Annotated in this window: 47 protein-coding genes and 1 riboswitch (1 of these 48 cut by a window edge); of the genes, 34 read left to right on the plus strand and 13 right to left on the minus strand. The window is 66.2% G+C overall.

Features of this window, described 5'->3' with window-relative positions:
* Nucleotides 1–1981, plus strand: partial view of a flavin-containing monooxygenase gene (locus tag WKW80_RS17105; protein WP_340364761.1) — the 3' portion only. The gene continues 632 nt to the left of window position 1, outside the view; only the last 1981 of its 2613 coding nucleotides appear in the window; the start codon falls outside the window, past its left edge; its stop codon occupies nt 1979–1981.
* Nucleotides 1982–2005: 24 nt separating this feature from the next.
* On the opposite strand, the gene WKW80_RS17110 is transcribed toward WKW80_RS17105, so the two are convergent.
* From WKW80_RS17110 to WKW80_RS17130, 5 genes are all read right to left on the minus strand, one after another.
* A complete protein-coding gene (locus WKW80_RS17110) occupies nt 2006–4015 on the minus strand; it encodes a hypothetical protein (RefSeq protein ID WP_340364762.1) in 2010 nt (669 codons plus the stop codon).
* Between the two features lie 16 nt (nt 4016–4031).
* Entirely contained in the window at nt 4032–8564 is a 4533-nt protein-coding gene (locus WKW80_RS17115) for a hypothetical protein (protein ID WP_340364763.1), read from the minus strand.
* 10 nt (nt 8565–8574) lie between these two features.
* On the minus strand, nt 8575–11376 hold the full coding sequence (locus WKW80_RS17120; RefSeq protein ID WP_340364764.1) for a hypothetical protein: 2802 nt from the start codon (nt 11374–11376) through the stop codon (nt 8575–8577).
* 20 nt (nt 11377–11396) lie between these two features.
* A complete protein-coding gene (locus WKW80_RS17125; RefSeq protein WP_340364765.1) occupies nt 11397–14834 on the minus strand; it encodes a DUF6603 domain-containing protein in 3438 nt (1145 codons plus the stop codon).
* Between the two features lie 79 nt (nt 14835–14913).
* The gene (locus tag WKW80_RS17130) at nt 14914–17385 is read right to left on the minus strand and encodes a hypothetical protein (protein WP_340364766.1); all 2472 of its coding nucleotides are present in this window, start codon (nt 17383–17385) and stop codon (nt 14914–14916) included.
* Between the two features lie 272 nt (nt 17386–17657).
* On the opposite strand from WKW80_RS17130, the gene WKW80_RS17135 reads away from it, so the two are divergent.
* Complete coding sequence (locus WKW80_RS17135) at nt 17658–18647, plus strand: ABC transporter substrate-binding protein (RefSeq protein ID WP_340364767.1); 990 nt, start codon at nt 17658–17660, stop codon at nt 18645–18647.
* A gap of 118 nt (nt 18648–18765) precedes the next feature.
* Here the strand turns inward: WKW80_RS17135 and WKW80_RS17140 are convergent, their stop codons facing one another.
* A complete protein-coding gene (locus WKW80_RS17140) occupies nt 18766–18966 on the minus strand; it encodes a response regulator (RefSeq protein ID WP_340364768.1) in 201 nt (66 codons plus the stop codon).
* Between the two features lie 136 nt (nt 18967–19102).
* On the opposite strand from WKW80_RS17140, the gene WKW80_RS17145 reads away from it, so the two are divergent.
* The 8 genes from WKW80_RS17145 (at nt 19103) to WKW80_RS17180 (ending at nt 25211) form a co-directional block, all read left to right on the plus strand.
* Nucleotides 19103–19480, plus strand: coding sequence for a tautomerase family protein (locus WKW80_RS17145; protein ID WP_340364769.1), 378 nt, complete (start codon nt 19103–19105; stop codon nt 19478–19480).
* A 240-nt stretch (nt 19481–19720) separates the two neighbouring features.
* Entirely contained in the window at nt 19721–19891 is a 171-nt protein-coding gene (locus tag WKW80_RS17150) for a DUF3606 domain-containing protein (protein ID WP_340364770.1), read from the plus strand.
* A 1-nt stretch (nt 19892) separates the two neighbouring features.
* Nucleotides 19893–20780: a non-homologous end joining protein Ku gene (gene ku / locus WKW80_RS17155; protein WP_340364771.1), complete on the plus strand. Its 888-nt coding sequence runs from the start codon at nt 19893–19895 to the stop codon at nt 20778–20780.
* Between the two features lie 278 nt (nt 20781–21058).
* Nucleotides 21059–22495: a cytochrome ubiquinol oxidase subunit I gene (locus WKW80_RS17160; protein WP_340364772.1), complete on the plus strand. Its 1437-nt coding sequence runs from the start codon at nt 21059–21061 to the stop codon at nt 22493–22495.
* Nucleotides 22485–23492, plus strand: coding sequence for a cytochrome d ubiquinol oxidase subunit II (gene cydB / locus WKW80_RS17165; protein WP_340364773.1), 1008 nt, complete (start codon nt 22485–22487; stop codon nt 23490–23492). Before WKW80_RS17160 ends, cydB begins: the two co-directional genes overlap by 11 nt.
* A complete protein-coding gene (locus WKW80_RS17170; protein ID WP_340364774.1) occupies nt 23489–23638 on the plus strand; it encodes a DUF2474 family protein in 150 nt (49 codons plus the stop codon). The genes cydB and WKW80_RS17170 overlap by 4 nt, the downstream gene beginning before the upstream one ends.
* A 161-nt stretch (nt 23639–23799) precedes the next feature.
* The gene (locus tag WKW80_RS17175; RefSeq protein WP_340364775.1) at nt 23800–24753 is read left to right on the plus strand and encodes a hypothetical protein; all 954 of its coding nucleotides are present in this window, start codon (nt 23800–23802) and stop codon (nt 24751–24753) included.
* A 41-nt stretch (nt 24754–24794) separates the two neighbouring features.
* Nucleotides 24795–25211 carry an MAPEG family protein gene (locus WKW80_RS17180; RefSeq protein ID WP_340364776.1) on the plus strand — a complete coding sequence of 139 codons (417 nt, stop codon included), beginning with the start codon at nt 24795–24797 and terminating at the stop codon, nt 25209–25211.
* Here the strand turns inward: WKW80_RS17180 and WKW80_RS17185 are convergent.
* Nucleotides 25168–26181, minus strand: a complete 1014-nt coding sequence (locus WKW80_RS17185) for an AraC family transcriptional regulator (RefSeq protein ID WP_340364777.1) — start codon at nt 26179–26181, stop codon at nt 25168–25170. The genes WKW80_RS17180 and WKW80_RS17185 overlap by 44 nt on opposite strands.
* Nucleotides 26182–26238: 57 nt before the next feature.
* Between WKW80_RS17185 and WKW80_RS17190 the strand changes: the two genes are divergently transcribed.
* The 8 genes from WKW80_RS17190 (at nt 26239) to WKW80_RS17225 (ending at nt 33483) form a co-directional block, all read left to right on the plus strand.
* Nucleotides 26239–27063, plus strand: a complete 825-nt coding sequence (locus WKW80_RS17190; protein ID WP_340364778.1) for a YihY family inner membrane protein — start codon at nt 26239–26241, stop codon at nt 27061–27063.
* 266 nt (nt 27064–27329) lie between these two features.
* The gene (locus WKW80_RS17195) at nt 27330–27593 is read left to right on the plus strand and encodes a hypothetical protein (RefSeq protein WP_340364779.1); all 264 of its coding nucleotides are present in this window, start codon (nt 27330–27332) and stop codon (nt 27591–27593) included.
* A gap of 294 nt (nt 27594–27887) precedes the next feature.
* Nucleotides 27888–27951, plus strand: a riboswitch (Fluoride riboswitch).
* Nucleotides 27952–28044: 93 nt separating this feature from the next.
* Nucleotides 28045–28434: a fluoride efflux transporter CrcB gene (gene crcB, locus WKW80_RS17200; RefSeq protein WP_340364780.1), complete on the plus strand. Its 390-nt coding sequence runs from the start codon at nt 28045–28047 to the stop codon at nt 28432–28434.
* 72 nt (nt 28435–28506) lie between these two features.
* Nucleotides 28507–28830: a DUF190 domain-containing protein gene (locus WKW80_RS17205; protein ID WP_340364781.1), complete on the plus strand. Its 324-nt coding sequence runs from the start codon at nt 28507–28509 to the stop codon at nt 28828–28830.
* Nucleotides 28831–28909: 79 nt separating this feature from the next.
* Nucleotides 28910–29194, plus strand: a complete 285-nt coding sequence (locus WKW80_RS17210) for a hypothetical protein (RefSeq protein WP_340364782.1) — start codon at nt 28910–28912, stop codon at nt 29192–29194.
* A gap of 373 nt (nt 29195–29567) precedes the next feature.
* Complete coding sequence (locus tag WKW80_RS17215; protein ID WP_340364814.1) at nt 29568–30032, plus strand: SixA phosphatase family protein; 465 nt, start codon at nt 29568–29570, stop codon at nt 30030–30032.
* A 1644-nt stretch (nt 30033–31676) separates the two neighbouring features.
* Nucleotides 31677–32927 carry a glycosyltransferase family 4 protein gene (locus tag WKW80_RS17220; RefSeq protein WP_340364783.1) on the plus strand — a complete coding sequence of 417 codons (1251 nt, stop codon included), beginning with the start codon at nt 31677–31679 and terminating at the stop codon, nt 32925–32927.
* A 373-nt stretch (nt 32928–33300) separates the two neighbouring features.
* Nucleotides 33301–33483, plus strand: a complete 183-nt coding sequence (locus tag WKW80_RS17225) for a hypothetical protein (RefSeq protein ID WP_340364784.1) — start codon at nt 33301–33303, stop codon at nt 33481–33483.
* 377 nt (nt 33484–33860) lie between these two features.
* Here the strand turns inward: WKW80_RS17225 and WKW80_RS17230 are convergent, their stop codons facing one another.
* Nucleotides 33861–34220 carry a hypothetical protein gene (locus tag WKW80_RS17230; protein ID WP_340364785.1) on the minus strand — a complete coding sequence of 120 codons (360 nt, stop codon included), beginning with the start codon at nt 34218–34220 and terminating at the stop codon, nt 33861–33863.
* 391 nt (nt 34221–34611) lie between these two features.
* Between WKW80_RS17230 and WKW80_RS17235 the strand changes: the two genes are divergently transcribed.
* The 12 genes from WKW80_RS17235 (at nt 34612) to WKW80_RS17290 (ending at nt 45326) form a co-directional block, all read left to right on the plus strand.
* The gene (locus WKW80_RS17235) at nt 34612–35064 is read left to right on the plus strand and encodes an Hsp20/alpha crystallin family protein (protein ID WP_340364786.1); all 453 of its coding nucleotides are present in this window, start codon (nt 34612–34614) and stop codon (nt 35062–35064) included.
* A 17-nt stretch (nt 35065–35081) separates the two neighbouring features.
* Nucleotides 35082–35489 (plus strand): Hsp20/alpha crystallin family protein, encoded by a 408-nt coding sequence (locus WKW80_RS17240; RefSeq protein ID WP_340364787.1) that lies wholly within the window; start codon nt 35082–35084, stop codon nt 35487–35489.
* Between the two features lie 185 nt (nt 35490–35674).
* On the plus strand, nt 35675–36265 hold the full coding sequence (locus WKW80_RS17245) for a DUF3305 domain-containing protein (RefSeq protein ID WP_340364788.1): 591 nt from the start codon (nt 35675–35677) through the stop codon (nt 36263–36265).
* A complete protein-coding gene (locus WKW80_RS17250; protein ID WP_340364789.1) occupies nt 36258–36854 on the plus strand; it encodes a DUF3306 domain-containing protein in 597 nt (198 codons plus the stop codon). Before WKW80_RS17245 ends, WKW80_RS17250 begins: the two co-directional genes overlap by 8 nt.
* Nucleotides 36814–38898 (plus strand): 4Fe-4S dicluster domain-containing protein, encoded by a 2085-nt coding sequence (locus WKW80_RS17255; protein ID WP_340364815.1) that lies wholly within the window; start codon nt 36814–36816, stop codon nt 38896–38898. Before WKW80_RS17250 ends, WKW80_RS17255 begins: the two co-directional genes overlap by 41 nt.
* The gene (locus WKW80_RS17260) at nt 38895–39527 is read left to right on the plus strand and encodes a TorD/DmsD family molecular chaperone (RefSeq protein WP_340364790.1); all 633 of its coding nucleotides are present in this window, start codon (nt 38895–38897) and stop codon (nt 39525–39527) included. Before WKW80_RS17255 ends, WKW80_RS17260 begins: the two co-directional genes overlap by 4 nt.
* Nucleotides 39528–39635: 108 nt before the next feature.
* Complete coding sequence (locus tag WKW80_RS17265) at nt 39636–39866, plus strand: formate dehydrogenase (protein WP_340364791.1); 231 nt, start codon at nt 39636–39638, stop codon at nt 39864–39866.
* Between the two features lie 15 nt (nt 39867–39881).
* The gene (locus WKW80_RS17270) at nt 39882–42863 is read left to right on the plus strand and encodes a formate dehydrogenase subunit alpha (RefSeq protein WP_340364816.1); all 2982 of its coding nucleotides are present in this window, start codon (nt 39882–39884) and stop codon (nt 42861–42863) included.
* 5 nt (nt 42864–42868) lie between these two features.
* Nucleotides 42869–43492 (plus strand): formate dehydrogenase FDH3 subunit beta, encoded by a 624-nt coding sequence (gene fdh3B, locus WKW80_RS17275; protein WP_340364792.1) that lies wholly within the window; start codon nt 42869–42871, stop codon nt 43490–43492.
* A complete protein-coding gene (locus tag WKW80_RS17280; protein ID WP_340364793.1) occupies nt 43489–43737 on the plus strand; it encodes a hypothetical protein in 249 nt (82 codons plus the stop codon). Before fdh3B ends, WKW80_RS17280 begins: the two co-directional genes overlap by 4 nt.
* A 15-nt stretch (nt 43738–43752) precedes the next feature.
* On the plus strand, nt 43753–44919 hold the full coding sequence (locus tag WKW80_RS17285; protein WP_340364794.1) for a formate dehydrogenase subunit gamma: 1167 nt from the start codon (nt 43753–43755) through the stop codon (nt 44917–44919).
* Nucleotides 44916–45326 carry a hypothetical protein gene (locus tag WKW80_RS17290; RefSeq protein WP_340364795.1) on the plus strand — a complete coding sequence of 137 codons (411 nt, stop codon included), beginning with the start codon at nt 44916–44918 and terminating at the stop codon, nt 45324–45326. The genes WKW80_RS17285 and WKW80_RS17290 overlap by 4 nt, the downstream gene beginning before the upstream one ends.
* 269 nt (nt 45327–45595) lie before the next feature.
* Here the strand turns inward: WKW80_RS17290 and WKW80_RS17295 are convergent, their stop codons facing one another.
* A complete protein-coding gene (locus WKW80_RS17295) occupies nt 45596–46300 on the minus strand; it encodes a Crp/Fnr family transcriptional regulator (protein ID WP_340364796.1) in 705 nt (234 codons plus the stop codon).
* 89 nt (nt 46301–46389) lie between these two features.
* Complete coding sequence (locus tag WKW80_RS17300; protein WP_340364797.1) at nt 46390–47112, minus strand: Crp/Fnr family transcriptional regulator; 723 nt, start codon at nt 47110–47112, stop codon at nt 46390–46392.
* Nucleotides 47113–47501: 389 nt separating this feature from the next.
* On the opposite strand from WKW80_RS17300, the gene WKW80_RS17305 reads away from it, so the two are divergent.
* A complete protein-coding gene (locus WKW80_RS17305; RefSeq protein ID WP_340364798.1) occupies nt 47502–47921 on the plus strand; it encodes a hypothetical protein in 420 nt (139 codons plus the stop codon).
* A 179-nt stretch (nt 47922–48100) separates the two neighbouring features.
* On the opposite strand, the gene WKW80_RS17310 is transcribed toward WKW80_RS17305, so the two are convergent.
* The 3 genes from WKW80_RS17310 to WKW80_RS17320 all read right to left on the minus strand — a co-directional run bounded on the left by WKW80_RS17310 (nt 48101) and on the right by WKW80_RS17320 (nt 50832).
* Nucleotides 48101–49324: a DUF2252 domain-containing protein gene (locus WKW80_RS17310; protein WP_340364799.1), complete on the minus strand. Its 1224-nt coding sequence runs from the start codon at nt 49322–49324 to the stop codon at nt 48101–48103.
* A gap of 302 nt (nt 49325–49626) precedes the next feature.
* Nucleotides 49627–49866 carry a hypothetical protein gene (locus WKW80_RS17315; RefSeq protein ID WP_340364800.1) on the minus strand — a complete coding sequence of 80 codons (240 nt, stop codon included), beginning with the start codon at nt 49864–49866 and terminating at the stop codon, nt 49627–49629.
* Nucleotides 49867–50379: 513 nt separating this feature from the next.
* Nucleotides 50380–50832, minus strand: a complete 453-nt coding sequence (locus WKW80_RS17320) for a hypothetical protein (RefSeq protein WP_340364801.1) — start codon at nt 50830–50832, stop codon at nt 50380–50382.
* 93 nt (nt 50833–50925) lie between these two features.
* Between WKW80_RS17320 and WKW80_RS17325 the strand changes: the two genes are divergently transcribed.
* From WKW80_RS17325 to WKW80_RS17335, 3 genes are all read left to right on the plus strand, one after another.
* The gene (locus WKW80_RS17325) at nt 50926–51795 is read left to right on the plus strand and encodes a hypothetical protein (RefSeq protein ID WP_340364802.1); all 870 of its coding nucleotides are present in this window, start codon (nt 50926–50928) and stop codon (nt 51793–51795) included.
* A gap of 472 nt (nt 51796–52267) precedes the next feature.
* The gene (locus WKW80_RS17330) at nt 52268–52477 is read left to right on the plus strand and encodes a hypothetical protein (protein WP_340364803.1); all 210 of its coding nucleotides are present in this window, start codon (nt 52268–52270) and stop codon (nt 52475–52477) included.
* A 36-nt stretch (nt 52478–52513) separates the two neighbouring features.
* Nucleotides 52514–52818, plus strand: a 305-nt coding sequence (locus WKW80_RS17335) for a CoA transferase subunit A (protein WP_340364804.1), incomplete at its 3' end; no start/stop codon positions are given.

Raw genomic sequence — 52818 nt, forward strand, 5'->3', positions numbered from 1 at the left:
CAGCCAGCTGACGGTGTTCCAGCGCACGCCGAACTTCTCGATCCCGGCCGGCAACGGTCCGGTGCGGCCCGAACGCCGCGCCCCGCTCGAAGCCGATCGCGAAGGCTATCGCCACGAAGCCAGGTGGTCGCGCGCCGGTGTGCCGAATGAGCGTACCCAGATCTATGGCCGGTACAGCACGCGCGAAGTCCATCGAGAACGCTTCTCGGCGGCATGGCAATCGGGCGAGTTGATCCCGATCCTGAGCGTGTTCGCCGACCAGATCCTGTTCCGGGATGCCAATGCCGTCGTGGCCCGCATGGTGCACGAGAAGATCCGCGAAATCGTCCGGGACCCGCAGGTCGCCGAGTTGCTGTGCCCTACGGACCACGCCTTCGGCACCAAGCGCCCGTGCCTGGACACCGACTACTACGCCACCTTCAACCTGCCGCATGTCCGACTGGTCGACCTGCGGCGCCATCCAATCCAATCCATCACCGAGACCGGTATCGCACTCGCCGACGAATCGATGGATTTCGATGCGATCGTCTACGCCACCGGTTTTGACGCGATGACCGGCGCGATCGTGTCGGTGGACATCGCCGGGCGCGACGGTCTCACGCTGAAGCAGAAGTGGGCGCACGGCCCGCTCACCTACCTCGGCCTGATGACGGTGGGCTTTCCCAACCTGTTCACCATCACCGGGCCGGGCAGCCCGTCGGTGTTGTCGAACATGATGGTGTCGATCGAGCAGCATGTGGACTGGATTGCCGACTGTCTGGTCCGCCTGCGCGCGGACGGCATGGCCATGATCGAGCCGACCCAGGCCGCCGAGGCCGGCTGGGCGACGCACGTCAACGACTGCGCCGACATCACTCTCTACCCCACGGCCGACTCCTGGTACATGGGTGCCAACGTGCCGGGCAAGCCGCGCGGGTTCCTGCCCTATGTCGGCGGCGTCGATGCCTACCGCGGCGCCTGCGACGAGGTGGCCGCGTCCGACTATCTCGGCTTCAGGCGCAGCGGTGCGCAGGGCACGCGCTGCACGGACGGTGTGGTCCGGCGCCTGCAGCCCGACGTGGGGATGGTGCTGAAGATGATGGCGGACATGAAGCTGCCGACCTTCGATTCCCTGTCCGTGAACGAGGCGCGCGGCTTGCTGCAGCAGCTGTCGTCGGCGCGCCCGCCCGGCCCTTCGATCGGCGAGACCGTCGATGGCACGTTGCCGGGGTCGGCCGGACCGCTGCAATACCGCCTGTACCGGCCCGGCAGCCCCGGTCCGCACCCGGTGATCGTCTACTTCCACGGTGGCGGCTGGGTGCTGGGAAGCCATGATTCCGACGATCCCTTGTGCCGCGACCTGTGCCACCGTTCCGACGCATTGATCGTGTCGGTGAACTACCGGCACGCGCCCGAGGCGCGATTCCCGGCCGCGGCCGACGATGGCCTGGCGGCGGTGCGATGGGTCGCTGACCATGCCACCGAGCTGGGCGGCATTCCCGATGCGCTGGCGGTGGCCGGCTGGAGTGCCGGGGCGAACGTCGCAGCCGTGACCTGCCAGCAGGTGCGCGACCACGGGGGACCGGCGATCGCCGGACAACTGTTGCTGACGCCGGTGACCGACTGCAGCATGAACACCCCTTCGTATGTCGAGAACGCCGAGGGCTACGTGCTGACCGCGCCATTGATGAAGTGGTTCTGGGATCACTATGCCGACCCGGCCGATCGCCCTCATCCCAAGGCATCGCCCCTGCGCGCCGAGGATCTGTCGAACCTGCCGCCCGCGTTCGTCGTCACCTGCCAGTTCGATCCGCTTCGCGACGAGGGCATTGCCTACGCCCGGGCGCTGGCCGCCGCCGGCACGCCGACACGCTGGATCACCGCGCGCGGCCACACGCATACGTCGCTGTCGATGGTCGATGTGGTGGTATCGGGCGAGCGCGTCCGCGCCGAGATGGCCGATGCGTTGCGTGGTTTTTTCAAGTTGGCCGTGCCGGCTTGAAAAGCCACGTCGGCAGGGGGAACGTCACGCCTGGCTTCCACCCTCCGCCTGGTCGAAACGCAGCCCGCTGGACCCTTCCCCACGCCCGACCTGCCGCCGGAACGACGTCCACACCCAGGTCGACCCATCGGTCCAGCGCGCCATGCGCCGCGCGCGCGTCACGTACGCGCCTTCGCGCGGTACTTCCTCGTCGTAGAGCAGCAGCGATGCGCCGGCATCGAGCACGCTGCCCTGTGCCGGGTGGGTCTTCTTCGAGCCATCCGGCTGCAGCACCGCGCCTCGCTTGAGGCGCTGCACCACCTTGCCGCCTTCCGCGGCCAGTTGCACCGGCAGCAACGGGACCCAGTTGGCCGGCACGGTCGATGAGAGCACGTAGCGCGCTGCCGCATCCACGCCGGCGGCAGCAGGCGGCGCCGCTCCGGTCTCGTACTCGATGCGCTGCAGCGCCTGCTCGACGGGGCTCTCGATGCTGCGCTCGATGGCCCAGGCGAGGTTGGCCATCTCGTCGCGCATCAGCAGCACGTCCTCGAGCGGCGCGCCTTCCAGCACACGGCCCAGCGATGGCGGCAGGAAGAACAGGTTGGCCTGCGGCGCGTCGATGGGGGGCTCGCCCGCGCGGCGCAGGCAGCCGAGTTGCCACATCGACCAGAACGGCCGCGGCAAGGCCGGATCGCCAAGCGGCCGCAGCAGGCTGCGCACGCCGAAGGTGTCGGTCACGACGAGCGAATCCACGCGCGTCAGGGAGCCCACCGGCAGCGTCAGCGGCACGACGAACCAGTCGTTGCCGTAGCTGCCCGCGTATTCGATCGCCATCAGGTGCGCGAGGTCGGTCGGGCCCACGGGCAGCAGGCCGTAGGCGATGCGTGCGTCTTCCATTTCCCAGAAGCGCGCGGCCGGCGCACCGCGGAAGGTGATGGGCGCGGGCACCGTGGTCTCGACCGCGCTCGTCAGCATGCGATCGCCATCGGTGCCCATGCGCACCTCCAGGTTGCGGTCGAAGCTGCTCCAGTCGAGCCGGCCGTCGTCGAACTCCGCGGCGGTCAGCGCGATCTCGTCCTCGGGCCTGTCGGAAAGGCGAGCCGCCACCGACACCGCGTATTCCAGCCGTGTCGGCTCCCACGCATCGTCGGCGGCGCTCGTGGGTTCGCTCGCGAGGCCGTCGTACCAGGCCAGCCATTCGAGCGCTGACTGCCGCACCTCGGCACGATCGGCGATGGCGATCTTCAACGCGGCCTCGAGCACCACCTGCGCCGCGCCGCCGTTGCGGAAAGCGTCGGCCAGCCGCCGTGCGTCCGGGGCGCGCCCGGTCATGGTCTGCATGAAGCGCGACGTGCCCTCGTCGAGGGGGTCGGCGCCAGGCGCCGGTGACGGCAAGGCCTGCAGGGCGAAGCGCGCGATGAAGACCGCGCGATAGCTCTTCGACAAGGGCTGCGTCTCGAGCATGCGCAGGAACTGCAGGCCGGCCTCGACCGCCAGCGTCAGCATGCGCGCGTCGTTCGCGTTGGCCGCGCGCATGCGGCGCCTCTCGACATGCACCTCCAGTGGCACACCGAGCGGGTCGTACGGCGGCGCCTGGACCTGCGTGTCGTGCTTCAGCGCCCCGAGATGGCAACGCGAGAGCATCGCGCTGGTCGCGCGCACACGCGCCAGCACCGGCGAGCCTGCGTCTTCGGCCTGGAACTCGCCGACCTGCCACTGCCGCGCGAGCAGCCACAGCGGATCGAACATCCGCGCGCTGGCGCCGCTGGCCATGGCGTCGTCGCGGCAGTTGGGCTCGAGGCGAGTCCAGCTCGTGATCGACGCGGTGGTCGGCCCCGTGGGCGGCGGTGGTGGCGGCGGTTGGGGTGGCGGGGGCGGCGGACGCGGCGGTGGTGGCGGGCGCGGCGGTGGCGGCTCCGGTGGCTCGGGCGGCTCGGGTGGCTGCTTGGGCAGGCGCGGCAACGGTGGCTGCGGCGCCGGCGGCAGGACCGGCTTCTTCCTGGGCGTCGCACCCTTCGCAGCGTCTGCGGTTGGCGGCCTGGGCTTCACGGGCATGGCGTGCTCCCGATGTTCACCGCGTGAACGCCGCGGCGTCGGTCGACACCACGTCGTCCTTCGCGTTGAAGGCAAGGTAGAGCGCAGGCAGGTATTGCGCCGAGGCCGCCAACGCCTCGGGATCGATGGCGCGCAGCTTGGCCAGGTCCAGCGTCTCGACCAGCACGCGGTGCAGCCCCGCGACGGTCCAGGCCTGGTCGGGAACCGGCGGCACCGCGAGCAGCACGCTCTGCGGCGCACAGGCGTCGGGCGGGTTGTACTGGAAGGTGATGGCGGTGGTCTCGCGCCGGCTCGGCACGACCTCGATCCATTCGTCGACGGCAAGGCCGCAGAGGGGCAACGCGGTGTCGAGCGTGGCCGGCGCCTGCAGCACGAGCGAGAGCTTGCCCGAGGGCGGGTCGGTGTTCGGTGCGCACGGCAGGCCGACCCAGCGTTCGGTGCTCGCGAATGGCAACTGCGCCACGCGCAGGTTCAGCCGTTCTCCCGTGTTGAGCACCTCGGCCCCGCGCAGGCATGCGGCCATGCGCGCCACGGGATCGCGGACGCGGGCGCTGCGCATGAACCAGGTGTGCGAGGCAAGCGCATCGCCGCCCTGCGTTGCCGTCGACGCGGCGAGCGCTGCCTTGAGTTCGGCTGCGGCGGCCGTGTCGCAGGTGAAGCGCGGCAGCACGACGAAGGCCGCGCCGAACACCGCCCGCATGCGCTCGTTGAGCTGATCGCGCCGGACGCGCGCCTCGGTCGACGAGGCCACGCCACGCAGGGTCGCGCCCTGGTCGAGGCGCGGCTTGCCCTGCTTGAGCAACGCAGCGGCCTGAGCCAGCAGCGCCGCGCGCGCGGGCACATCGTCGCCCGCCGCGATGGCGGGCACGGCCGGCGAAAGGCCGAAGGTGCCGAGCTTCAGCATCGCGACGCGCAAGGCATCGGCAGTGCTCGCGGTGCCCTTCTTCACGAGCGCGTCGAGCGCCTTGTGCGCGGCGTTCAATGCGTTCTCGGCCTTGACGACGCGCGCTTCCAGTTCGGTGAGATCGAGCGTCGCGGCATTGGCGCGTTCAGGTGGATTCAGGTCCTCGGCATCGGCGCCGCGTGCATTGGCGACCAGGCGCCTGGCGGCGCGTGCCTGCTCCAGCACGTCGAGCAGCGTCAGCTCGGTGGCCGCGAGATTGGCCGGGCGTGCATGCTGGATGCGCAGGTTGGCCTGCATCGCAAAGCCGCCCGCGGCGTGCCGCGCGACATACAGCAGGCGCTGCTCGATGTCATCGGGCGTCGTGTCGGTGCGCCGCGGGCCGGCCGTGGTCTCGACGCCATACACGACATCGAGCGGCGCGAGCGCGAGGTCGCTCAGGTGCAGCACGCGGGTTTCGACGACGGCCCCGCTCGCGTCGTCGAGCCGCTCGATGGTGCAGCGCACCTTGCGCGGATCGCCGAGCAGCCTGGCGGCCCAGGCGTTGAGCATCGGCTCGGCCGTTGCGCGTACCGAAGTCGACGCCGCGGCCCAGCCCGTGGCCGCCGTCGGGGTGCCGCTCCACAGCATCAGCAGGCGGTGCGTGAGTGCGATGCCGCTGCGCGGGATGCGGGCGACTTCGAGTTCAGGCGCGGGCGCATCGCCGTGCGCGATCGCGGCCAGCGTGCTGGCGATGCGCGAGGTGTTGCCGCGCGCCATCTGGTAGGCGGCCTCGGCGGTCAGGGCGTCGCCCAGGCCGTCGATGGCGTCTCCGAGGGCGTTGAGTTCCTGCACGACCATCTGCGTCTCGTTGTCGCTGGCGCCCGCGTTCACAAGCAGCGCGTGGATGGGCCGCCCGTCGGTACGCCAGCGGCTGTGCAGCACCAGGCCGTCGACGACGTTGTTGGCCGCGATGGCTTCCAGCGGCTGCGTCTTCGCTTCGAGCTTGCCGGCGACGAGCGGCGCCAGGTCGCGCAACGGCGCGATGAAGCGGTCGAGTTGCAGTTCGTGCAGGCCGCGCTCGAAGCGGTAGCCGAGCAGCGCGCCCAGCGGCTGGCCCTGGCGCACGCCTTCGAGCAACTGGCTGGCCTCGCGCACGCGGCGCGATGTGAGGTCGATGGCGAAGGGTCCGTCCTGCAGTGGTACGCCGGTTGCGCCCAGGTGCGCGTTGCGCAGCATGGCCGCGGCGGCCGCATGCGCCATCGACGGCGCATGGATGAAGCCGCTGTCGTTCGGCGACGCGAACAGCGGCCCCGACTCGCCGGCCGGTGGCGCGACGGGCGCCGCGCTGCCCGGTGGCGCCGGCCGCAGGTTCTCGACCCAGCCGTAGCCGCCGGCATAGATGCCTTGTTGTGCCGCGGCGCGCATCGCCGCGAGACGCTTGGTCGCGAACGAGGTGATCCAGGCATCGAGCCGGTGCGATGAAAGATCCAGCGTGCCCTGCATCAGCAGTTGCAGCGCCTCGCTGTCGAGCGTGCGCAACCGGTCGAGGCTGCCGCGGAACGCGCCCAGCGACTGGAGCGCGGACGTGTCGAAAGCGGTCGCGCTTTCAAGGAATTGGCGGATGGTGCGGTCGCCAGTCACGGCGGGCACCTTGAGGGCCAGTTGCCGTTTCCAGCTCAACGTCGGCGCCGCGCCGCCCACGAGGTCGACCAGTTCGGGATCGCGCAGCAAGGTGGCCACGTCGTTGCCGGGCAAGCCGGCCGCGATCATCGCCGTGGCTTGGGCCAGTTCGCGCAGCAGCGCGTGGCGCAGCAGGATCTGCAGCAGGCTCTGCTTGCTGTCGGGGTTCGCGGGGTCGGGCCGCATGGCGATCAAGGCGTCGATGCCCTTTTGCGCGAGCAGCGCGCCGATGAAGTCCGGCTCCAGCTTGCGCCATGGCGAGACCTCGCCGGCCTGCACCAGCGACGCGCCTACCCTGTAGGCCAGATCGGCATACGCGGCACGCGCCAGGCGCGGGCGCCACGGCAGGCCGAGGCGCTGCAGCAAGCCCGTGGCGATCGCGTCCTGCTGTGCAATGAAGCCGCTGCCTTGCAGGTCTTCGCCGAGGAAGGCGCGCAGGTGCTGAAGGTAGTGCCTGCCCAGCACGCCGCGCGTGTTGTAGCTGCTCGAAACCGCATCGGTGCGCATCACGTCGGCCAAGTCGCCGTCGGGGTCGGGGGGCGTCCGGCGGCCCACGCGCGCGGCCTGTTCGAGCTGCGGGCGCCAGGCGCCGTCGCGCAGTTGCCGCAGCAGGTTCTGGAGCGCGGTGTCGCGTGCCAGTGCGCCCTCTTCGCCGGCGCGTGGCTGCCACTGGTCGAGCGAGGTCACGGGCAGGATGCCGTAGGGCTGGCGGCCGCAGCGCAGGCTGGCGAACGGGCCGGCACTGCGAACGTGGTCCAGGAAATGCGCACGCGCCCAGGCGATGTGGTCGGGCGTCAGGCCGCTGCCATCGGGGCCCGCCATGTTGCTGAGGAAGTAGCCCCATGCAGCGGGCCACAGGGCGTTGTTCATGGCGCGCATGTCGGCGTCCTGCGCGGCTGCCGCGAACGGCAGGCGGCCGAGCACGGGCGCGACCTGCGCGGGGGGAAGGCCGAGCGCCGCGCCAAGTCGCGCCGCATTCGACGAACCGTCGAGCGTCGCCGGATCGAACATCACCTCCGTGGCGAAGCTCTGCGCACGGCCCGCATCGGACGGGTCGTAGCCGGCACGCCGGTCGGCCGTGTTGTTGGTCGGCGTGCCGGTGCGCAGGAACTCGGCGCCGTCGGTGTAGTGATGGGCATCGAGCAGCGCGGCCAACTGCGCGGCGGTGTCGTTCGCGTTGGTCGACGCGGTGCCGAGCACGAACAGGCTGTCGAGCCCCGCGGCGAGCAGCGCGGCGGGGATCGCGATGCGCAGCGCCATGCCGACCTTCTCGGCTTCGTTGAAGTCGACCATCCACAGCATGCCCTTGTCGGCGGCGATCTGGTCCGCGGCGATGTCGGCCTTCGGCACTTGCGGGTCGGGCCCGGTCGCCAGCGTCTTCGGGATGTCGCCACCGCTCACGGCGATGACCGGTCTGCCGCCCGACTGCACCACGGCGAACCAGCGGTCGGGCAGCAGGCGGGCTTGCGGTGCGCGCCGCCAGGCCGCCTCCTTGCCGTCCTGGACGATATCGACGGTGGGCCATTGCGGCGCATCGGGCAAGGCCTGGGCCGCGGGCACCAGCGCCTTCGGCCGCTGCAGCGGATTGGTCGGCGCCAGCGCACGCGCGATCCATGCGGCGCGTGCGGCACCAAAGCGATCGGCCAGCTGCCGCCACGCATCGGCGCGCGCAACGGCATCGGGGCCGGCGCGCCAGTCCTGCTCCCAGTAATGCTGGCCCCACTGCTGCTCGCCCGGCAACAGGTCGCGCTCGTGCGAGTCGAGGTGGATCTTGTCGGGATAGATGCGCACGCGCAGTTCGCTGCTGCCGTCGGGCTGCGCGAAGAAGCGCGTCTCGAGCCGTACCGGCAGCAGCGCCAGCGGCCGGTCGCTGGCGCACAGCGTGTTGGCCATCAAGGTCGGCAACTGCGGCAGCGCCACGGCGGCGAGCTTCAGGTTGCTCCTGAAGAAGTTGGCCGTGGAAATGGGCTTGACGACGGTGGCCATGGTGCGTCGCTCAGTGCTTGACGAGCTGCGAGGCATGGATCGAGATGCGCACCGGCAACTGCCGCACGATGCCGGCCATGTGCGCGCCGTTGCGCCCCCACTGCAGGCCGCCGAGGGGCACGCCGGCCGGCGGGCCGCCGGCCACTGCCAGATGGCTCGCGCCACCCGTCGGCGTGTCTTCGTCGAGGCCGAAGCGCGGCTCGGTCGGATGCTCCTGGATCACGATGTAGTAGCCGGCGTGTCCGTCCGCGCCGGTGGCCTGCTCGGTCGTGATGTCGAAGCCGAAGAAGGAGACGTCCGGCGCCATCGTGCCGCTGAAGGACGGCATCACCTCTGCCAGCGGATCGTCGCTGGGCTGGCGCATGCCGTTGGGGTCCGTGAAGCCCGACACCGCGTAGACGATCGCGTTGGGATAGCGCCTGAGCAGCGTGCTGCGCATCAGCATGACGAACTGTTCGCGCACCGGCGCCGTTGCCGGGTCGGCCAACGGGCGATCGCCCCACAGGTGCAACGGGCCGATGTCGGGCCTTGGCGTGGCCGCGGCGCGCACGTCCCAGAACTGGTCGAAGCAGGTGCCCTGCTGGTCGGTCGGGAAGCCCCGCCACAGCAGCTCGCGCGCCATCTCCACGTTGAGCCCGACCATGTAGGCCTCGACGAAGCGGCGGTTGGTCTTCAGGCCGATCACGCTGTCGGGCAGCACGGTCTGCAGGCCGGGCAGCAGCATGTCCTGCGACAGGTCGCGCAGCGGCTCGTACATCGGCTGCCTGAAGGTGGGGGCGGCCATGATGGTGTCGATGCCGACCGCGGCGCTCGCGGGCGTGTCGACCGGCGGCACCGCCTTCGCGCCCACCGAGACCGCGGCGCGCGCCATCGCCACGAGCGTCTGCCGCGGCTGCGTCTGTGCAACGACGGCGTCCTTCAGTTCCGCCATCGCGATCGGGCCGGGCGCGAAGATGAATTTGCGGCGGCCTGGGTTGACGCGCCCCAGGTGTTCGCTGGCGGCGAGCCGGAAGTCGTGCGCGGCCTGGTTGTCGGGCAACAGGATCATCACGGTGACCTGGGGCACGTTGATCGGCGCGCCCTCGGGCATGACCTGGAAGTTGGGGCGGCCGGAGAGGCCGTCGATCAGCGCCTGCGTCACCTCGCGGTAGGGACGGATCGTGGCCGACGGCACGCGGGCGCGCACCGCGTCGATGGTGGCCTGGTCGGTCGCGGGCGGCGCGTTGAAGGTGAGGCCGCCGCCGAGCTTGGCCACCCAGGTGAGCGTGGTCGAGCGCGTCAGGCCCTGCGCAGCGATGCGCCGCGTGAAGGGACCGCGCTCGCGTCCGATGCGTCGCATGGCCGGGCTGGTGGCCGCCACCGGCAGCGCCTTGTCCGCCATGTGCGCGACCATCGTGCGCGGCGCCGTGTCGCCCGCGGCCATGGTGCGGATGCGTGCGAAGGCCGGCGCGCCGATGCGCAGCAGCGTCTCCGCGCCGAGGTTCGCGAAATGCCGTGCGTGCAGGCTGTTGCCGACCGCCAGGCTCATCTGCATCTGCCGCATGCGCTGGTTGGCGCGCTGCAGGTCGGCCGCCTGCTCCCAGGCCGCGGCCATCAGCGCCTCCTGGTGCTCCTGCACGACACGCGTGCCGAAGGCGGCCACCGTGCGCGCGCGCGGGTCGAGGTTGAGCTGGTCCAGCCACTTGGCGACGCCGCGCGCCACGATGCTGCGCGCGGCATGCCAGCGGCCATAGAGCGGCGGCGTGAGCAGCGGATCGGCATCCGGGTCGGCCAGCTCGCCGTGGCCCGGCGTGTTGATGATGTCGGCCAGCGCGGCCTGGAAGGGCTGTGCCGTTTCCTCGGCCCAGGGCGCGGGCGCGTCGGGCGTATCCGCCGGTTGCAGCGCACCTTCGAGGCCCAGCGTGGTCGGATGCGGAAAGTCCGGCGGCAACTCGAAGCCCGGCTGGCTGATGTCCATCGGCCGGCGGCCCAGGTCCGCGGGTGCCGGCCGCGCCTTGAGTTGCCGCACCAGCGATTCGAAATCGCCGCCCTCCCCGGTGCGGAACTCCCAGTGGTGATAGACGGGCAACTGCAGCGGCAGCCTGGTCGTCGCCGCCCATGCCGGCGCCAGCGCGTTGGCAGCGACCAGCTCGGCATCGGTGATCGGCAGCCCCAGCCCGGCCTTGCGCCCGAGCTCGAAGGTGGGCACCACGCAGGCGATGTAGTCGGTGTTGGCGACGAGGATGCGCGGACACAGCAGACGCGACAGCGACAGGGCCGGTGCGCCCTGGAGGGCAGCGCCGACTTGCGCCGCACTGCCTGCAACCGCTTGCGCATGCGCCCAGGCCCAGCTGTCGACGAGGTTCGGCAACTCGGCCGCGAGGCTTGCGGGCCCCGCGATCTGCAGCGCGGTGCACGGCGCATCGACGGTCGGGCCCAGCGACACGCCGTCCTGCTTGCGCACCACCACCAGGCACAGCCAGGGGCGCAGCTTTCCGTTGGCATCGGCGCCCGCCGGCGTGAAAAGCCACGGGAAGTCGGGCCTGTCGAACTCGATGCCGGCGAAGTAGTTGGGCTCGAAGTCGATGCTGCCCGGGCGCGGGTCGCGGCGCACGATCTGGTTGGCGTCGATGCCCACCACGTCGGCCGGGCCGCGCAGGCGCACCGTCACCGGCGGCGCCGCGCTGCCATTGACCGACAGCACGGCCGACAGGTCGGCCACCGCGCGCTGGCCCGCGCCGAGCGAGTCGGGCGTCGTGATCGCCGCTGCCGCGCCCTGGCGCACCCAGGGCAGGAAGCTCAGGTTGGCCTGGGGACTGGTGGAGGTCGCCATCGCATGTGTCTCCTGCCGCGCTATGGCTGCAACTCGCCGAGCGGCACGACCTGCCAGCGGGCGCCCCCGCGATTGAGCGTGGCCAGCGTGGCGCGGTACTCGCTCCAGGTCTGCACCTTGGCATCCACGGGCGCGGCGGCACCGTCCGCGAGCGGCAGGATGGCCCAGCGCGGCGCGACCATCTGCACGGCCTGCTCGGCCACGGCGTCATCGCCTCGACGGAAGCGCGCCAGCCCCACGGCCCGCACGGGCGCGCGTGCCGCGGCACCGGTACGGCTGTGGAATTGCAGTTGCGCGAAAGTGATCGGCCATGGCGGCGCGGGCGGCCGGGGCGGTGCGGCCATGTCGTCGATCACGATCGGCTCGTAGGCCAGCGGCGCCGGCACCACCTGTGCCGCATCGAAGCTCACCGTCTCGCTGCCGAAGACCAGCCCCGCATCCATCTCCTCGAAGGAGGGGCCGGCCAGCTTCTCGTCGTCGCTCATCGCAAAGAACTGCGCGGGCGCGAACTGGTCGCGCACAGGGAGGACGCCCTGCGTCTGGGTATTCAGGACCGCGGTAACGGCGAAGCGCTTGTCACCCGCCACCGGCGCGCCGCCGAAGGAGTCGATGTCGCGCGAAGTGTTGAGCGGCACCACCTGCTGCCGGACGACCAGCCGCCCGAGCGGATCGAGCACGATGGGGCTGCCGGCCGCCGCCGGGGCGAGCTTGCGCAACGCCACGCCATGGCTCGCATGCGCCGGGCCCAGCGTGGTCCAGCTTTGCGGCGTGGCCAGCGCCTTCCTCAGTTCCGCCGCCACGTTGACGGCCGGCGGCAGCGGCGGCTTCTCGCCATCGATCAAGGTCTTGTCGAAGCGCACCGAGAAATCGCACCAGAGAATCTCGAACGAGGCCTTGCCGCTCACGCGCAGCGGGCGCGGCCCTTCGAGCTCCCCCTCGAGCGATACCTTGAAGAGATTGCTGGAGCCCCGCTTCAACTGCACCGACGCATGGAAGTCCGCGAGGAAGTGCAGGGGCACGAGTTGCACCAGCACGTCGTAGCCGATATCGCCATCGACGCTGAAGCCATAGGCCGCCGCATGCAACTGAGCGCGCGCTCCGAACTGCAGGGTGTTGGACGTGATGGCCCAGTACGACTCGCAGGTGATGCGCGGGTTGTCGCCCGAGCACAGCGCGATGGCAACGCGGTCGAGTCGGGGCACGTTGGCCGGCGGTGCGAAGCGCGGGTTGAAGCCACCCACTGCCAGCACGAAGCCCGCGCCCGGCCCCGAGGTCCAGCGCGCGCGCAGGGCCATCGCGCCGGTGAGCGCGAACTTGTGGACCAGGCGCGAATCCACCAGCACCGCATCGATGGAGGCAGTGCCCTCGTCGAAGTCCAGCACCCCCATCGCGTCGAGGTTCAGCCGCACGAGGTCGTTCTCGCGCGAGGGCAGCAGCGAGCTGATGCGCCCCAGCACCAGCAGCCGCGAGCGCGCACCGAACTGCAGGATCAGCGCGAGGTCCAGCAGCACCAGCGTGGGCGTGGCCCAGCCGATGCGCGCGAGGATGCCGAGCAGGTAGCTGCCGCGCAGGGCGGGGAACGCGCTGGCCAGCGACCGGATGATGGCCGGTGCATTGGCCACCGGGTCGCGCGGGAACAGCAAGGTGCCGAGCGTGTCGTTCTTCAGCCCCGCGCGCAGCACGTCCTGGTCGAAGGTGCGGTTGACCGCCACCATGCCGCCGATGCCCTGCAGCGTGAAGCCCATGCCGAGCGGGATCGGCCGGAAGTCCTCGGCCGTGATGAAGATGATCATCGAGAAGCCCGGCCGGCCGTCGGGCATCTGCGTGGCGATCAGCCCGAAGGCCTTGAGCGTGATGGTCTCGTGGAGCGAGAGCTGCAGCACGCCGGCATAGACCTTCTGCGCGTCGTCGTGGAACAGGAAGCCGCCGCCCGTGAGCACCCCGCTCGCCTCCACCGACAGGCCGACGCCGCTCGGCGGCTTGAATCCGATGTCGAGGTTGGCCACGCCGAGGTTGCCGCCGGTCGACGGGAAGCTCAGGAGGCCCGCGATGCCGATGCGGTCGAGCACCGCGGTCAGCGGGCCGATCGATGCCTTGACGCTGGCCGAGACCTCGGCGTTGACGGCGGCATCCTGCGGGCGCACGGCGAGGTTGATCGCGGAGAGCGTCACGCCCGCGAAGGACAAGCCCACGGGGACCGACGCTTCGAGCGATGCACTGCCCCGCAAGGTCAGGCCCTTGTCGCTGGACCATGCGATGCCCAGGTCGCCCTTGGCCTGCAGGCCGCCGGCGGGAAGAATCTCGCCAAGGAAGCCGTCGCCATTGCCGGCCGCGATGACGATCACCGTCTTCGACACATCCGCCGAAAGGGCCAGCGAGGCACGCGCCTCCGACAGCGCGACTTCCATGCCCAGGCGCGCGCCGCCCACCTCGATGCGCGCGCCATCGGGCTGGCCGATGACGTAGGCCGGCAAGCTGTCGATGGTCGCCAGCGTGGCCGATGCACTGGCCTTCGCCTCGATGGTGCCGGGGCTTGCCAGCAGCGTCACGCCGTGGCGGCCCCAGGCGACCACGTCGATGCCGGCGCTGAGTTCGGCGGCGATCTGCCACGGCCCGGCGCTGCCCTGCACCGCGATCGCGCCGAAGGGGCTGATGACGAGGCCGAGATCACCCTGAGTCGCGGCGGAGAGCGACAGCACGACACCCGACTCCGCGGCCGCGCCGTTCAGCGGATCGTCGACGTACACGATCATCGCGTGCGCCATATGCGGGCCGGCATCGCCGAGCGCCGCCGCGTCGTCCGGGTCGAAGCCGTATCGGGCGCTGAGACCCAGCGCGCGCAGCAGGCGCACAAGCCGCGGAAACAGCTTGTCGGCCATGGCTTGTGCATCGGCAACCGTCTGCATCGGGTTGCCGTATTCGGCACGCAGCACGCCCAGCGGGTCCTTCAGCAGCGCCGGCAGTCGGTCCAGATGCCAGCTGTCGAGACGGTAGCTGTCGCGCACCAGCCGGCCGCCCTGCACCACCGGCGCGTTGGGTTGGCGCTCGTCGGCCGGGACGAGCAGCGTGAGCAGCGCCGCGGCGGGGCGCGCGACCGGGACGCGGCTTTCGAGGATCGCCATCAGCAGCAGGTTGATCAGCTCGCGGCCCAGCCCATCGAGCGCGGCGAGCGGTCCCTGCTGCTCCAGCTTGCGCAACGCATCGAAAGCATCGGCTGCGGCATCGAGCACGGCTGCGATGCTCTCGAAGGACGGCGTCTCTTGCGCGCCGAGCGTCTCGATGCGCGCCTGCAATTCCGCGATGGAGGAGAGCGACTGGATCAGCGTGTTGTTGCTCGCGTCCGGCGGCACGCCCAACTCGGCCAGCATGCGCGGGAGCAAGGCCGGCTCCTCGACCACGCGCACGATGGGCGACAGCAGCACCGACAGCGCACTCGACAGCGTGCCGAAGAAGCTCATCGGACCCCCACGCTCGGCACCGACGTGTCCTCGCTGCCCCCCGAGGGGGTGCGAGCGCCTTCGGGCGGCCGCACGGCGCTCATGCCATCGCCCTCGGCACCATCTCCGGCAACGAAGCATCGTCCGGATCGAGGCTCACCACATAGTCGCTGAGCTGGATTTCCGCGCTGGTGTCCTTGTCCTTGCGCCAGCGCACGGTGTGGTGCAGGCGGCGCAGGCTGGCGTTGGTGGGGTGCCAGTCGAAGGTGATCTCGCAGAAATTGTTGACGCCGATGACCTTGTTGACCTTGCCACCGGCGTTGTACATGCGGTACTTGGTGGCCGCGAGGCGCAGCGCCTCGGCGGCCATCTTGCGCTGGTCGGGCGTGCTGCCCGCGGGCACGGGCGGCATCGGGGTGGTGTCCACCGGCACGGTGACCTCGGGCGGCGTGAGGTAGTCGAGCCGGTAGCTGTAGTCCCAGGGCGTCTGCGGATCGATCGCCGTGCCCAGGAAGAAGCCGTCGGGCGCGGTTTGCAGGGTCGGCTGGTCGAGCTTCACGCTGAAGAGCGGCGTGAAGGGGATCGCGATGGACAGGCCACGCTGTCCGACCACCTTTTCGGAGCCCAGCGAGGTGTTCCAGCCGACGTAGCCCTGCGACGTCGACTTGGGAATCAGCATCCACGCAATAACGTTGGGCGAATAGCCGTAGCCGTCGCGGTGGAAGCCGAGCGTGCTGTCGCTCTGCTTGCGAAACGAGCTTGCCACCAATTGCGCGACGACTGCATTGACCGGCTGCGGCTGCGCGTCCTCGAAGCGCGTCGTCGCCCGGAACAGCAGCCGGCTCGCAAAGCTGAAGTGCACGTCGCCCGACACCATCGCCAGCGCGCCGGTGCGCTTGCCGCCGACCAGCGGCAGCTTGTCGGTCAGGCTGGACATCAGCCGGTCGAAATGGATCGAAGGCAGCTCCCACGCCTCGTATACATCGGGGTAGTGCTCGAACAGGTTGGCGATGACGTCGTGCCGCGCGGCGGAGCGGATCGGCTCCACAGCCGGTGCGTTGGTCGTCATCACCACGATCAGGATGCGCTCGCCGGTGGGCGGCGTGTTCCTGATCTGCGCCACCAGTTGCTCGGTGGGTATCAGCACGCCTCCCCCGACCGTGCCCGTGGGGAACGCGCGCCACGAGCGCGAGTCGGTGAAGATGATCTGGTGGCCCGGGCCTTCGACCGTGTAGTTGTAGGTCAGCGCGTTCGCATCGTGGAACACCGCGTTGGCCGGCCGCGTGGCAAGCACGGAATCCTCGTGCACCGACACCAGCGCGCGCAACGCGGCTCCCTTGGCCTCGTAGCCGGCATCGGTGGTGATGCCGTCGACCAGGTCGAGCAAGGCCTTGCCCGGGCGCGTGCCCTCGAAGTCCTCGGGAACATTGCCCCAGTGCTGGCACAGCGTATAGGCCACCAGCGCGTTCTGCGCCACGCGCACCCCGATCGGGTGCCCGTAGAGCGACTTGCAGGTGTCGCGCGTCATGTTCCAGTCGTCGGTGACCTCGTGGTCGTCGAAGATCATGTAGCTGGGGATGTTGGCCAGCATGCGGCGCACGTCGGGCAGGTCCTTGCGAAACAGTTCGAGCTTGACGGCTTCCTTGTCCATTCCGAAGTGCTGGCCCTTTCGCACGCGTGTCCCGAACCACTTGGCCAGCACCATCGGGTCGCCGCCCAGCACGACGTTCGTGGCCTTGGAGACGTCGCTGAAGATCGGCATGTCCCCGGTGGCGGGCCAGAGCACGTCGGACCAGACCATGATGTACATGCACAGGTATTCGCCCAGCGACAACAGTTGCCCGTCGAGGTCCTCGGAGGTGAAGCCCGCCTTCTCCAGCGGATCGCGGCGCAGGAAGGGCAGCAGCTTGTCGACGTCGGCCTTGCCGCCCGCGTCGTCGAAGGGAATCTGTTCTTTCCAGCCGAGCAGAACGTGCGCCGCGTCCGAAAGCACCATCAACTGCGAGGCCGACACATCGTCTGCGTAGATCTGGTCGCCCGTCAGAAGCAACTGATGCGGCCGCGCAACCGGATTCGAGGACGCCTGCGCGATGAGCTTGTCGCCGATCGAAAAGCAGTCCCTGCCGTTGCCGTGCGGGATGCGGCAGGAGCCGCACAGGATGCGCAGGTCGTCAAGGTTGGCCGGCGGCAGGCAGAAGCTTGGCAGGCCGAAGGGCACGTAGCACAAGGCGGCGGGCACCGCCTGCAGGCCGGTGGCCGTGGGCAGGTCCATCGCCTGCCCGTCATCGAACTTGAAGGACAGGTTGTAGCGGTAGATCACGCCCTCGACCAGGTTGGCCGCCGGCACCGCCGTCACGCACACGATGTGCAGTTGCGCGCCCACCGCCACCGAATGCCGATGGCCCGTGGCCAGCGGCGCATTGAGCACATCGAGCACCGTGAGCGTGACATCGCTGCCCGCGCGCATCGCCAGCCACACGCTGACGCTGCGCGGCGCCACCTTGCGCAGAACTGGGCCTGCCAGCACGCGCGGCAGCGTGGCCAGCCTTGTTGCAAGCGACTGCCAGGCCATGGCGGCTTTTCAACGGATGTGCACGGCGTGCCGCGCGCGAAGGCGCGGAACGCATGCAGCGAGGCGAAGTCTCATCGAGCCTCCTGTTCCGCGCGCCGGCACGGGCGCGGGCCGAATGAAGGGCGCAATGCTGAGCCACGCACCGTCGAAACTCAAGTCAGCCGATGGCCTATACCTCACGAAGTAAGCGCCCGCCTGCGTCCGCTGCCGGTGGTCGAACTACGTGGCATGATGGGTGAGCACTCCCCCACCTGGAGAGAAAGGCAGTGCTCATGATCGACAGACGCGGATGTTTTGTTGCGACTCTTGTTGTCATCGCTCTCGGGGTGCCGCTGGTCGGCGCATCACAGTCCGAAGAGCAAATCCGGCGAATCGGGTTTCTGGCGGGAGGCGCGCGACCTCCCGATGGCGCAGTTCCCGCGGCCTTGCGCAATGCAATCGACGCTGCGGGCAGCGCCGACGGAAGGCGGATCGTGTACGAAGGACGCTGGTCCCAGGGCCATCCCGAGATGCTGCCGGGCCTGGCCGCGGAGCTGATCGCGCTCAAGGTCGACGCGATCGTGACGGTGGGTGGCCCCCCCGCGGCGGCGGCCAAACAGGCGGCGAAGACAGTGCCGGTGGTCGTGATCAACGCCGGCGATGTCGTCGAAACGGGCCTGGTAGCCAGTCTCGGTCACCCGGGCGGCAACGTCACCGGCATCGACGACCCAGCGGCAGTTCTGAGTGCCAAACGGCTGGAGTTCGTGAAGGAGCTCGTCCCCCGCGCCCAGCGCGTTGCCGTGCTATGGAACGCCCGCGATCGCGCGATGACGCTGCGCTTTCACGCGATCGAGAAGGCCGCGGAAGTATTGGGTGTGACGATCGACCCTTTGCCCGTGCGCGAGCCGGACGACTTCAACGTGGCGCTGGCAGCCATGAACCGCACGCGGCCTGACGCCTTGATGATGATCACCGATTCCCTCACGATTCTGAATCGACAGCGCGTGATCGACTACGCGGCAATGCAGCGCATCCCTGCGGTCTACGAATATGCCGCCGAAGTCCGCGCAGGGGGCCTGCTGTCGTATGGCGCGGACGCCGCCGAGAACATGGCGCTGGCGGCGGACTACGTGTACCGCATCATCAAGGGCGCCAAGCCCGCTGACCTGCCCGTGACGCAACCCAACCGGTTTCACCTGACGATCAACATGGGGACAGCCAGGACGCTGGGCCTCGCGTTTCCGCAATCTCTCCTGCTTCGCGCGGATGAGATTGTTCAATAAGCCATCGCCGGGCGCAGACCCAGCCCGCGCGCTGGCGATGCAACTCGGCAACCTTGCCGGTGGCTCCGAAGCACCGCGCATGTTGCGTCCCTGCGAAGGCACGCCGGGCAGTCTCCCGCTACTGCCCCGACTCCTCCACGCCAATGGCCCGCAGCAATTCGCTCAGCTGGACCGGTTTGACCAGGAGAGCCACATCGACCGGACCGCTCGTGGCAAGCAGCTTCAATGCACTCGGCCCATCGCCGGCCAGCAACATATCATGTCCAAGCTCCTGCAGCAGGTCTCGCATGGGCAACGCGACGTCCTCGATGTCTCGCATCAGTTTGCCAACGCCGGCATACTGCGGCCGAACCTCCTGCTGGCGGCACCGGGCCGCTCGACCGCACCGATTCCGCCGCCCGCCCCGTGCCCCGCATCTATCGACGTCGCGTTCTTCCCGAAAAAAGGAGTGCCAGGTGCCGTTGCTTCAAATCTCATTGCGCGCCGGAAAACCGGACGCCTACCGGCAGGCGATCTTTGACAGTCTCTATCGCGCGATGCGCGAAACGCTGAACGTGCCTGAAGATGATCAGTTCATGACCATCACCGAGCATGAGCCAGCGAACTTCCGCTACGGCGCCGCCTTCGGCATAGACCGAAGTGACGAGCTTGTCTTCATCCGGATCACCGTGTTCAACACCCGCACCGCAGAACAGAAGAAAGCGCTGTTCCGGCGAATCGCGGAATTGCTTGGCGAGAGCCCCGGCATACGTTCGGAGGATGTGTTCGTGAACATTGTCGAGGCCGCGTTGGAGAACTGGTCTGTCGGCAACGGCCTCGCGCAGTTTGCTTGAGGATCCAGCGAAGCCCTGCCATGCCTGCGTCGCCCGCGCCAGCACCGGAACGCCGGACATCGGGACCGATGGGGCTCGGATGAAGACAGCGAAAGCGGCGCCGAGACGCCCTGACGACCCGAGCGTCTCCAGGTCGTCGGGCAATGATCGGAACTGTCCTTCAAGCAAGCACACTTCCGTCCGCCACCGGCGCCGGCGCCTGCCGGTAGATTGTCGGTAGGCATAGCACAGGAGACCGCCATGGCAGACGACTTGGGCAACCGCGGGGCCGAGGAGCGCATCCGCATCAGCATCGACGAAGCCCGCTGTTGGGTACGACGTTTCGGTGCGACAAGGGAACACCTTCGCAAGGCGGTCGCCGAGGTCGGCGCGTCGGCCGACCGGATAGCCGGGTACTTCGGAAAGAAGTGAGATGGCGACCGGCAGCAGAACCCTTTGGAAGGGCGCGATTTCTTTCGGGCTGGTCCACATCCCGATCGGCCTGCACACCGCCACGACCGAGCAGGGCGTCGACTTCGACTGGCTCGACAAGCGAACGATGGACCCGGTGGGCTACAAGCGCGTGAACAAGAGGACCGGCAGGGAGATCGACAAGGACAACATCGTGAAAGGTGTCGAGTATGAGGACGGAAAGTACGTCGTCATCTCACCGGAGGAGATCGAAGCGGTCTACCCGCGCACGACGCAGACCATCGAGATTCAACGCTTCGTCGATGCCAACGCGATCCCTTTCGTCTATCTGGAGCGGCCTTACTACGTGGCGCCGGTCAATCGGGGCCACAAGGTGTTTGCGCTGCTCAGGGAGGTGCTTCTCAAGAGCGGGAAGATCGGCCTGGCCAAGGTGGTGATCGCCACCAAGCAGCATCTGGCGGCTCTCGTGCCCAGCGACAAGGCCCTGGTGCTGAACTTGCTGCGCTGGGGCGACGAGGTCAAGTCCCTGGACGGCCTGGATCTGCCACCTGCCGGCACCAAGGACGCGAAGATCAGCGCTGCGGAAATGAAGATGGCCGAGCAGCTGGTGAAGGACATGTCCGGCGAATGGAAGCCCGAAGATTTCAAGGACGAGTTCAAGCACGAGGTCATGAAGCTCGTGGACAAGAAGGTCAAGGCGGGGGACACCGAGACAGTGATCCAACCCGAAGAAGAAGCTCCCTCGGAAGGCGCGGAGATCATTGACCTGACGGAGTTGCTCGCCCGGAGCCTGAAGGGCGGCAAGGCCTCGAAGCCGGCCGCACGAAAGACTCTCCGCAAGGCGGCAGCCAGGAAGACACCCGTGGCGAAGGCGCGCAAGGCGGCGTGAGCGTTGCACGCCTGCGTCGATCCGCCGAATCGCAATCTACACCACCCGACAGGCCCGGTCTGGCTCAGCATCCGGCAGGCTGAACCCCCCTCTGCTGAATCGCAGCGGAATCGAGGCCGAACCGGAGTCCGGTGTTTCCGCCAGCAGCCGGCGACTCGACCTGCGCGGCGAGGTGCCGCATCTGCTATGCATCAATGAGGCGGAACTGAGTCTGTTTGATTCGCCGTCGCTGAGCGACATTCGGACATGCTCAATGTCCTCCCGGGAAGGGCGCCTGAATGATCGATGCCTTGACCCTTGCCCGCATCCAATTCGGGTTCACCATTTCCTTTCACATCGTCTTCCCTGCCTTGACCATCGGCCTGGCCAGTTATCTCACCGTGCTGGAAGGCTTGTGGCTGAGGTCGCAGCGCCAAGCCTACATGGACCTGTATCACTTCTGGTCCAAGGTGTTTGCGGTGGCTTTCGGGATGGGCGTGGTTTCCGGGCTGGTCATGGCGTATCAGTTCGGCACGAACTGGAGCAACTTCTCGCGCTTTGCCGGCGGTGTGACCGGGCCGTTGCTTGCCTACGAGGTACTCACCGCCTTCTTTCTCGAAGCCGGCTTCCTTGGCGTCATGCTTTTCGGACTCAAGCGCGTCGGCCCGGGTCTGCATTTCATGTCGACAGCCGCGGTGGCCGTCGGCACCCTGATCTCGGCCACCTGGATCCTGGCATCCAACAGCTGGATGCAGACACCGCAGGGCCACGAGATCATCGACGGCCGCGTGGTGCCGGTGGACTGGCTGCGCGTGATCTGGAATCCATCCTTCCCATACCGACTCGCGCACATGGTGGTTGCTGCATTCCTGGCGACCGCGCTGATGGTGGCCGGCAGCGCAGCCTGGCAGCTGCTGCGCGGGCGCGACAACGAGCCGATCCGCGTGATGTTCTCGATGGCGCTCTGGATGGTCCTGATTGCGGCGCCGATCCAGGCCTTGATCGGCGATCAGCACGGGCTCAACACGCTGGAGCACCAGCCCGCGAAGCTGGCCGCCATCGAAGGCCATTGGGAAAACAGACCCGGTGAAGGCGTCCCGCTCGTCCTGTTCGGATTGCCGGACACGGCCGCGGAAAGCACCCGCTACGCTGTCGAGATCCCGCACGCGGGAAGCCTGCTGCTGACGCATTCCTGGCAGGGCGACATTCCCGCGCTCAAGGACTTTCCGCGCGAAGACCGGCCGAATGTCGCGGTGGTGTTCTGGACCTTCCGGTTGATGGTCGGGCTCGGCTTTCTCATGATCGCACTGGCGCTATGGGCGGCCTGGCTTCGATGGCGCAGTCGCCTCTTCATGTCACCGGCGTTCCTGCGCTTCGCTGTCGGGATGGGCCCGTCAGGCCTGGTCGCCATCCTCGCAGGCTGGTTCACCACGGAGATGGGCCGGCAACCCTGGGTTGTCTACGGATTGATGCGCACGGCCGACGCCGCCTCGCCCCGGCACACCACGGGCCAGATGGCCGTCACGCTCGCCATCTTCGTTGCCGTCTACCTTCTGGTCTTCGGGGCGGGCACGGTGTATGGCTTGCGCCTGATCGCCAAGGGGCCATTGGTGCACGAAGGCGACGATCCGGTGGACGGTGGCCCCGGTGAGCCTCGCCAGCCGATGCGGCCGCTTTCAGCCGCGGACGAGGACATGCCGCGCACGCTTTCCGGGGAGCTCCGCCATGGGCATTGACCTGCCGCTGACCTGGGCCGTGATCATCCTGTTCGGGGTCATGATGTACGTGGTCATGGACGGGTTCGATCTCGGCATCGGCATTCTCTATCCCTTCTTCGACGCGAAGGACGACCGCGACGTGATGATGAACACCGTCGCGCCCGTATGGGACGGCAACGAGACCTGGCTCGTGCTGGGCGGCGCAGGACTGTTGGCCGCGTTTCCGCTGGCTTATGCGGTGATCCTGAGCGCCTTCTACTTGCCGCTTGTCCTGATGCTCGTGGGGCTGGTGTTTCGCGGCGTGGCCTTTGAGTTCCGCTTCAAGTCGCCGCCTGGAAAGCGCCGGCTCTGGGACAAGGCCTTCGTCGGTGGCTCGGTGACCGCGACCTTCTTCCAGGGCGTCACGCTAGGGGCGTACATCGACGGCATCCAGGTCGCCGACGGCAACTATGCCGGCGGTGCCTTCGACTGGCTGACGCCGTTCTCGCTTTTCACAGGCGCCGGCCTGATCGCTGCCTATGCATTGCTGGGCGCTACATGGTTGATCATGAAGACCGAAGGCTCGCTGCATGAACGCATGCGCCTCTTGGCAAAGCGCCTGGCCTGGGTTCTGCTCGCGGTGCTTGTCGTGATCAGCGTCTGGACGCCACTTGCGCACCACGAAATCGCAGCGCGATGGTTCAGCCTTCCGAATGTGTTCTGGTTCGCACCCGTGCCGGTGCTGGTGCTGTTGGCCATCCACAGGCTTCTTCACGATCTCGAGGGAGAAAGCCACGCGTCACCCTTCGTCCTGACCCTTGCCCTGATCTTCCTGGGCTATAGCGGTCTGGGCATCAGCATGTGGCCGAACATCATCCGGCCGGGAATCTCGATCTGGGACGCCGCCGGTCCACCGCAAAGCCTAGGCTTTGCGCTGGTGGGGGCGCTGCTGATCATCCCGATGATCCTCACGTACACGGCCTTTTCGTATTGGGTGTTTCGCGGCAAGGTCCGCGTGGGCGAGGGCTACCATTGAACCGCAACGAACCGTCGCCCGATGCCGTCGACTGGCGCAGGCGCCTGGGATGGCTCGCCTTGTTCTGGCTGTCGGGCGTTGCCGGAGTCGGTGTGGTGGCGTGGGTCTTGAAGTTGCTGCTGCGGGCGGTGGGACTGGCGACCTGAGGCACATCGGCTGCCGAGCGCAGGGCTGCGCGGCAAATCGCGTTGGCCCCGGCACGTGCATGCCCGGATCACCGGGCAAGATTTCCGGACGCATGGCCCGACTTGATTGACGCCGCGCTTCGATCATTGACGCTCCTTCAACGACATTGAAAGAGGTCATCATGGAAACTGCCGCTCCCTCCGCGAACCAGTACTCGAAGGTCATCGCGAATTCCAAACGCATCCGCTGGGACATCGACAACGACGTCATCCGTCGCCGGCGATTCGATCTCGAAAAGACTTTCCTGCCGTCGGGCCTGTCACTGGTGAACGAGCTGGATTTCATGACGTCCGATGACCAGCGTCTGCTGAGCCAGGTGCAGGGTCGAAGCTACGCCTACATCTTCGGTCTGGTGGAGCGCTTCATCGGCGCCAAGGTGCTCGAGATCAGCCGGCAGCACGCGCTCGGCGACCAGATGGCGCTGGAGGCCCTGGTCCGCATGGCCGACGAGGAGCTGAAGCATCAGGAGCTGTTCCGGCGCATGGAAGCGATGATGGCCGCCGATATGCCGGCGGGCTATGTTGCTACGGCCGATCCCAACGCCGTCGCGAACGCCGTGCTGAGCAAGAGCTCCTGGTCGGTCCTTGCGCTGACACTGGACATCGAGCTCTTCACGCTGGCGCACTATCGCGCCAGCATCGAGCCCCGGGACGACCTGTGCGCGCTGTGGAAAGACGTCTTCCTGGCCCACTGGAAAGAGGAGTCGCAGCACGCGGTGCTGGACGAACTCGAATTCCTTCGCGAGGACGCACGCCTGAACCCGGCCGAACGCGACGCGGCCGTCGGCGACCTGATCGACCTGGTCGTGGCGGTCGACGGCATTCTTCAGGCTCAGGCGCGCGCCGATGCGACCTACTTCCACTCGATCGCGGGCACGCGCTATGCCGATGCGCAACGCGCCGCCATCGGCGAGGGGGTCTTGAAGGCGTATCGCTGGCAGTACATCGTGTCGGGCGTGACGGCGACGCGCTTCCAGGAGGTGCTCTTGGGCGTGCTCGATGACACGCAGACTGCCAGGGTCATGGATGCGCTCCAGCCGCTGCTCTATGCGATGCCCGCGGCGATTCGCCATTGAGGCATCACGATGCCCGTCAGGGTCCACCACAGGAGACCGAGATGCTGCCCGAATTGATGCTGCTGGGTTTCACCGCCTGGACCCTGATGCTCCTGCTCACCACCGTGGGTGCCTACCGGTTGAGCCGGGTCTTCCGTGGTCGGGCGGGAATGGGAGATTTCCGCGCCGATCGTGTCGAGGGGCAGGACTGGTACGTGCGCGCCATGCGCGCGCACGCGAATTGCCTCGAGAACCTTCCCGTGTTCGCCATACTGGTCTATGCGTTGCGCGCCTTCGGCATCGTCGACCACGCGGTGGACGCCCTGTGCGTGGTCATCCTGGCGGCGCGGATCCCCCAGTCGCTGGTCCATGTCTGCTTCGCCCAGACGGATCGCGTCGTGTCGCTGCGCTTCACATTGTTCTTCGTTCAGTTCCTCAGCTTCTTTCTGCTGATCGCGTGGATCGCTTTCCATCATTGAATTCAGATGGACTCCTGAGGCTGTGCTCACGGCGCCAGGATGCCGGGGGCATGCCGAACTCACGCTTGAAGGCGCGGCTGAAGGCGGTGTCGGTTTCATAGCCGACCTCGAGCGCGATGTGCATCATGCTCAAGGCGCTGCGCCGCAGCAGGTTCGATGCGAGCGCCATGCGCCACTTCCCGAGATATTGAATGGGGGGCTGTCCGACAAAGTGAGTGAATTTCTCGGCAAGTACCGACCGCGATGTCCCGGCCTCTCGTGCGAGGCTTTCGAGCGTCCACTGATACGCCGGCTTCTCGTGCATGAGGGCGAGGCACTTGCCGACGGCGCGGTCGCGCAAGCCCGCGAGCCAGCCGGTCTGGCCCTCCGACATCTGGGAGATGTACCGACGCAACGTCTCTACGACCAGCACCTCGGACAATTTGGCCAGCATGCCTTCGCCACCGGGTTGCGTGGAAGCGGCCTCCGCCACCGCGTAAACGAAGGAACGCTCCACCCAGTCGGTCTTTTCGTCTCTCCGCAGTCTGACCGTCAGCACCCGGGGCAGCGTCGCCAGGACCGGCCGGCAAAGGATGGGATCGCATGACAGATAGCCGCAGATGAAGCGGGTCGGCTCGCCGCCGCCGCCCAACTGCAGTTCGTCGGGCCTCTCGCGCAGCAGCGCGCGCACATCGAGCAGCGGCCCAGGACCATCCAGCCCTGACGAGGCCATGGTGTGGGCATCGCCATGCGGAAACAGGATGATGTCGCCGGCTTGCAAGTGGAGCGGCGGCATGCCGTCGAGCTTCACGGTGCACGAACCGTCCACGAAGAAATGGTAGAAGAGCAGTCGCTCGGATCCCGCGTTCACCTGCCTCGCCACCGCCTCCGCTTCCGGCGAGGCAAAACACCATGGTGCGGTGAATCTGGCGTTGAAGAAGATCGCGCTGTTGAACTGCAGGATCTTCAAGACCTCTGACAAGGCATCCATATCGACTTCGCCTCCGCAGGAGCGTCGCCATTTGACCACCTTTCACTCGCTCGATACATGCTCACTCTGACCCGCTTGACAATCCAGCGCGCCAGGAAAGAACGCTTGCCTCAAGTCGCCGGGAGCCTGACGTTCACGACCTTGCTGTCAATCGTGCCCTTGCTTGCAGCGAGCTTCGCGCTGTTCACGCGATTCCCGATCTTCAGGCGGTTCAAGGACGCGCTGCAGGAATTGTTGTTGAGCAGGCTGCTGCCAGCCGACATGGCACGTACGGTTCTGAAATATCTGAATCAGTTCGCGGCGAACGCCAGCAGCCTGACCTGGGTTGGCTCGCTTTTCTTGCTGGGCACAGCCATTGCGATGCTGCTGACCGTGGAGAACGCGCTGAATCAGATGTGGGAGATCAGGAAGAACCGGCCGTTTCTCAGGAGGGTCGGCCTGTATCTGCTGGCGTTGACCGTCGGGCCGCCCGTTCTGGGTCTGAGCCTGTGGGCAACGTCGTATTTGCTCGGCATTTCCATCGGCCTCATCGGCGCAGTGCCACCGTGGCTTGCCTTCGTGCTCGGCCTCGGGCCGCCCATGCTCTGCGCTGCTGCGCTGACAAGCTTGTTCTACCTCGTCCCGAACACCAAGGTACAGCTGCGCGACGCCGTCGCGGGCGGCCTGATCGCCAGCCTTGTTTTCGAATTGGGCAAGCATGGCTTCACTGCCTACCTCGTCAAGGTGCCGACCTACAAGGCGCTGTATGGGGCCTTCGCGGCGCTCCCCATGTTCCTGCTGTGGGTGTATTTCTCATGGTTGGTCACGCTTGTCGCAGCCATGATGACTGCCAATCTGGCGCTCACCCGACGGCGGCCGACGGGCAGGCCGGCACGGGCCTGAATTCGATGGGCAGGTTCAGCCCGTCGCGTGCGCCGGCGAGCCAGGAGCCTTCGAGCAGAGGAACATCGTGTGGCTCGAGACCTGCACGGACACGTGCATTTCGGGGCGGGCCGACTCCGGGCCGCTTCGCTGGCAGTGGCACTGCGCATGGCGGGTGTCCCGAGTTACCCGTTCTCGCTCGCCCCGAAGCAACATTTTTCGTTGGGGCACATGTCGAAAACGCGCAGAATTTCGCCCCAGGGGCTTCCCGCCGCATTGGAATTGAAATGATCGAACTCCCCACGCCCGCGCAACTTGCTGCCATTGAAGATGAAGAGCTTCACACCTTGGCGAGCGCGTGGCGCAAGCGCGCGCTCCGCGGCGACAAGGATGCCAACGGGATTGCACACGCGCTGGAGGTCGAACAAAGGCGGCGCACGCGGGCCAGCCAGATGCAGCAACTGCCGCGCGACCCGGAACCGCTCAGCGCGAGACCCTGGTGGCGATTCTGGCGCGGCGACGATGGCGGCGAGCCGAGGCATGACGGATAGACGACTTCAGTCGCTCACGGGAAGCGCGTCGCGGGGAACGTGGTTCAGTCGGCCCGCGCAGCGGGTGTTGCCTGTCGTAGCGGCCGAGCGCGCCACCTGCAGCTCACTAAATCACTTCATCCGCTCGCGATAGCAGCGATTGCGGGATTGTGAGACCGAGCGCTCTGCCGGTCTTGAGGTTGACGAAGCGAAAGCGCCGCGACCCACCGGTGCGTCTCGCCAGACCGCTGTTTGGCGCAGGCGCAGGCGCGCCCGCGGGCCACGTTGCCGGCCGTGGACTCGGTCGATATTCTGGACCGCAGCGGAGATGGCATTCCTCCCCTAACCGCCCATTCGGGCTGATGATGCCTACCCGGGTCCAGCGTGGACTGGCGTAGGCATTATTGATGCGCAACTCGCGCGCATTGCCACACTGGTCGCTCCGGTCCCTTTTTGACCAAGGAGCGGCGACATGAGCGGCTTTTCATTTCTTGCGGTCTTCGGCGGCGCCGGTTTCGGTGCATTGCTGCGCTGGTGGCTCGGCGGCTGGCTGAATCCGGTGTTTCCCACGATTCCCCTGGGCACGCTGGCTGCCAATCTCATCGGTGGCCTGCTGGTCGGCGTCGCCAGCGCCTTCTTCACGCACAACAGCGGCCTCGCACCCGAATGGCGACTGCTGATCATCACCGGCTTCATGGGCGGCCTGACGACGTTCTCCACTTTCTCGGTCGAGGTCGTGACATTGATCAGCCGACAGGAGCACTGGTGGGCGCTGGGTGCGGCGAGCGTGCACCTCGTCGGCTCGCTGATCCTGACCGGAATCGGCATCCTGATTGCCAATGCGCTGTTCATCAGGACCTAAACGGGGACTGCAAATGAACGCCGACAACACGGTCCCACGGAACCGGGACATTTCGAGCCGAAGGAGGCCACCATGCAAGGCATCTACCTCAAGTTCTACGTCCAGGAGAACCGCCGCCACCACGGCATCCTTGCCTACGAATGGCTCCTGCAGGAAGCCAGGAAGCTGGGCATCCACGGCGGCTCGGCCTTTCGCGCCATCGCCGGTTTCGGTCGCCACGGCAAGCTGCACGAAGAGCACTTCTTCGAGTTGGCCGGCGATGTCTCGGTGGAGGTCGGGTTTGCGCTGAACGAGCAGGAAGCGCAAAGCTTCCTCGCGCACCTGGCCGGCGAGAAGCTCCGGCTGTTCTACATCAAGGTGCCCCTGGAAATGGGCGTCGTCGGGAGCGAGCCTTGACCGCTACCTGGGCGCTGGCCGCGCTATGGCTTTTGCTGGCCTTGGCAGCGACGCTGATGTCGATCGGTGGCCGTGGTGTATGGCCGTCATTCTGGAGTTCGGCTTCAACGCGACCGACTACGGCAAGACGGTGCTGGCCGCCCGGCCACCGTGCTGGCGCTGGGCTTCATCTCTCTGCGCCATTCACTTCCACGCCCGTCTTCTTTGCGGCCTGCGGGATCGCGGCAATCTCGCTGCCCTGGCTCAATCCGAGGTTTTTCAAGCGCTTCGGCGGGCGGCCTTCGGAGCTGGAGGCTTGGCGGAGGCCTCTCTCGCCAAGCGCGTCATCGATCATGCGCACTGCTGTGTGCCGGTCGCGGGGTGAGATGAAACACCCCCGAAGCACCTGCGGCGCCTCCCCCGCCAGGGATCCCTCGAGGGGAAGCACCCGGCGGGCCGGCAAAGCCGGTTCCGCGGGTGCCCACGAACGGACTTCGCAGTGCTCGTCCTGGTTTCATGCGTCGCGGCTGGCGCGATAGCGTGGTAGAAAAAAGATATGAGTCACGCGCCAGGCAACCGAAGAGCAGCCACCGGCAGCACTCGCGGCTTCCTGCCAACGGCCGGCGTAATCATCGCCAGGGTCCTCGGCCCCGTCGACCGTCGCCGAACCGACGCGCCAGGCATTTCTGTGCAACCGCTATCCACGCCGGTGTAGAGTTGAACGAAATCGAAAGTTGATCGTGAAAAGCCTGTTTCTCGTGCGGCACGCCAAATCGAGTCGCGGTGATCCGTCCTTGCCCGACCGGGAGCGACCGTTGGACGATCGCGGCCTCCAAGACGCGCCCACGATGGGCAAGCGCCTCCGCAAGCGCGAGGTGAAGCCCGATCTGCTCATGTCGAGCCCGGCACTGCGCGCGCTGACGACGGCACAACTCATCGCCGACGAACTCGGATACCAGCGCAACGACATCGCCCTTGATGAACGGCTCTACGCCAGCAGCGCGGACAACTTGCTCGCCATCATTTGCGCACTCGACGACAAGCTGGACCGCGTGATGCTCTTCGGCCACAACCCCGAGTTCACTGACCTCGCACACCGGCTGTCGAGCGAGATCACCGACATGCCCACATGTGCCGTCGCCGAGTTCCGCTTCGATGCAAATGTGTGGGCAGATGTCGGGGTGATTGCGCCAACGGTCAAGCTGGACGCGCCGAAGAAGTAGCTCGTGCCAGTCGGCGGGCGCGGTAGGTGGCAGTCAGCGCCAGCCTTCGCAGATGTGTCCATCAACTCGCGCAGGCGCGCGAAGGTGGCCGGCGTCCAGACCGACCGTGGTGACCCCCACACCGACGCGGTGGTTCATCGCGCCCAGCACTGGCTGCAAAGGAACATGTCCCGGCCGATCCGCAGGTGCCGAGCTCGCGCGATTGCCGAATCGAACATGCAGCCGTCCACCGGCGCAAAACGGGAACGACTGACAAGATTTTCAGCCTCTGTCCGACAAAGAAGATGCTCCCCGCCATAAAACTAGCCCTAGGCTGGGAATTTTTGACACCCGGACTGAGGACAGTGCCATGACGGACAGTGACCCGCGGCTCGCGCGCATCTGCAGTTGCTGTGCGCACCGGCTGCCAGCTTTGTATGGATCCCGGGTTCAGTGCCATGCGCGCGGCAACACCGCGTCTTCGCGTCGGAAGCCAAGCGTCGGGGCCGGGCAGATGCGGGCCTCGCGCTTCACCGCCTTCTCCTTCCTGATCCATTCGCTCTTGGCTGCGACATGGGGTCAGCCCGCGCTCGTGAATCGAATGGCCGCCAAGGGCTCTTCGAGATGACCAAATACTGCGAGGCGTGCCACACGGCGAACAGGGACAGGGCGCGGTTCTGTCGCGGGTGTGCGGGTCGATTCTCCGGCGTTCGCTTCGCTGCGAATGCCTTCGTGCCTCCCGTGCCTACCGCGCCTGCCGTGCCTGCCGCGCCTGCCGCGCCGATGTCGGCTGCTTTTCCAAAGGTGCCCGACGTGCGCACCTGGGGCGCGCGTTCGACCGACACGCAGGCCGTGACGACGTTGGCACGCTTGCCACGCGCTGCGTCGTCGAAGCTCATGCGCAGAGGGTGGCTGCAACTGCCCGCTCGCGTGAATTCGTCCGTAGCGCGCCTACTGATCGCGCTGCTGGTGACCCCCAGCGCATTGTTTTCCTGGCATTGGCTGCACACCGCCAACCACAGCCCAACGTTGGAGAGTCCGCCGTCGAAGCAAGAACCGGCTGCAGCGGCGACGTTGGCGACGAGTGCTCTCTTGCCGGTGAAGTCACATCCTGGGGAGCCCGCTCCCCCCATTGCCGGGAGAGTCCTGGTTCAGGGGCAAGCGCCGGGTCCTCCAGAGGCGCTGGACCCGGCGCCAGGAGGGGAACGTGACCCGCCAGCCGGGATTCGGCGTGAGCCGGAGCCGGGGCGGGCGCCGGTCGCGGCAGAGGAGGCAAGCGTGCCGGCGACTGGCGTTGCCGGCGATGTCACTGCCGCCTCGGCTGCAAGCCGGGGGAGTCCTGGTCCAGAGGCAAGCGCCGGCTCCTTCGGAAGCGCTGGACCGGATGCCAGCCCAGGTGGCGCCGGCAACTCGGGCGGCAGCGGCGGTCCAGGCGTTGGCACCGATGCTGGTGCAGATGTTGTGCTGGTGCCGTGGCCGGCGGCGCCGGAGCAGGCGGTCGCGGCAGAGGCGGGCCTGGGGGTGGTGGGCCCGGCACTGGTGATCTCGGCTGTAGTGACGTTCGACAAAAGCAGACGCCGCACCGTTGGCGCATTCAACCACGGCCCTAAAATTCTTGCTCGCTTGGCTTGGTGGCCAAATCGCAATTGCTCAACTGGCTGATCTATGAAAGTCCTCCTTGTAGGAAACTATGCGCCCGATGCTCAGATCAGCATGCTGGCCTTCCGACGCATGCTTGAGCGTGAGCTGCCGACCTTGGGGTGCGAAGTTCGCGTCACTTCGCCGCGGCGGAGACTGCAGCGTGTGCCATCGAGTTCGCGCTGGTGGAAGTGGCTCGGCTATCTCGACAAGTTCATCCTTTTCGCGCCCACCCTTGCGCTTCAGGCGCGGTGGGCCGACGTGGTTCACATCTGCGATCACTCCAATGGCATGTACGTACGCTGGGTCAGGCGCAAGCCTACCGTCATTACCTGCCACGATGTCATCGCTGTCCAGGCCGCGAGAGGCATGGTCGACGGTTGGAACGTCAACTGGAGCGGCCGGATATTTCAACGTCTTATCGGGCGGGGGATGGGGGACGCCGACCTCGTCGCCTGCGCATCGGCGTTGACGCGTCGCGCTCTACTGGACCTTCAGCTCGCGCACGAGCATCGCGTACTGACGGTGCCCAATGGGCTGAACGATGACTTTTCGGTTGTATCGCCCGATGAAGCACAGCACCTCATCGGGCGATTTGGCATAGCGAAGCACGACAGCTATCTGCTTCATGTCGGCTCGGACCTGCCACGGAAGAATCGAAAGACCGTGGTTGAAGCGTTCGTTGCCCTTCATCGCAATGCGGCCGAGCGCGGTACACCTGTGCTCGCGCAGTCGCTGATACTTGTGGGGCCACGGCTTGAGCCGGCCATGATCGCCTTGCTATCCGAATGCGGCCTCGCCGACAGGGTGAGCACCATCCAGGACGTTTCCCATCAGGAGCTGCGTGCGCTCTACGCCAGGGCGACGGCTCTGCTGTTTCCTTCGCTGCAGGAAGGGTTTGGATGGCCAGTCATTGAGGCGCAGGCGTGTGGTTGCCCCGTGTTTGCATCTGACTTGGCGCCGATGAACGAAGTCGGTGGCTCGGCCGCTTGCTATATCGATCCTCGTGATCCCGAGGCCATCGCCCGGACCCTGGAGCAGGCCGGCGGACGGCTGGCAGCGATGCGTGAACTCGGATTCCAAAATGCCTTGAACTACTCCGCAGCTCAGATGATGGAGAACTATCTTGCCGTCTACCGTCGAGCGGTGGCAGCGAGGGAATCCCGCTCGAAGCGCGGAGAATCCTGCGAAGGGCAGCTGCCCCGCAACCAGCTATTTGCAGCAGGTGTGATTGCGGTCGTGTTCGCCCTGCTGTGGCTTGCCCAGCCCTTGAACTAGACGGACTTGCGTCACGCACGAACTCGCGGAGCCGCAGACCATCGAGATTGAGGCGTACGCGTTCACCTGCATGGTCAGGTCAATGCGCAACCATTGGGTGTCATGCTCGACGTGCGGGCGCAGCGCACAAGTTCGGCCTTTCCTCGACCACGCACGTGTGGCTCGCGGCCGCCATGCCGATATCAAGGACTTCGACGGCCTTGCCGCCATGGCGTCGGCCCCGCAGCTGGTAGCTGCGCGCGCTCGGCGTCGAAACCGACTTTGATTCGTCGTCTTCCCAGAGCCCTTCCTGGTCAGGTGTGCTTGGGTGACGCTCAGCAATGTGACGAAGGTGTGCGATTCTTCCTTCATTCGCAGGCCGAGGGGCAACACAATGTCCCGCATGCAACATCCGTCGACCGACCCCCAGACCTTCAGCAGCTTCGTTTCCTTGAATCGCGCGGACCGGACGCACCAGCCCAAGGAAGCCCCGCTGTCAAAGGAACGAATTGCCAGCTTCGTGATAGCGGGGATTGTCGCCGCCATTGCGATCTGCATGCTGCTGGCCGCCCGGTAGCCCACTCCCAGGCGCGCGCCATCCTGCACGAAAGCCATGCTCAAATTCTTTCAACGCCCTCATCCCCGGCAGGCTCACCCCGAGCCGACTGCCGCGAGTCGGCCAGCGCCGACGCTCGATGCGCACCCGTTGCGTGTCGCCACGGACGTAAACAGCGTCGAACGGGGCGCGAAGGACGCTCCCGAGACGGTGGTCAGTGAGTTGTCCGAATTGGAGGCGCACGCTCTTTGCGCGCGCGAAGGTATCCCGGTGTTCTGGCCGCGACGCGACCGCCACGAGCGCGACTGAGCCGGTCCCGCTGGCACAGGGCCCGCGATGGGGTCCGTCCTACTGTTGAGGTTGGAGTGTGCTGGCCACGGCACGCGGCCGCGATCAAGTCATTGCTCGCGCGCGTCACGAGACCCGGGATACTCCGTGACGTTCTGCGTGCTCCTGGCACGAGCCTGTTCGGCGCCATGCAAGCTCGTCGTCGCCCGAGAGAGCGCGTAGTCGGCATAGAGCCCGTCGACCGTTGCGATCCACCGGTCAACGGCGGCTTCGTGGCCGACCTCCTCCGCGGCGACGACCTTCTCCTCGCCGTCGGTCGTCCTGGCGACGAATTGATCCTGCGCGCCTCGTTGCCCGGTGCCCCGATCGCTCGGATCGCCCTGCTGCAGAGGTGAGCGGCGCCGCGGATAGGGCGGCACCGCGATGCCGGCCCTGCGAAGAATGACTTCCTTCTGCTCTGTGCTCAGCATGATCTGTCTCCCAACCACCGGTCCAGTCTTCAGGCCGGACATCAGGGTCACATCAAGTCTGCCCTCCATCGCGCAGAAAGTTGTCGGCGCAGGTGCTTCGCGGGCGTAGGCGGTGTCTGGCGACCACTATCGCCCGGCGCGAAAGTGGTGACAGCGCTGGGCAAACGCAGGGCGGCCAGCAGTCGTATTCCGGCCGGCCGCCTCAAAGCGCCGGCGTGTTTTTAGCCGCAGCAACTTCTGCGATTCCCAGAGGCCGCGCGATGGCTTGTCCTCCGTTTGACTTTTTTCTGCGCATCCCTCTTGAAACCTGTACTGGCGACTTCAGTTCCGCTTCGGAAGCGCTGGAAGGACGCCTCCGGCGCTCTGTTCAACCTGAATGGAGGTATTCGCTATGTATCGATCTCTCTTCCCGCGGGACATGTTCGCGGAGATGGAGCGCCTGCAACGCGAGATGCAGCAGGCGCTGGAACTGTCCCCCAGCATCCGCGGATTCGGACGCGGAGGATTTCCCGCGCTGAATGTCGGGGGCACGGACCGAACCGTCGAGATCTATGCCTTTGCGCCCGGCGTGGATCCCAACACGCTTGAAATCGATCTTGACCGCGGCGTGCTGACGATCGCAGGCAAGCGCCCCTCGCGCCTCGCCGAGCCGGCCAGCGACGGTAGCGGCACGCAGGCGGCTGTGCACATCAACGAACGCTTCGCTGGGGAGTTCCGTCGCGTTCTGTCGCTGCCGGACGACGCGGACCCCGACGCCGTGACTGCCAGTTACCGCGACGGTGTCGTCCAGATCACCGTGCAGCGGCGTGCCTCGGCCCAGCCGCGTCGAATCACCATTCAATGACGAGAAAGGAGCTCGAAATGAACGATCTTCGCAAACACGATGGGACCTCCTCGGTCGAGCGGCAATCGCCTCAGGGTGCACGGCCGTACACGGATGGCGCACTGATGCCACCGGTGGATGTGATCGAGGACAGCAACGGCATCACGCTGTATGCCGATTTGCCCGGTGTCTCGCGCGACAAGCTGAATCTGCAGGTGGAGGCGGGAACCCTCACGATCGACGCGGAGCTCGACCTGGCCCTGCCGCAGGAGTTGCAGGCCAGTCATACCGAGGTCGCGTTCGGGCGCTTTCATCGCAGCTTCACCTTGAGCCAGGAGCTGAATCCGGAAAAGGTTGCTGCCGAGCTGTCAAACGGTGTCTTGAAGCTGAGCATCCCGAAGGCGGAGCACGCCAAGCCACGGCGCATCGCCGTCCGTGCCGCGTGAGGGACGGGGCGGCGCAAGCCGCCCCGTCGTTCGCTGCAATCTTCACGGCTGTCTGCGCAGGAGCTGATCACGGATCTGCTTGCACAACTCGCCACGCAGCGATGCCGGAATCTTTTCGAAATCGTCGCGAGCACGCGGGCAACCACGCCTAGGCTGACGAAAAGGTTTTGGGTATCGTAGTCAACATGGTCGTCGCCCGCCCCGCACTCGTTGCAGACAATGCGCGTCCCACGCTCGACGTGGCCGTGGTGATGCGGCGCGAACGCATCCACGGAGCCGCGAGCCGGTGGCAGCAGTGGCGGTGGGTGCTCGATAGCGTCTTGCGTGACGAGCCAGGCTTCGGCCGCGGCGTGCGCTTGCTTTCCCGCGACGACGATGCACAGCGCTGGTTGCATCCGGGCTTCCAGGTGAAGCTGTTCCAGGACGATCTCGAGGGCTATTACCTCAACGCCACGGCGCCGGCGCCTTGCTGGTTTGTGTTGTGGCGCATGGACGAGCAGCCGACAGAGGCGGGCGAGCCGATGGCGCGGCCGATCGTGGTCAGCCTGAGTTACCACGATGCCGGCCGATGGCTCGACGCGCAGGAACACGTCGACCAGGTGCGCGCGCCACTGGAAGTGGTTGGTTGGCTCAGCGCCTACATCGATGCGAACTACATTGTCGAGCCGAAGCGGCGCCACCGGCCCCAGAGCTTCAGGCCGCTGGTGGACCGGTTTGGCAACGCGGCCAGCGTATCGACCGAAAAGCGCGCCGGCCGGGGAGCCGGAGATGTCTGACCCCGAAAGCTTCCTGAATCGATGGTCGCGCCGCAAGCAGGCGTCGGCACTGGCGTCCGCCCCTGCTTCGGCTCCGGCCGAGGGGACCGATCCCCACCCCGGTGCCCTGCCGCAACCTCAGGCGGACCGGCAGGAACAAGCGTCGCCACTCACGCTGGCCGACGCCGACTCGCTCACGCTGGCTTCCGACTTCAAGCCCTTTCTCGCGCCCAACGTCGCGCCGGAAGTCAAGAACGCTGCGTTCAGGAAGCTCTTCGCAGATCCGCACTTCAACGTGATGGATCGCCTGGACATCTACATCGACGATTACTCGAACCCGGCGCCGCTGCTGCCGAGCACGCTGCGCCAGATGGCGAGCGCGAAATTCATGAACTTGTTCGAAGAGGAAGAGGAAATCAAAGAGAAGGAAAGCGCAGCGCCAGCCGGCGCCAGCGCATCCGAGACCCAGGCCAGCCAGCCCGTCGACGCTCCGGAGAATGCCGCAGCGACACCCGCCAGCCAACCTCACGATGACACGCAAAACGCTGATCTGCGACTGCAACCAGACGATGCCGCTCGAGCCGAAGACGCTCGGCGTGGCGCTGGCTGAACCGCTCACCCTCCATTCAGGCCTTTGTCGACGCGAGGCCCCCGCGTTCCTGCGGGCGCTGGCCGACGCCGATCAGGTCGTCGTAGCGTGCACGCAGGAAAAGCGCCTGTTCACCGAATTGGCCGAACAGACGCCCGATGCGTCCGCGACAGGCGCGGTCGTGCGCTTCGTCAACATCCGCGAGACGGGCGGCTGGAGCCGAGACGCTCGCAGCGCGATGCCGAAGATCGCCGCGCTGCTCGCCGCGGCCCACTTGCCGGAACCCGAGCCGGTGCCGACCGTCACCTATGCAAGCCAGGGGCGATTGCTGATCGTCGGGCCGCTCGACCAGGCCGAACGTGCCGCCGCACTCGTCGGCGACGCGCTGGCCGTCACCCTCTTTTCGCAAGGGCCCGGCAGCGACGGCGGGATGCAGGAGCGACGCCATCCGGTGATCGCCGGCCGCATCGACTCGCTGACCGGTTGGCTGGGCGCCTTCAGGTTGGCCTGGACGCGTGACAACCCGATCGACCTGGATCTGTGCACGCGCTGCAATGCCTGCGTGAGGGCCTGCCCGGAGCAGGCTATCGGGCTCGATTATCAGATCGACGCCAGTCGATGCACTTCACACCGCGACTGCGAGCGCGCCTGCGGCACGGCGGGCGCGATCCGCTTTGACCGGCCTGCCGAGACGCTCGATGCCGCGTTCGACCTGGTGCTCGACCTCGGCGCGAATCCACTGATCGACTGGCATGCGCCGCCGCAGGGCTATTTCAGGTTGCCGGGTGGACTGGCAAATACCGAAGGGCTGCAAACCCTGCTGCGCCTGCGCGAACTGGTCGGCGAATTCGACAAGCCGAAGTTCTTTGACTACAAGCAGAAGCTCTGCGCGCACAGCCGCAACGAAGTGGTCGGCTGCAACGCCTGCGTCGAGGTGTGCTCGGCCCACGCGATCACCAGCGACAAGGCGCGCCAGCGCGTCGTCGTCAACCCCAACCTTTGCGTGGGCTGCGGCGCCTGCACCACCGTGTGCCCGACCGGCGCGCTCGGCTACACCTATCCCCGTGCGCCCGACCAGGGCACGAAAATGCGCACCCTGCTGTCGGCCTACCGCCAGGCGGGCGGCCGCGATGCGGTGCTGATGCTGCATGGCGAGGAAGCCGGGCAGGCGCTGGTCGGCGAACTTGGGCGCGCCGCGCAATTGGGACGTGCGCATGGCGTGCCGGCCAATGTGCTGCCGCTCGCGCTGATGCACGTCGCAAGTGCCGGCATCGACCTATGGCTGAGCGCCCTCGCCTTTGGCGCCTCGCAAGTCGTGGTGCTGGCAGTGGGTGACGAAGCGCCGCAATACCTCGCGGCCCTGCGGCAGCAGATGCATGTTGCCCAAACGCTGCTTCGGGGACTTGGCTACCAGGGCACCCACTTCGCGCTGATTGAAGCTGCAACGCCGGCCCGGCTCGATGACGCCCTGGCTGGGCTTCGCACCACGCGCCAGACGCTGCCGTCCCAGGTTGCCCGCTTTGCCGTCGTGGCCGAGAAACGCACCACGCTGGAGCTGGTGCTCGACCACCTGATCGACCACGCGCCGGCGCTGAAGTCGGCCCCCGACGGACTGCCCATTGCGTTGCCGGCCGGCGCGCCGTTCGGCGCCATCACGGTCGACAAGGACGCCTGCACGCTGTGCCTGGCCTGCGTCGGCGCCTGCCCGGCCGGCGCCTTGCTGGACAACCCGAGTGCGCCGCAACTGCGCTTCGTCGAGAAGAACTGCGTGCAGTGCGGTCTCTGCGAAACCACCTGCCCCGAAAACGCGATCGCGTTGGTGCCACGCCTGCTGGCCGCACCGCAACGCCGGCAGCAGGTCGTGCTGAACGAGGCCCCGCCGTGGTCCTGCGTGCGCTGCGGCAAACCCTTCGGCACGCAGAAGGCGATCGAGGCCATGCTGGGCCGGCTGGCGGGCCATTCGATGTTCCAGGGCGAGGCGCTGGAGCGACTGAAGATGTGCAGCGACTGCCGGGTCATCGACTTGTACAGCGCGAACAACGAAGTGAAGATCACCGACCTATGAGTGATGTTTCCGTTGCGTCGGTTTCGTCCGCGCTCGACGAGGAAATCGCGCGCGCCGAACTGTATGGCGTACTCGCCCGCATGTGGTACGCGCCGCCCGATGCCGGCCTCCTCGACGCGCTGGGGGTCGCCGTGACCGAGGCACCGTTCGCCGGCGGTTTCCTCGAAGAGCCGTGGCGTGCGCTCGTCGGTGCGGCGCGCGGCATGACGCCGGCCAGCGCACGTGCCGAGTACGACGCGCTTTTCGGTGGAATAGGAAAGCCGGCCGTGCTGCTCTACGGGTCGCACTACCTCAGCGGCTTTCTCAACGACAAGCCGCTGGCCGCGCTGCGCGGCGATCTCGCCCGCCTGGGCCTGGTGCGCGACGAGGCATTGGGCGAGACGGAGGACCACATCGCCTGCCTCTGCGAAGTCATGCGCTACCTGATCGCCGGCGACGACGTCGCCGTGGCCAACCTCAAGGAGCAGCAGGTCTTCTTTGGGCGGCATCTGCAATCCTGGGTGCCTGCCATGTGCGAAGCCGTCCTGCAGCAGCCGGGCGCAATGCTGTACGCGGCGCTGGCGCGTTTCACCCAGGCGTTCATCGGCGTCGAGGCGCAGGGCTTCGACATGTTGGAGGGCGGATCGTGAAAAAGAACTGGCTGGAAGGCAGCGTCACCTAAGGGTCTCGACTAGTACCCAGAACGGTACAAACGGGTACAAATTTGTTTCTGCGAGTTAGCCACTCCTGGAGGCGATATGCAGGACAGCCATTCCGCCGAAACGTCGAGCCGGGCCTCGCGGAGACGGTTCTTTGCCGGCGCCGCAACCGTCGGCGCCGTGGCCGCGGCGGCCACGCTATTGCATCGAGTCGCCGATGCGCCCGCCCAGGAGAACGCCACGGAGGTGCTCCCGCCGGCCCCCGCCAACGGAGGTGGCTACTCACTCAGCGAGCATGTCAAGCGCTACTACGAGACCGCCTCGACCTGAAGGAGACGCATGTCCATGTTGTTGACACCCAGGAAGAGCGGTCCCGCCGTCGGGGGCGCGGCTATCGCTCCGGCGCTTCCCTTCATCGACAGCCTGCGCCGCGGCCTTGCCAACGCGCTTCCCACGCTGGACCGCCGCGCTTTCCTGCGCCGTTCGGGCATCGGCGTGGGCGTCGGCCTCGCGGCCGGGCAGCTCACGCTGATGCGCAAGGCCGCTGCTGCCGAAGGGCCGGTCTCGAGGGTCGGCGCCGGCAAGGTCGAAGTCAAGCGCACCGTGTGCTCGCATTGCTCGGTCGGCTGTGCGTCGGACGCCGTCGTGGAGAACGGCGTTTGGGTGCGCCAGGAGCCGGTATTCGACTCGCCCATCAACCTCGGCGCGCATTGCGCCAAGGGCGCCGCACTGCGCGAGCATGGCCACGGTGAATATCGCCTGCGCTATCCGATGAAGCTGGTCAACGGCAAGTACGAACGCATCAGCTGGGATACGGCGCTCGAGGAAGTCAGCGCGAAGATCAAGGAACTGCGCCAGGCCAGCGGGCCCGATGCGATCTACTGGATCGGCTCGTCCAAGCACAACAATGAGCAGGCCTACCTGCTGCGCAAGTTCGTGAGCTTCTTCGGCAGCAACAACTGCGACCACCAGGCCCGCATCTGCCACTCGACCACGGTGGCCGGCGTGGCCAACACATGGGGCTACGGCGCCATGACCAATTCGTACAACGACATGCGCAACGCCAAGGTGGCGATGTACATCGGCTCCAACGCGGCCGAGGCGCATCCTGTGAGCATGCTGCACCTGCTGCATGCCAAGGAGCGCGGCTGCAAGGTCGTCGTGGTCGACCCGCGATTCACGCGCACGGCGGCCAAGTCCGACGAATACGTGCGCATCCGCTCGGGTTCGGACATCGCCTTTCTGTTCGGCATCCTGCATCACATCTTCAAGAACGGATGGGAAGACAAGAAGTACCTGGAAGCTCGCGTCTTCGGCATGGACAAGGTGCGTGACGAGGTCATGACCAAATGGACGCCCGACAAGGTCGAGGAAGCCTGCGGCGTGCCCGAGGCAACGGTGCTCAAGGTCGCGACGCTGCTCAACGAGAACCGGCCCGGCACCATCGTCTGGTGCATGGGCCAGACCCAGCACACTATCGGCAATGCGATCGTGCGCGCCTCGTGCATCCTGCAACTGGCGCTCGGCAACATCGGCAGGACCGGTGGCGGCACCAACATCTTCCGTGGCCACGACAACGTGCAGGGCGCGACCGACGTCGGCCCGAACCCCGATTCGCTGCCCTCGTACTACGGGCTAGCAGAAGGGTCGTGGCGACACTTCGCCGCGGCCTGGGGCGTCGACTACGAGTGGATCAAGAAGCAGTTCGCCTCGCCCGCGATGATGACCAAGCCAGGCATCACGCTGTCGCGATGGATCGACGGCGTGCTGGAGAAGAACGAACTCATCGACCAGGACTCGAACCTGCGCGGCGTTGTCTACTGGGGGCACTCACCGAACTCCCAGACGCGCGGGCTCGAAATGAAGCGGGCGATGGACAAGCTCGACTTGCTGGTGGTCATCGACCCCTACCCCTCGGCCACGGCCGCGATGGCGGCCATGCCGGGCGCGCAGGGCCAGGTCAATCCGAACCGCGCGGTGTATCTGCTCCCGGCGTGCACGCAGTTCGAGACCAGCGGCTCCGTCACCGCCTCGAACCGTTCGTTGCAATGGCGCGAGAAAGTGATCGACCCGTTGTGGGAAAGCCGCAGCGACCACATGATCATGTACCAGTTCGCGCAGAAGTTCGGCTTCGCAAACGAACTGGTCAAGAACTACAAGATGCAGAAGGTCAAGGGAATGGACGAGCCCGTGCCCGATGACATCCTGCGCGAAATCAACCGCAGTTGCTGGGCCGCCGGCTACACCGGGCAAAGCCCTGAGCGCCTGCAGGCCCACATGCGCAACATGGCCGCCTTCGACGTGAGCACGCTCAGGGCCAAGGGACCGCTCAAGGACAAGGTCAACGGCTACGACATCGAGGGCGACTACTTCGGTCTGCCGTGGCCTTGCTACGGCACGCCCGAACTCAAGCACCCCGGCTCGCCCAACCTCTACGACACCAGCAAGCACGTGATGGACGGCGGCGGCAACTTCCGCGCGAACTTCGGCGTGGAACGCGACGGCAAGAACCTGCTGGCCGAGGACGGCTCATGTTCGCTGGGCGCCGACATCACCACCGGCTACCCCGAGCTCGACCACGTGCTGCTCAAGAAGCTCGGCTGGTGGGAAGAGCTTACCGAGCCCGAGAAGAAGGCCGCCGAAGGCAAGAACTGGAAGACCGACCCCTCCGGCGGCATGATCCGCGTGTTCATGAAGAACCACGGTTGCCACCCCTTCGGGAATGCCAAGGCGCGGGCCGTCGTCTGGAACTTCCCGGACCCGATCCCGCAGCACCGCGAGCCGCTCTACGGCAACCGCCCGGACCTTGCGGCCAAGTACCCGACGCACAACGACATGGCGACCTTCTGGCGACTGCCCACGCTCTACAAGAGCGTGCAGGACAAGAACATTGCCGACAACCTCGCCCGGAAGTTTCCCTTGGTGCTGACCTCGGGCCGGCTCGTCGAGTACGAAGGCGGTGGTGAAGAGACGCGGTCCAATCCGTGGCTTGCCGAGTTGCAGCAGGAGATGTTCATCGAGATCAACCCGAAGGTCGCGGCCGAGAAGGGCATCCTCAATGGCGCGCGTGCCTGGGTACACACGCCGACGGGCGCAAAGCTGAATGTGCAGGCCCTGGTCACCGAGCGCGTCGGGCCCGACACGGTCTTCATGCCGTTCCACTTCTCCGGCCACTGGCAGGGCGTCGACATGCTGCCCTTCTACCCGAATGGCGCGGCGCCAGTCGTGCGGGGCGAGGCCATCAATACCGGCACCACCTATGGCTACGACAGCGTCACGATGATGCAGGAAACCAAGACCACGGTCTGTAACGTAGAAAAGGCCTGACGACCATGGCACGCATGAAATTCGTCTGCGATTCCGAGCGTTGCATCGAGTGCAACGGTTGCGTCACCGCCTGCAAGAACGAGAACGAAGTGCCGTGGGGCGTGAATCGCCGCCGCGTGGTCACGCTGAACGACGGCGTGCCGGGTGAGAAGTCGATCTCGGTCGCCTGCATGCATTGCTCCGACGCGCCCTGCATGGCGGTGTGCCCGGTGCAATGCTTCTACCGAACGGAAGAAGGCGTGGTGCTGCACGACAAGGATGTCTGCATCGGCTGCGGCTACTGCTCCTATGCGTGCCCCTTCGGCGCACCGCAGTTCCCTTCGCAGGGGAACTTCGGGATGCGCGGCAAGATGGACAAATGCACCTTCTGCGCCGGCGGCCCGGAGGTCAACGGCTCCGAGGCCGAGTTCGAGAAGTACGGCCGCAACCGTCTTGCGGAAGGCAAGCTTCCCGCCTGCGCCGAGATGTGCTCGACCAAGGCATTGCTCGCAGGCGATGGCGATGTCGTGGCGGACATCTTCCGCACGCGCGTCGTGCAGCGCGGCAAGGGGGCGGAGGTGTGGGGCTGGGGCACGGCCTATGGCTCGAAGGTGGCGGGCAATCCGCCGGTCGAGGGGGTCAAGAAGTGAGTCGCGCCGCTGCGTTGCTGGGCCTGGCCGCGCTGGTGGCCATGGCGGGTTGTTCCGAGAAGGTACAGACCAACGCCGAGGGCGTGAAGCACGACGCCGTGCCATGGTCCGGCACCGGCAGCGAATCAGGCAAGGGCACGCCGTTCACCGCGCAGGGATGGCAAGTTGGCGACAAGACGGCTTGGGAGCAGCAGCTCAAGACCCGCCAGCAGAACGGCCAGAACGAATACAACAAACTGAACTGAGCCGAAGACGACATCATGTCCAGAGTGCTCCTTGCCTGTCTCATGTGTCTGGTGTTGAGTAGCGCTGGTCCGGCGACCGCGCAGACCGCGCCATCCCAGGCTGCCGCGCAAACAAGCGGCATCCAGGGCCAGAACATCTTCGAGGTCAAGCCGGAGGCCAGCGCCGATCCGGACTATCTCAAGCAGAGCAACGGCGAGCGCAACAAGGTCCAGCCCGGCAACAACGCGCCGATGTGGCGACAGGTGAGCGGCGGCATCACCGGCTACAGCAGCCTGCCGCTGACTGAGGCGCCCGAGGCCGGCAACCTGATCCAGCGCTTCGTTCAGTACCCTGGCTCGCGCTACACCAATGCCGGCGAAGCCTGGCGGCAGGTACGCAACAACTGGATCATTCCCTACGGCGCGGCACTGCTGTTCGTGACGCTTCTGGCGCTGGTCATCTTCTACTTTGCTCGCGGTCCCATCACCCTGCACAGCCCCGAGACGGGCCGCAAGATCGAACGATTCACACCCTTCGAGCGCGCCACGCACTGGTCGAACGCCATTGCCTTCGTCACTCTGGCCCTGAGCGGCCTCGTGATGGCCTTCGGCAAGTTCTTCCTGTTGCCGGTGATCGGCGCTTCGCTGTTCGGCTGGCTCACCTACGCGCTGAAGAACGTCCACAACTTCGTGGGTCCGCTGTTCGTCGTGACCACGGCGTTCATGATCGTCACGTTCATCCGCAGCAACTGGCCGAGCAAGGACGACCTGCAATGGCTCATGAAGGCGGGCGGCCTTTTCGGGGGCACCGAGCCGCCGTCGCATCGCTTCAACGCCGGCGAGAAGGTGGTGTTCTGGGGTGGCCTGCTGTTCCTGGGCAGCATCGTCATCGGCTCCGGACTGTTCCTCGACAAGCTGCTCCCGGGCGTGGTCTACGTCCGTGGCGACATGCAGGTCGCCCACATGATCCATGCGGTGGCCACGCTGCTGATGATGGCCCTGATCATGGGCCACATCTACATCGGCACGCTCGGCATGAAGGGCGCCTACAAGGCAATGCGCGAGGGTGATGTGGACGAGACCTGGGCACGTGAGCACCACAAGCTTTGGTATGACGACATCGTCGCGGGCAAGATTCCTGCGCAGCGTTCCGCCGTTCAGCCAGCGGCGCGCCGGGCGGGCGCGGGAGGGATCAGCACATGAAGCATCCGATCGAAGGCCTGTGCGCGCTGTTGATCCTGAGCGGGTTCGCATCGACCGCTACGGCCAAGCTGCCGGTACCTCCCGCCACGCCCGAGGCACAGGCCAAGGCGGCCGAGACGGCAGCCCGCACCGCCTGGGCGGGCAAGACTGATGCCTATAAGCTGTGCATTGCACAGGACCAGGTGGCCGCAAAGTACCGCGCCAGCGCATCGGCCGCTGGCAAGGCTGCGCAGGCTGCGACCGCCACGCCGCCTTGCACCGACCCCGGCCCCTTCGTCTACGCCGCGGCCGAGCCGGCCAAGCCCATCGAGGCTTCGGGCGCTCATTCGCCGGCAGCCACCGCCGTTTCGCCTCCAAGCACGGCCGCGCCGGCTGCTGCGACAAACCCGACGCCCAAGCAGAAGTGAGAGAGCGAAGCGTGGAGCATGCGGGCCAGCAGACGCAACTCGCGCAGCGCGTCCACGTTACCGACCGGCCGGAAACAGCTCGGATCACTTCGTCGGCGCGCACGACGAACGCCTGGGAAACATGCAGTCCGAACGCCTTCGCCGTCTTCCGGTTGATGATGAATTCGAATCGCGTGGGCTGTTCGACCGGAAGGTCGGCTGGCTTGGCACCTTGGAAATCCGGTCCACGTAGGCGGCAATGACATAGGCCGATTTGCGGAATTTGCCGGTCAAATGCCAACGGATCCCAGGGCCCGGGAGTAGCACTGAATGTCTGCTATGTAGCAGCTGCACGAAACTGCCTCGAGCCCCGGCCTGTCAAGAATCGTCATCTCGCCGCGCTTGTACGAAATGAGACCCTCACGCTGAAGCAGAGTCGCTGCTTCCGAGATTCCGGTGCGGCGCGCGCCAAGCATGTAAGCCAGGAATTCCTGTGTCACGCTGAACTCATCGGAATGCGCCCTGTCGTGACTCATCAAGAGCCACCTCGCAAGGCGGGGTGCCACCTGATGAAAGCGTACACAGGAGAGCGATGTCGTGAGCTGCGAATTGAGCACATAAAGGTACCGGTCCATCATCTGCTTGAGCGCCCTGCAGCTGTCCAGTTCTGCCCGGAATGTCTTGATCGGGATCCGCAGCGCCGACCCCGCGCCCTGGACCAGGGCTCGGACCGGCGCTTCCACGACACCAAGCACAACCTGCGTGCCGACCATGCCCTCCGTGCCCACCATGCCAACCTCGAGGCTCGGGTTGCCTTCGCTTGAACTCACGAGCGACACAAACCCGCTGGTCGGAAAGTAGACGTACCCGGGATTTTCCCCCACGTTGACCAGCACCACGGACAGGTCCAGCGGCACGGCCGTCGCCAGCAGCATCAATCGCTTTCTGTCGCGTGCCGGCAAGCCGGCAAGAAGATGATTTCCGATTGTGGCCAAGCCATTGCTCCAAAGTTGGTCCTCCATTGGCGGAGGCACGCTTCAGTGACGTGTTGGCTGGCTACCGTTGGATGGAGATTCAGTATGCGCTATTTGCCGGAACCCAGCCCTGGCAGCAATCGCTCGTATTCCTTCTTGACGACCTGGTAGCACTCGCAGGTACGCCTTTCAAGTCCGACACGGTCCAGCACCGCAATCCGCCCTCGCGAGTAGCGAATCAGGCCGGCGGCCTGCAGTTGCGACGCAGCGTGGGTTACTCCGGTTCGACGCACGCCCAACATGCTGGCAATCAGTTCCTGGGTCATCACCAGTTCGTCACCTTCAAGCCGATCAAGGCTCAAGAGCAGCCAGCGGCAAAGCTGCTGATCCAGCGAATGATGGCGGTTGCACACCGCTGTCTGGGACATCTGGCTGATGAGGGCCTGGGTGTAGCAAAGCAGCAGGCGCAAAACCGCCCCTCCTCTACTGAACTCGGCGTTCAACGCATGCGCGCCAAGCCGGTATCCCTTGCCCGAACTTTGCACGACTGCCCGATTGGGCGTCGAGTTGCCGCCCATGAAGAGCGAAACGCCGACCAATCCCTCTCTGCCGACTACGGCAATCTCGGCCGACGCGCCGTTCTCGAGGACATATAGCAGCGAGACGATCGCCGTCGTCGGAAAATACACGTGCCGCAATGTTGAATCAGATTCGAAGACGACGTGCCCGAGGGGCAGGTCAACCGGTTCCAGGTCTGGCAGCCAACGCTCGAGTTCCGCCACCGGCAATGCCGAGAGCAGGTAGTTCCCTTTGACATCCAATGCTGTCGCCATCTTTACCGCTCACCCAGACTCGTGGAGCGCCCAAGACATCGACGCCACCATGGGCAAAAGTATAAGAAGCGTCACTCGTGGGTCTGTCCGGCAGCGGACATAGATATTTTGGCAACGATGTCTTCCTCGGCTTCATCCAGCGACGTGGTGGCCTGATCGGAATTAGAGGCGTGAATGGGACTGCCAGCAACGGCATCGCCGCTCGCGCGCCTGCGGATGGCTTCAACGGCAGCCTCACGCCCGCAGCTTGCGGGACCGTCTTAATCGCTCGCCTTGCCTTGGGACGCGAAAAGTTCGGCATATGTCCGGTCGCGGACGTTGGGAAGCGGGCCGATGCGCTAAGGTAATCTCACCGGCGCTCCGGCGCGGTCATTTTTGGAGCAGCAAAAATGCGTGCGAACGATCAACGACATTCTGATTGGCGCTGGCACCGCGAAGGCGACCATGCCGCTTCACAACCCTCGTTGCCGCAGCAGTTGCCGGACGATGCGACTCGGACGCCCGTGATGTCGGATTCATGGGATAAGTTCGGCTTGACCAGCCAGGAGCGCGCCGCCGTGCGCAATATCTACGTGCTGTTCGAGTCCACGCAGACTGGTGGGATGCGCCGTGGTCCGGATCCACCGCCCGATCTTCAAGCATTGCGCTTCCATGCGCACCCGGCGGATGGATTGGACAATGACTCTCCTGACCCTGACCCTCCACTGTCCTCAGGTCGATTGTGGATTCGCGCTGTTTGCCTTCTGATTGTGGCGGCCGCTGTGTTGACAGGCTGGGTCTGGCTGGTGCGAGTCTTGTTGGCGCCATGACTTCGCGTGCGGGAGCACCGTTCCTCGGGTATCTTGGAGCGATTGCATGCGTCCTGCCCTGCTGAAAAGCGGCGATGCGTGTGATCAGTGCCGGGCTGATGGCCTTGGATGTTGGCCGCGTGCGAAGGCAATTCAAATCGAACGCCATCCTCGTCGGGTTGTGCGGGTTCCCAGATCTTCTACGCTGCCTCGAAGGCTTTTTGCTTGTAGGCCTGATCGAACACCGCGGCATCCTTTCGCACTTGAGCTGCGCAGTCCTCGGACAGCGCGGTCAGCACGGGACGCCAGTCGGCAGCACCGCCGAACTCGATCAGTCGATCGGCCACCACCGAACCCGAGCGCCCTGAGCTGCGAAGCTGGGACCAGGCCACGATACGCCCCATCGTCTGCAACAACTGCTCGATGTGTGCGGGGGACTGTTTTGAAGGGTCGAGCTTGACGCTGTCCTCCGTGGGCTGCAGTTCGCGCAGCACGTAAGGATCCGTGCCAACGGGCACAGGACGCAGGTAGGCCGCTGAAATCGCCTGCATGCGCCGTTGCAATTCGACAATGCGCGCGGCCTCGGTGGTCCATCGGGGTTGCGCGATCTGAAGGTGACTGACCAAGGAAGAACGCGTCGATTGCTTCAGGTCAAGCAAGTAATTGCCATCAGGCGATCCCTTGCCTTCCACCAGGACCGCAAAGCGACCGAGGCCAAGGCTGCCGGTGCCTGCGATACGGCGCGCAACATCGCGTACCTGATAGAACCCGGGCGTCTCTTGTGTCTTGGCAAAGTCTGCAATCGCAGCCTCCACGCGTCCGCGGTCTTCATTTGACACCGCCAGCATCTTCTTCTTGTCCCACTTGCCATCTTCCTCATCGATACGCAGGGTGCGAAGACCGTTCCGAGTCCTGGTTCGGTCATCGAGGAATTTCACACGCGGGCGCGTCTGCAATGCGTCAAAGAGATCCTTTACCAGCCCATTGGCGGTATCGCGTTCCACCCAGAGCGCCTTGCCCTTCGCCAATGCCGACGCGTAGGCGTCTACGAACGCCGTGCAGAGGCGCGCGGCGACCGATCGATCCATTCCCTTGTCTTCTGCACCAAGCCGGATGCTTGTCATCATCCGCACCAGGTCCCAGGTCGCGGGCGCAAGCGCCGCTTCCTCGAAGTCATTGATGTCGAAATAGATCAGCCGGTTGTCGCCCTTGTAGCTGCCGTAGTTTTCAAGATGGAGATCGCCGCAACTCCACACTGCCGGGGCCGTTTGGAAGATCGAATGCGTTGGAAGGCGCTCGTAGAAAAGGTGGCAGGTGCCACGCAGGAAGACAAAGGGACTTCCACACATCTTCCTGTACTTGATCTGCAGCCGTTCTTGTTCACGACCGGCATTGGCTGCCCGAATGCTGCTGACGACGTCCATGTCGTTCCCCTCGTTCGAACAAGAAGTGCAATAAGGAGGTTGGCCAATGCGATCTTAGGCTTGCACAACTGTGCGCGCCTCCCTCACGCCGAGGATGTGGCGGTTATTGCATGCGCAGAGAACCTTGTCGTGGTGGATCTCTCAATGACAGAAGAGTCAGGCCTCGTGTCGTCCAGCACTTCAGACACGAGGGCCCCGAACTGCCGATAGTGCTGCTGACGACCTATGGCGGATGAAATTCTCGCTGTCGCGCTTCCCTCATGGGCGCGAACGTCATTTCGGCGAAGTTGCTGCTTTCCGCTTCATGGAGTCGCGAAGTGCCCCATCGGCTTGCGACTGCCCTCCGGGTAGGCGAAGGCGTCAGCAGCTTCCGGAGTGACGCGCACGGCGGTCGATTCAACGGTGCGGATCAACAAGATCTTGTCGGCGCGGTGATACGTGAGATTGCCTGCCTTGCGGTAGACATTGAGGTCGCTCCAGGCGCCGCCCAGGAGCGGATGGAAGGTGAATAAGTCGCCAGGAAGAAGGTCGCGGAATTGCATGGATTGAACTCGAAACACGGGTTTACCCTATGCGGCCAATCATATGATTTCTCATGCAAATGAAATGTCATGAGCGCGACAACGGACAAGGGAAATGCCGTGGCGCCGGTCAGGGCGACGACCCCGGGCCAGTGCGCTCCGGCCCTGCGGTCCCCCGCGGCGGGTCGATCGCCGGGGGCGAGTCCTTGGGAGTCGCGGTCGACGAGGTCTCGCGCTCGGGAGGCCCCTCCCCGGCATCGGCGCGCGCCGCGCGTTGTGCCTTTGCAGCGGCCGCGCTGCTCGGATGAGGTGCCAAAGGCGGGTCGCTGGAAGTAGCAGCCGCGGGAGCGCCGGGCGGAGGCGAACTCTTCAGGATTTCGGCGGGTTGCGTTCGTTGCGCCGGGTCCGCTGGCAACTGCGCAAACGCAGGTACCGAAATCATGGCAAGACAAGCCAGACGGTGCCACCACGATGCAACAACTTGCCGGGCGCGTCCCTCGCGCCGCGCACATGGATGAATCGAGATCTTGTTCATCATGAATCCCTGGGAGACCCCAATTTGCTAGCAGCGTAGTGCGAGCCATCGGTAGCGGGCGTGAGCGCGGATCTTGAACACGCGTAGGCAAAGCCGGATGCGACAACATGGGGAGTCGTTGCCCGGGGTTTGCGCACTGCGAAGGCATCCCTGGCCTCGCCGGGTGAATAGATCCCGGACTTGCCGGGGTGGGCCGCGAGATCCGGACGCAGCGCCTGTCCGACGCGGGTGCCTTCCGTGCCGGTCAGCGCCGTCGATTCGAAGCGTTCCACGCGGTCCGGCAAGCTGGCGCAGGCCGATATCAGCCAAGCCACCACGATGGCAAGCGGACGCATGGCTGGCATGGACAGGCCTTCGTCGAAAAATGGCTCGGCGGGGCCATCCAAGGACCGCTCGCTTTTTTCGGCCCGCCTGTCGTCGCAAGGCGCAGGGCAGTGCCTGATGAAGCTCATCCGAGTCGATGGTGCGTACCACGGATGCGAGCCTACGGTGTATGGTCGCGATTCGCGGCGCCAGGCGGCGCTGCCTTGCCGAAGGGTTCCATCATGCCGGTGCGAAATCTCGTCCGCTCCCTTGCCGCGGCCCTTGCAGCCACTTGCATCGCTTGGTCGCCGGCATCCGCTGCGACACCTGCTGCCCCGGCATTGCGCGCGACCTACGAGAAGCTCGCGCCCGACCTGGCGAACAGCCCGCTCGGGCGACCGATGGTCCTGAAGTCCGCCGAAACGGGGGCCGGCCTGAAGGGCGAGGTCTACGGCGTGCTGGACCATCCGCTGTCCGAATTCCGCGCCAACCTGGTCAAGCCGACGCGCTGGTGCGAGATGCTGATGCTCCACGTCAACAACCGGGCCTGTCGAGTCGACGAGGCCAGGAAGACGCTGACTCTCAGCGTGGTCAGGCGCTACGACATTCCGGTCGAGGAGGCGTTCGAGCTGACCTTTCAAGTCCGCGTCAACGCCACGCCCGACCACTTCGACGCGAAGCTGAGTTCCGGCAAGGGTCCCTTCGGAACGCGCAACTACCTGATTTCGGTCGAGGGCATCCCGCTGGACGGCGGCAAGTCCTTCGTCCACTTCAGCTACACCTACGAACAGGGTTCCGCAACGCGCGTCGCGACGAAGACCTACCTGAGCACCCTCGGCCGGGACAAGGTCGGCTTCACGGTCGTCGGGAAGGAGCCCAACGGCGACCCGAAGCTGATCGGCGACATGCTGGGCCTGGTTGAACGCAACGCCATGCGCTACTTCCTGGCCCTGGATGCGTATCTAGGGGCGCCGAACAATTTCGAGAAGCGGCTGACGCTGTGGTACGCCGCGACGCAAAAGTACCCGCGCCAGTTGAGTGATCTCAGCGAGGCCGACTACCTCAAGTTCAAGCGCATGGATCGCGCGCGCCAGGGCAAGGCGCACCCCTGAGGGTGCGGCACCGCGCGGCGCCGAAGTTGCGCATGGCGCTGCGTCAAGACGCGAAGTCGTAGCCCATCGCATTGCCAGACTGCTGCGTGGCGCTGTTCACGTAGGTCGGCGGCGGAGGATCGCAGGGTTGCTCACCGCCGCCGTGCCGTGCTTGCCGTAGTAGTTCGTTGGATGCTTTTCATCTCAGTTTTCCACCACGCTGTCGCGTGACCCGACGCGACGCCTGAAACCGGCGACGTCAAATGCCAGTGATACCGCGGAACCGGCTTTGCCGGGCCGCTGGTATCGCCCCCTTGAGGGGGAGGCGCCGCAGGCGCATCGGGGGTGTTTCATCCCCACCGGCATGAAATGCGAAATGCATGTCGCAACTCGCGAAGCGCCACATCCTCGCATTGCCTACAGTTCCATCAGCGAAAGCGCTTCTGAAGCCCGCCGGGCCCGCGCCCTCACCTTCCACGCACAACGAGACATCATGAACTCCATCGACGCTTCGATCTTCCCGGAAAGCAAGCCAAAGCCCGCCATCACCTGCGCACCCTACGGCCCTGAATGGGAGCCCGAGGGTTTCCCGGACCGGGACATCCCGGTCACGAGGGACGCCTACGTCGTGGGTTTGCGCGGGCTGTTCGCCTCCGCGCACCGTGATCTTTGCCGCGCGGCCCTGGCTGCGAATCGGCGCTGAGCGCCGAACTACCAACAACCACTTTGTAAAGACATCATGGCAAACAAGATTTTTTCCTCCGCCGATGCGGCGCTGAAGGGCATCGTGGCCGACGGCCAGTCCCTCGCGGTCGGCGGCTTCGGCGTCTGTGGCATTCCCGAGGCGCTGATCGACGCGCTGCATGACTCGGGTGTCAAGAACCTGACCTGCATCTCGAACAACGCGGGTGTCGACGGCTTCGGCCTCGGCAAGCTGCTCGAGACGCGGCAGATCAAGAAGATGGTCGCCAGCTACGTCGGCGAGAACAAGGAGTTCGAGCGCCAGTACCTCGCGGGCGAACTCGAACTGGAGTTCACGCCGCA

Source organism: Variovorax humicola (assembly GCF_037889915.1).
Classification (GTDB): domain Bacteria; phylum Pseudomonadota; class Gammaproteobacteria; order Burkholderiales; family Burkholderiaceae_C; genus Variovorax; species Variovorax humicola.

Excerpts from the sequence above, each read along its gene's own strand:
- WKW80_RS17110 (WP_340364762.1), bottom strand. The coding sequence starts at position 4,015 with ATGCCCGTGAAGCCCAGGCCGCCAACCGCAGACGCTGCGAAGGGTGCG.
- WKW80_RS17115 (WP_340364763.1), bottom strand. The coding sequence starts at position 8,564 with ATGGCCACCGTCGTCAAGCCCATTTCCACGGCCAACTTCTTCAGGAGC.
- WKW80_RS17120 (WP_340364764.1), bottom strand. The coding sequence starts at position 11,376 with ATGGCGACCTCCACCAGTCCCCAGGCCAACCTGAGCTTCCTGCCCTGG.
- WKW80_RS17125 (WP_340364765.1), bottom strand. The coding sequence starts at position 14,834 with ATGAGCTTCTTCGGCACGCTGTCGAGTGCGCTGTCGGTGCTGCTGTCG.
- WKW80_RS17130 (WP_340364766.1), bottom strand. The coding sequence starts at position 17,385 with ATGGCCTGGCAGTCGCTTGCAACAAGGCTGGCCACGCTGCCGCGCGTG.
- WKW80_RS17135 (WP_340364767.1), top strand. The coding sequence starts at position 17,658 with ATGATCGACAGACGCGGATGTTTTGTTGCGACTCTTGTTGTCATCGCT.
- WKW80_RS17140 (WP_340364768.1), bottom strand. The coding sequence starts at position 18,966 with ATGCGAGACATCGAGGACGTCGCGTTGCCCATGCGAGACCTGCTGCAG.
- WKW80_RS17150 (WP_340364770.1), top strand. The coding sequence starts at position 19,721 with ATGGCAGACGACTTGGGCAACCGCGGGGCCGAGGAGCGCATCCGCATC.
- ku (WP_340364771.1), top strand. The coding sequence starts at position 19,893 with ATGGCGACCGGCAGCAGAACCCTTTGGAAGGGCGCGATTTCTTTCGGG.
- WKW80_RS17160 (WP_340364772.1), top strand. The coding sequence starts at position 21,059 with ATGATCGATGCCTTGACCCTTGCCCGCATCCAATTCGGGTTCACCATT.
- cydB (WP_340364773.1), top strand. The coding sequence starts at position 22,485 with ATGGGCATTGACCTGCCGCTGACCTGGGCCGTGATCATCCTGTTCGGG.
- WKW80_RS17175 (WP_340364775.1), top strand. The coding sequence starts at position 23,800 with ATGGAAACTGCCGCTCCCTCCGCGAACCAGTACTCGAAGGTCATCGCG.
- WKW80_RS17180 (WP_340364776.1), top strand. The coding sequence starts at position 24,795 with ATGCTGCCCGAATTGATGCTGCTGGGTTTCACCGCCTGGACCCTGATG.
- WKW80_RS17185 (WP_340364777.1), bottom strand. The coding sequence starts at position 26,181 with ATGGATGCCTTGTCAGAGGTCTTGAAGATCCTGCAGTTCAACAGCGCG.
- WKW80_RS17190 (WP_340364778.1), top strand. The coding sequence starts at position 26,239 with ATGCTCACTCTGACCCGCTTGACAATCCAGCGCGCCAGGAAAGAACGC.
- WKW80_RS17195 (WP_340364779.1), top strand. The coding sequence starts at position 27,330 with ATGATCGAACTCCCCACGCCCGCGCAACTTGCTGCCATTGAAGATGAA.
- crcB (WP_340364780.1), top strand. The coding sequence starts at position 28,045 with ATGAGCGGCTTTTCATTTCTTGCGGTCTTCGGCGGCGCCGGTTTCGGT.
- WKW80_RS17205 (WP_340364781.1), top strand. The coding sequence starts at position 28,507 with ATGCAAGGCATCTACCTCAAGTTCTACGTCCAGGAGAACCGCCGCCAC.
- WKW80_RS17210 (WP_340364782.1), top strand. The coding sequence starts at position 28,910 with ATGGCCGTCATTCTGGAGTTCGGCTTCAACGCGACCGACTACGGCAAG.
- WKW80_RS17220 (WP_340364783.1), top strand. The coding sequence starts at position 31,677 with ATGAAAGTCCTCCTTGTAGGAAACTATGCGCCCGATGCTCAGATCAGC.
- WKW80_RS17225 (WP_340364784.1), top strand. The coding sequence starts at position 33,301 with ATGTCCCGCATGCAACATCCGTCGACCGACCCCCAGACCTTCAGCAGC.
- WKW80_RS17230 (WP_340364785.1), bottom strand. The coding sequence starts at position 34,220 with ATGCTGAGCACAGAGCAGAAGGAAGTCATTCTTCGCAGGGCCGGCATC.
- WKW80_RS17235 (WP_340364786.1), top strand. The coding sequence starts at position 34,612 with ATGTATCGATCTCTCTTCCCGCGGGACATGTTCGCGGAGATGGAGCGC.
- WKW80_RS17240 (WP_340364787.1), top strand. The coding sequence starts at position 35,082 with ATGAACGATCTTCGCAAACACGATGGGACCTCCTCGGTCGAGCGGCAA.
- WKW80_RS17245 (WP_340364788.1), top strand. The coding sequence starts at position 35,675 with ATGGTCGTCGCCCGCCCCGCACTCGTTGCAGACAATGCGCGTCCCACG.
- WKW80_RS17250 (WP_340364789.1), top strand. The coding sequence starts at position 36,258 with ATGTCTGACCCCGAAAGCTTCCTGAATCGATGGTCGCGCCGCAAGCAG.
- WKW80_RS17255 (WP_340364815.1), top strand. The coding sequence starts at position 36,814 with ATGCCGCTCGAGCCGAAGACGCTCGGCGTGGCGCTGGCTGAACCGCTC.
- WKW80_RS17260 (WP_340364790.1), top strand. The coding sequence starts at position 38,895 with ATGAGTGATGTTTCCGTTGCGTCGGTTTCGTCCGCGCTCGACGAGGAA.
- WKW80_RS17265 (WP_340364791.1), top strand. The coding sequence starts at position 39,636 with ATGCAGGACAGCCATTCCGCCGAAACGTCGAGCCGGGCCTCGCGGAGA.
- WKW80_RS17270 (WP_340364816.1), top strand. The coding sequence starts at position 39,882 with ATGTTGTTGACACCCAGGAAGAGCGGTCCCGCCGTCGGGGGCGCGGCT.
- fdh3B (WP_340364792.1), top strand. The coding sequence starts at position 42,869 with ATGGCACGCATGAAATTCGTCTGCGATTCCGAGCGTTGCATCGAGTGC.
- WKW80_RS17285 (WP_340364794.1), top strand. The coding sequence starts at position 43,753 with ATGTCCAGAGTGCTCCTTGCCTGTCTCATGTGTCTGGTGTTGAGTAGC.
- WKW80_RS17290 (WP_340364795.1), top strand. The coding sequence starts at position 44,916 with ATGAAGCATCCGATCGAAGGCCTGTGCGCGCTGTTGATCCTGAGCGGG.
- WKW80_RS17300 (WP_340364797.1), bottom strand. The coding sequence starts at position 47,112 with ATGGCGACAGCATTGGATGTCAAAGGGAACTACCTGCTCTCGGCATTG.
- WKW80_RS17305 (WP_340364798.1), top strand. The coding sequence starts at position 47,502 with ATGCGTGCGAACGATCAACGACATTCTGATTGGCGCTGGCACCGCGAA.
- WKW80_RS17310 (WP_340364799.1), bottom strand. The coding sequence starts at position 49,324 with ATGGACGTCGTCAGCAGCATTCGGGCAGCCAATGCCGGTCGTGAACAA.
- WKW80_RS17315 (WP_340364800.1), bottom strand. The coding sequence starts at position 49,866 with ATGCAATTCCGCGACCTTCTTCCTGGCGACTTATTCACCTTCCATCCG.
- WKW80_RS17320 (WP_340364801.1), bottom strand. The coding sequence starts at position 50,832 with ATGAGCTTCATCAGGCACTGCCCTGCGCCTTGCGACGACAGGCGGGCC.
- WKW80_RS17325 (WP_340364802.1), top strand. The coding sequence starts at position 50,926 with ATGCCGGTGCGAAATCTCGTCCGCTCCCTTGCCGCGGCCCTTGCAGCC.
- WKW80_RS17330 (WP_340364803.1), top strand. The coding sequence starts at position 52,268 with ATGAACTCCATCGACGCTTCGATCTTCCCGGAAAGCAAGCCAAAGCCC.